The organism is Actinomadura formosensis NBRC 14204 (genome assembly GCF_001552155.1).
In the GTDB taxonomy this organism is placed as follows: domain Bacteria; phylum Actinomycetota; class Actinomycetes; order Streptosporangiales; family Streptosporangiaceae; genus Spirillospora; species Spirillospora formosensis.
Window position 1 is genome coordinate 57672 of the sequence record NZ_BCQQ01000003.1, and the last position, 40825, is coordinate 98496.

General features: G+C 70.1%; 45 protein-coding genes, 1 tRNA gene and 1 pseudogene (1 of these 47 running past the window's edge). 19 read left to right on the forward strand and 28 right to left on the reverse strand.

The window, feature by feature from the left end:
* Positions 1-408: the 5' end (the start) of a type I DNA topoisomerase gene (topA, locus tag AF1_RS01245; RefSeq protein ID WP_067792574.1), read on the reverse strand. It extends 2283 nt beyond the left edge of the window; 408 of the gene's 2691 nt are visible here — the first part of the coding sequence; it begins with the start codon at positions 406-408; the stop codon falls past the left edge of the window.
* A 243-nt stretch (positions 409-651) separates the two neighbouring features.
* Here topA and AF1_RS01250 point away from each other — a divergent pair, with 243 nt between their 5' ends.
* Positions 652-837, forward strand: coding sequence for a DUF5703 family protein (locus AF1_RS01250; protein WP_067792576.1), 186 nt, complete (start codon positions 652-654; stop codon positions 835-837).
* Between the two features lie 190 nt (positions 838-1027).
* On the opposite strand, the gene AF1_RS01255 is transcribed toward AF1_RS01250, so the two are convergent.
* Positions 1028-2338, reverse strand: a complete 1311-nt coding sequence (locus AF1_RS01255; protein ID WP_242608630.1) for a M20/M25/M40 family metallo-hydrolase — start codon at positions 2336-2338, stop codon at positions 1028-1030.
* A 124-nt stretch (positions 2339-2462) separates the two neighbouring features.
* On the opposite strand from AF1_RS01255, the gene AF1_RS01260 reads away from it, so the two are divergent.
* Positions 2463-2548 (forward strand) — tRNA-Leu (locus AF1_RS01260).
* Between the two features lie 95 nt (positions 2549-2643).
* Here AF1_RS01260 and AF1_RS01265 read toward each other — a convergent pair.
* Positions 2644-3276: a hypothetical protein gene (locus tag AF1_RS01265; RefSeq protein WP_242608640.1), complete on the reverse strand. Its 633-nt coding sequence runs from the start codon at positions 3274-3276 to the stop codon at positions 2644-2646.
* A gap of 120 nt (positions 3277-3396) precedes the next feature.
* Here AF1_RS01265 and AF1_RS32880 point away from each other — a divergent pair, with 120 nt between their 5' ends.
* On the forward strand, positions 3397-3528 hold the full coding sequence (locus AF1_RS32880; RefSeq protein ID WP_084262313.1) for a transposase: 132 nt from the start codon (positions 3397-3399) through the stop codon (positions 3526-3528).
* A 13-nt stretch (positions 3529-3541) separates the two neighbouring features.
* Here AF1_RS32880 and AF1_RS01270 read toward each other — a convergent pair whose 3' ends face one another.
* From AF1_RS01270 to AF1_RS35040, 3 genes are all read right to left on the reverse strand, one after another.
* Entirely contained in the window at positions 3542-4438 is an 897-nt protein-coding gene (locus AF1_RS01270) for a hypothetical protein (protein WP_131732405.1), read from the reverse strand.
* 82 nt (positions 4439-4520) lie between these two features.
* Positions 4521-4997 (reverse strand): NucA/NucB deoxyribonuclease domain-containing protein, encoded by a 477-nt coding sequence (locus AF1_RS35035; RefSeq protein WP_067792588.1) that lies wholly within the window; start codon positions 4995-4997, stop codon positions 4521-4523.
* A gap of 4 nt (positions 4998-5001) precedes the next feature.
* Positions 5002-5289, reverse strand: coding sequence for a hypothetical protein (locus AF1_RS35040; protein WP_067792591.1), 288 nt, complete (start codon positions 5287-5289; stop codon positions 5002-5004).
* Positions 5290-5532: 243 nt separating this feature from the next.
* Here AF1_RS35040 and AF1_RS35045 point away from each other — a divergent pair, with 243 nt between their 5' ends.
* Both AF1_RS35045 and AF1_RS01290 read left to right on the forward strand, forming a co-directional pair.
* The gene (locus tag AF1_RS35045) at positions 5533-5766 is read left to right on the forward strand and encodes a hypothetical protein (protein ID WP_067792595.1); all 234 of its coding nucleotides are present in this window, start codon (positions 5533-5535) and stop codon (positions 5764-5766) included.
* Between the two features lie 9 nt (positions 5767-5775).
* Positions 5776-6249 carry a hypothetical protein gene (locus tag AF1_RS01290; protein ID WP_165488324.1) on the forward strand — a complete coding sequence of 158 codons (474 nt, stop codon included), beginning with the start codon at positions 5776-5778 and terminating at the stop codon, positions 6247-6249.
* Between the two features lie 482 nt (positions 6250-6731).
* Here AF1_RS01290 and AF1_RS01295 read toward each other — a convergent pair whose 3' ends face one another.
* The gene (locus tag AF1_RS01295) at positions 6732-7547 is read right to left on the reverse strand and encodes a hypothetical protein (RefSeq protein ID WP_067792598.1); all 816 of its coding nucleotides are present in this window, start codon (positions 7545-7547) and stop codon (positions 6732-6734) included.
* Positions 7548-8648: 1101 nt separating this feature from the next.
* Between AF1_RS01295 and AF1_RS36100 the strand changes: the two are divergent.
* Positions 8649-8961: pseudogene (locus AF1_RS36100) on the forward strand (transposase); the annotation flags it as partial.
* Positions 8962-9749: 788 nt separating this feature from the next.
* On the opposite strand, the gene AF1_RS34000 reads toward AF1_RS36100, so the two are convergent.
* Both AF1_RS34000 and AF1_RS01310 read right to left on the reverse strand, forming a co-directional pair.
* Positions 9750-10235: a DUF5994 family protein gene (locus tag AF1_RS34000; RefSeq protein WP_067792603.1), complete on the reverse strand. Its 486-nt coding sequence runs from the start codon at positions 10233-10235 to the stop codon at positions 9750-9752.
* A gap of 249 nt (positions 10236-10484) precedes the next feature.
* Entirely contained in the window at positions 10485-10772 is a 288-nt protein-coding gene (locus AF1_RS01310) for a hypothetical protein (protein ID WP_067792606.1), read from the reverse strand.
* Between the two features lie 457 nt (positions 10773-11229).
* Between AF1_RS01310 and AF1_RS01315 the strand changes: the two genes are divergently transcribed.
* On the forward strand, positions 11230-11613 hold the full coding sequence (locus tag AF1_RS01315) for an STAS domain-containing protein (protein ID WP_067792609.1): 384 nt from the start codon (positions 11230-11232) through the stop codon (positions 11611-11613).
* An 84-nt stretch (positions 11614-11697) separates the two neighbouring features.
* Entirely contained in the window at positions 11698-12303 is a 606-nt protein-coding gene (locus AF1_RS01320) for a GAF domain-containing protein (RefSeq protein ID WP_067792612.1), read from the forward strand.
* A 305-nt stretch (positions 12304-12608) separates the two neighbouring features.
* On the opposite strand, the gene AF1_RS34005 is transcribed toward AF1_RS01320, so the two are convergent.
* The 3 genes from AF1_RS34005 to AF1_RS35050 all read right to left on the reverse strand — a co-directional run bounded on the left by AF1_RS34005 (position 12609) and on the right by AF1_RS35050 (position 14208).
* A complete protein-coding gene (locus tag AF1_RS34005) occupies positions 12609-12764 on the reverse strand; it encodes a hypothetical protein (RefSeq protein ID WP_165488320.1) in 156 nt (51 codons plus the stop codon).
* A gap of 171 nt (positions 12765-12935) precedes the next feature.
* Entirely contained in the window at positions 12936-13850 is a 915-nt protein-coding gene (locus AF1_RS01325) for a LysR family transcriptional regulator (RefSeq protein ID WP_067792615.1), read from the reverse strand.
* A 61-nt stretch (positions 13851-13911) separates the two neighbouring features.
* Complete coding sequence (locus AF1_RS35050; protein WP_165488325.1) at positions 13912-14208, reverse strand: hypothetical protein; 297 nt, start codon at positions 14206-14208, stop codon at positions 13912-13914.
* Between the two features lie 288 nt (positions 14209-14496).
* Between AF1_RS35050 and AF1_RS01335 the strand changes: the two genes are divergently transcribed.
* From AF1_RS01335 to AF1_RS01345, 3 genes are all read left to right on the forward strand, one after another.
* Entirely contained in the window at positions 14497-15594 is a 1098-nt protein-coding gene (locus AF1_RS01335; protein ID WP_084262317.1) for a fatty acid desaturase family protein, read from the forward strand.
* Between the two features lie 41 nt (positions 15595-15635).
* The gene (locus AF1_RS01340) at positions 15636-15953 is read left to right on the forward strand and encodes a UBP-type zinc finger domain-containing protein (RefSeq protein WP_242608631.1); all 318 of its coding nucleotides are present in this window, start codon (positions 15636-15638) and stop codon (positions 15951-15953) included.
* Positions 15954-16096: 143 nt separating this feature from the next.
* Positions 16097-17305, forward strand: coding sequence for a PP2C family protein-serine/threonine phosphatase (locus AF1_RS01345; RefSeq protein WP_242608632.1), 1209 nt, complete (start codon positions 16097-16099; stop codon positions 17303-17305).
* Positions 17306-17636: 331 nt separating this feature from the next.
* Here AF1_RS01345 and AF1_RS01350 read toward each other — a convergent pair whose 3' ends face one another.
* The 3 genes from AF1_RS01350 to AF1_RS01355 all read right to left on the reverse strand — a co-directional run bounded on the left by AF1_RS01350 (position 17637) and on the right by AF1_RS01355 (position 19006).
* On the reverse strand, positions 17637-18062 hold the full coding sequence (locus AF1_RS01350) for a hypothetical protein (protein WP_067792625.1): 426 nt from the start codon (positions 18060-18062) through the stop codon (positions 17637-17639).
* 113 nt (positions 18063-18175) lie between these two features.
* Positions 18176-18334: an STAS domain-containing protein gene (locus AF1_RS34010; RefSeq protein ID WP_157419125.1), complete on the reverse strand. Its 159-nt coding sequence runs from the start codon at positions 18332-18334 to the stop codon at positions 18176-18178.
* Between the two features lie 93 nt (positions 18335-18427).
* Positions 18428-19006, reverse strand: a complete 579-nt coding sequence (locus AF1_RS01355) for a DUF5994 family protein (RefSeq protein ID WP_067792630.1) — start codon at positions 19004-19006, stop codon at positions 18428-18430.
* A 722-nt stretch (positions 19007-19728) separates the two neighbouring features.
* On the opposite strand from AF1_RS01355, the gene AF1_RS01360 reads away from it, so the two are divergent.
* Together AF1_RS01360 and AF1_RS01365 are read left to right on the forward strand one after the other, a co-directional pair.
* Positions 19729-20250 carry a hypothetical protein gene (locus AF1_RS01360; RefSeq protein WP_067792632.1) on the forward strand — a complete coding sequence of 174 codons (522 nt, stop codon included), beginning with the start codon at positions 19729-19731 and terminating at the stop codon, positions 20248-20250.
* Positions 20251-20277: 27 nt separating this feature from the next.
* Positions 20278-20634, forward strand: coding sequence for a PRC-barrel domain-containing protein (locus tag AF1_RS01365; protein ID WP_067792633.1), 357 nt, complete (start codon positions 20278-20280; stop codon positions 20632-20634).
* A gap of 214 nt (positions 20635-20848) precedes the next feature.
* Here the strand turns inward: AF1_RS01365 and AF1_RS01370 are convergent, their stop codons facing one another.
* Both AF1_RS01370 and AF1_RS01380 read right to left on the reverse strand, forming a co-directional pair.
* Positions 20849-21814, reverse strand: a complete 966-nt coding sequence (locus AF1_RS01370; protein ID WP_207393958.1) for a YihY/virulence factor BrkB family protein — start codon at positions 21812-21814, stop codon at positions 20849-20851.
* 481 nt (positions 21815-22295) lie between these two features.
* Positions 22296-22658, reverse strand: coding sequence for a sigma-70 family RNA polymerase sigma factor family protein (locus AF1_RS01380; RefSeq protein ID WP_131732408.1), 363 nt, complete (start codon positions 22656-22658; stop codon positions 22296-22298).
* Between the two features lie 111 nt (positions 22659-22769).
* Here AF1_RS01380 and AF1_RS01385 point away from each other — a divergent pair, with 111 nt between their 5' ends.
* The gene (locus AF1_RS01385) at positions 22770-23225 is read left to right on the forward strand and encodes a carboxymuconolactone decarboxylase family protein (protein ID WP_067792645.1); all 456 of its coding nucleotides are present in this window, start codon (positions 22770-22772) and stop codon (positions 23223-23225) included.
* A gap of 556 nt (positions 23226-23781) precedes the next feature.
* Here AF1_RS01385 and AF1_RS01390 read toward each other — a convergent pair.
* From AF1_RS01390 to AF1_RS01420, 7 genes are all read right to left on the reverse strand, one after another.
* Complete coding sequence (locus AF1_RS01390; RefSeq protein WP_084262327.1) at positions 23782-24066, reverse strand: MerR family transcriptional regulator; 285 nt, start codon at positions 24064-24066, stop codon at positions 23782-23784.
* A 777-nt stretch (positions 24067-24843) separates the two neighbouring features.
* The gene (locus tag AF1_RS01395) at positions 24844-25833 is read right to left on the reverse strand and encodes a M24 family metallopeptidase (RefSeq protein ID WP_084262318.1); all 990 of its coding nucleotides are present in this window, start codon (positions 25831-25833) and stop codon (positions 24844-24846) included.
* The gene (locus AF1_RS01400) at positions 25830-26777 is read right to left on the reverse strand and encodes an oligopeptide/dipeptide ABC transporter ATP-binding protein (RefSeq protein ID WP_067792654.1); all 948 of its coding nucleotides are present in this window, start codon (positions 26775-26777) and stop codon (positions 25830-25832) included. The genes AF1_RS01395 and AF1_RS01400 overlap by 4 nt, the downstream gene beginning before the upstream one ends.
* Complete coding sequence (locus AF1_RS01405; RefSeq protein ID WP_067792657.1) at positions 26774-27550, reverse strand: ABC transporter ATP-binding protein; 777 nt, start codon at positions 27548-27550, stop codon at positions 26774-26776. Before AF1_RS01405 ends, AF1_RS01400 begins: the two co-directional genes overlap by 4 nt.
* Positions 27547-28392 carry an ABC transporter permease gene (locus AF1_RS01410; RefSeq protein WP_067792660.1) on the reverse strand — a complete coding sequence of 282 codons (846 nt, stop codon included), beginning with the start codon at positions 28390-28392 and terminating at the stop codon, positions 27547-27549. Before AF1_RS01410 ends, AF1_RS01405 begins: the two co-directional genes overlap by 4 nt.
* A complete protein-coding gene (locus tag AF1_RS01415; RefSeq protein WP_084262319.1) occupies positions 28389-29483 on the reverse strand; it encodes an ABC transporter permease in 1095 nt (364 codons plus the stop codon). Before AF1_RS01415 ends, AF1_RS01410 begins: the two co-directional genes overlap by 4 nt.
* Positions 29480-31063, reverse strand: coding sequence for an ABC transporter substrate-binding protein (locus tag AF1_RS01420; protein ID WP_067792663.1), 1584 nt, complete (start codon positions 31061-31063; stop codon positions 29480-29482). Before AF1_RS01420 ends, AF1_RS01415 begins: the two co-directional genes overlap by 4 nt.
* Positions 31064-31263: 200 nt before the next feature.
* Here AF1_RS01420 and AF1_RS01425 point away from each other — a divergent pair, with 200 nt between their 5' ends.
* Entirely contained in the window at positions 31264-31815 is a 552-nt protein-coding gene (locus AF1_RS01425; RefSeq protein ID WP_242608633.1) for an Lrp/AsnC family transcriptional regulator, read from the forward strand.
* Here the strand turns inward: AF1_RS01425 and AF1_RS01430 are convergent.
* Both AF1_RS01430 and AF1_RS32890 read right to left on the reverse strand, forming a co-directional pair.
* On the reverse strand, positions 31799-32167 hold the full coding sequence (locus tag AF1_RS01430; protein WP_242608634.1) for a hypothetical protein: 369 nt from the start codon (positions 32165-32167) through the stop codon (positions 31799-31801). The two genes, AF1_RS01425 and AF1_RS01430, sit on opposite strands and share 17 nt — an antisense overlap.
* 420 nt (positions 32168-32587) lie before the next feature.
* On the reverse strand, positions 32588-32812 hold the full coding sequence (locus AF1_RS32890) for a hypothetical protein (RefSeq protein ID WP_084262320.1): 225 nt from the start codon (positions 32810-32812) through the stop codon (positions 32588-32590).
* Positions 32813-33088: 276 nt separating this feature from the next.
* Here AF1_RS32890 and AF1_RS01435 point away from each other — a divergent pair, with 276 nt between their 5' ends.
* A complete protein-coding gene (locus tag AF1_RS01435) occupies positions 33089-33292 on the forward strand; it encodes a cold-shock protein (protein ID WP_067792671.1) in 204 nt (67 codons plus the stop codon).
* Between the two features lie 238 nt (positions 33293-33530).
* Positions 33531-34949 carry a DEAD/DEAH box helicase gene (locus AF1_RS01440; protein WP_067792673.1) on the forward strand — a complete coding sequence of 473 codons (1419 nt, stop codon included), beginning with the start codon at positions 33531-33533 and terminating at the stop codon, positions 34947-34949.
* A gap of 39 nt (positions 34950-34988) precedes the next feature.
* Here the strand turns inward: AF1_RS01440 and AF1_RS01445 are convergent, their stop codons facing one another.
* Positions 34989-35417, reverse strand: a complete 429-nt coding sequence (locus AF1_RS01445) for an LppU/SCO3897 family protein (RefSeq protein WP_131732409.1) — start codon at positions 35415-35417, stop codon at positions 34989-34991.
* A 232-nt stretch (positions 35418-35649) separates the two neighbouring features.
* Between AF1_RS01445 and AF1_RS01450 the strand changes: the two genes are divergently transcribed.
* Positions 35650-36801 (forward strand): LLM class flavin-dependent oxidoreductase, encoded by a 1152-nt coding sequence (locus tag AF1_RS01450; protein WP_067792677.1) that lies wholly within the window; start codon positions 35650-35652, stop codon positions 36799-36801.
* Here the strand turns inward: AF1_RS01450 and AF1_RS01455 are convergent.
* Entirely contained in the window at positions 36776-39802 is a 3027-nt protein-coding gene (locus tag AF1_RS01455; protein ID WP_084262322.1) for an ATP-binding protein, read from the reverse strand. The two genes, AF1_RS01450 and AF1_RS01455, sit on opposite strands and share 26 nt — an antisense overlap.
* 325 nt (positions 39803-40127) lie before the next feature.
* Here AF1_RS01455 and AF1_RS01460 point away from each other — a divergent pair.
* A partial coding sequence (locus AF1_RS01460; protein WP_067792683.1) for an AfsR/SARP family transcriptional regulator occupies positions 40128-40825 on the forward strand: 698 nt, incomplete at its 3' end.

Genomic DNA, 40825 nt, shown 5'->3' on the forward strand with positions numbered 1-40825 from the left:
CATCCGGTGCACGGGGACCTTCGGCTTCAGCACGTCCTGGAGGTGCCAGGCGATCGCCTCGCCCTCCCGGTCCTCGTCCGTCGCGAGGTACAGCTCGTCGGCCTCGGCGAGAAGCTTCTTCAGCTTCTGCACCTGCTGCCGCTTGTCGGAGTTGACCACGTAGAGCGGCTCGAACTCGCGCTCCACGTTCACGCCGAGCTTCGCCCACGGCTCGCCCTTGTACTTGGCCGGCACCTCCGAGGCGCTACCCGGGAGGTCCCGGATGTGGCCGATACTGGACTCCACGATGTAGCCGCGGCCCAGGTAGCCCGCGATCGTCTTCGCCTTCGCGGGCGACTCGACGATCACCAGGCGCGTCCCCGCACCGTTGCCCCGGCCACTGTTCGCGGTGCCGTTCTTGGCTGGCACAGTCGCTCCAACCTCGCTGTCTTGGTCCTCTTACACAGGTTCTTTCTTACCGGCTTCCTACAACGCCGCAGGACGGCGCGTTCATGCCCGCGCGCTCCTCGATCATCGTTGCCGCCCCCATCAGGGGACGGGATCCTCACCGCTTTACGCCTCCGACAGGATGACATGCCGCCGCACACCGCGCGGACCGGGACGCCACGGTACGGTGCCGCATGCACGGTAGACCAAGTAATAATGGTCGCAATGGCGGAGTACACCTACCTCGTCCTGTCACTGCCGCGCGGCACCACGCGTGATGCGGCCCGGCAGATCCTGACCGAGCACGCCGAACGCGGCGGCTGGGAAATCGATCGCTTGCGCCTCTACCCGGATGGCCGCCGCCGTATTCAGCTCCGCCGCAAGGTCATCCGCGCCGTCCGCACGTTCTGACCGTCCCGGCGGAGCGTAGCACCAGGTACGAACGTCATGACGCATCGTCGCGTCACGCCCGCTCCAGCGGCGCCCGGCCGGACGCCTCGTCCACGACGGGCGAACCGTGCCACCCGCAGCCGAGCGACCACCGAACCGTCCTCAGCGAGCGGTAACGATAACGCCACCGAACGCATCGGCGATGGCGAATTCAGGAACGATCAAGGAACTTGTCGAGAACCCGGACGCCGAAGCGCAGCCCGTCCACCGGAACGCGCTCGTCAACGCCATGGAACATTCCGGAAAAGTCCAGTTCCGGCGGCAGCCTGAGGGGCGCGAAGCCGAAGCAGCGCATTCCGAGGCGCGCGAACGCCTTGGCGTCCGTCCCGCCGCTCAGGCAGTACGGCGCCGGCAGCGCTCCCTCGTCCTCCGAGATCAGCGCCGCCTCCATCGCCGCGACGAGGGCCCCCTCGTAGTCCGTCTCGAGCGCCTGGTCGTGGTGGACGAAGTCACGCCGAACGTCCGGCCCGAGAAGTTCGTCGACGGCCGCGAAGAACTCCTCCTCGTGTCCGGGCAGGAACCGGCCGTCCACCTGGGCGGTGGCGGTCTGCGGAATCACATTCGTCTTGTACCCCGCGTCCAGCCGCGTCGGATTGAGCGTGTTCCGCAGCGTCGCCCCGATCATCCGCGCCAGCGGCCCGATCTGGTCAAGGCACTTCTCCGGACGCTCCGGATCGAACTCCACCCCGTACGCCATGCACGCCCGCTCCAGGAAGGCCCGCACCGACTTCGTCAGCCGCACCGGAAACTCATGCGACCCCAGCCGCGCGACCGCCGCCGCCACCGCCGTGACCGCATTGTCCGGATGCACCATCGACCCGTGCCCGGCCGTCCCCCTGGCGGTCAGGTTCATCCACGCGATGCCCTTCTCCGCCGTCTCGATGAGGTACATCCGCCGGTCCCCCGGCACCGTCAGGCTGAACCCGCCGACCTCCCCCACGGCCTCGGTGCACCCCTCGAACAACTCCGGATGCTCCTTCACGAGCCAGTGCGCGCCCCACTGCCCGCCGGCCTCCTCGTCCGCCAGGAAAGCGAGCACGACGTCCCTCGGCGGCCTCCGCCCCTCCCGCAACCGCTGCCGGACGACGGCGAGGATCATCGCGTCCATGTCCTTCATGTCGACGGCCCCGCGTCCCCAGACGCAGCCGTCGGCGATCTCTCCCCCGAACGGATCCCGCGTCCAGTCCTCCTTGCGCGCCGGCACGACATCGAGGTGCCCGTGCAGGAGCAGCGCGTCCCGTCCCGGATCCTCCCCCTCGATCCGCGCGACGAGACTGGCCCGTCCCGGATGCGACTCGAAGATCCGCGTCTCCAGCCCGACCTCGTCGAGCTTCTCCGCGACGTACTCCGCCGCCACCCGCTCCCCCGGACCCGAATGATCGCCCGGGTTGCTGGTGTCGATCCGGATCAGCTCCTGGCAGAGCCTGACGACCTCGTCCTCAGCGGTCGGCTGGTGGGCCACAGTGATCACCTTCGCCTCGTGTCCTCCCCTACCCGCCCCATGGTCCCCGACGATCGACTTCGCCGCGACTCCCCACCTTTGGTACAGTGAACCCCGCCGCGGCAGCACCGCGGCCTGCGACCGAGTCCGGGTGGCGGAATAGGCAGACGCGCTAGCTTGAGGTGCTAGTGCCCTTTACGGGGCATGGGGGTTCAAGTCCCCCCTCGGACACTTCACGACAAAGTGGGACAGGTTCACATCTGTCCCACTTTGTGGTTTCTGCGCTTGGCGGAGTACTGGTGCCGAGTCCCAGAGCACCAGGACGTTCAGGAGACCCGTTGCGAGCCTTCGGGCGGAACGTCCAGTGCGCGGGCGAGGGCGGCGGCGAGCGGGGCGGCGCGGTCGGGAACGTACCGCTCGGCCCATGAAGCGGCCAGTCGGTGGAAGGCGATCAGGTCGCGTTCCACGCCGGCCAACAGACGCCGCAGGTCGGCGGTGGGCAACTCGATCATCGGCCTGTCATCGCGCTCGGCGTCGACGATCATGCGGACTATGTCGCCGTGAAGTTCACCGCATGGATCGGGATCGTGTCCGAGGAAGCCGCTCGAGGCATGGCCGTCGAGGACGCTCCACCATTCGCGCCAGTCCTCGATCCCGCTGCAGCAGCCGGGCAGCAGGGTGGTGCCCGTCGTAGTGTCGATGACTCGCAACCCGCCCGGCGCGAAGAGCGGCTCCATGGTGAGAAGGCCATGCAGGAAGGCCCCGAGCGGATCGGCCGGACGCCGCGGACGACCGTCCTCGGGATCGATATCGTTGGCTTCGGCGATCCCCATCACCGCCGTGCCGACCTCGACCGGAGAGAGTGTGCCGCTGAGCGGCAGGTACCTGAACGGCTCCGACCGAGCGACCGGCCAGAGCGTGAAGCCCTCTGACCCGTACACCTCCAAGACCGGCTGCATCTCAATCACCCTTGAAGTCTGTCTCACATCCCTCCGGGGGCACCTCACGTTTTCCGCGGACGTGATCCTGGAGCGCCCCAGGTTGGGTGGAGGCCCTGATACCTGGAAAGGTGAGGGGCTATGGCACCCCCGAGGAAGTACTCCCCTGAGCTGCGTGAGCAGACGGGTGAGAGGACCGGGTCGATCGCCCGGGTGGCCGACCAGCTCGGGGTGCATCGTGAGGCGTTGCGGACCTGGATCCGGCAGGCCTAGAACACCGCCTTGCCTATGGTTTGCCGGCGCGGCGGCGGTGGCCGGTCAGGTCGGTTGCTTTGATCAGCTTTTCGGGTGCTGATGGCGCGCGCCACAGTTGGACTAGGTGCTGCTCGTCGGTGCCGGCGTCGCGGCCTTGGACGCTCACCCGGGTCCGGTACATGCACGTGGACGGCCAGACCCGGTCGAACTCGATCAGGGTGACGGCCTGGTGTCCGGGGGCGGCGGCCCGGAGCGTGCCCGTCGTGGGCGGGGGGCCAGGGACATCGATGGTGGGGAACGCCCAGGAGTATTCGGCGATGTCGTCCCAGGGGTCGGTCTCCAGTGGTGGGGGGCCGTCCAGGAGTTCGGCGGTGAGGTCGACGGCGCCGTTGCGGGTGCCGGTGAGGATGTGGGAGCGGACGGCGAGCCCGTTGCCTTCATCCAGCCAGGTGTTGTCGTCGAAGCGGTATGCGCTGACCGGGAAAGGGTGATCGGTGCCTGGTGCCGCGAACAGTGCGAAGCAGCCCAGTTCGTCGATGTGGACGCTGGTGGTGTGGTGTTGCGGCGCTGAGGGCTGCGGGGGCGCGGGTAGGTGGTCGCCGAGCCCTTCGCGGATGCGGTCACGAAGGCTCCGGGCGAGCGTTGCGTCCTCGGGGTCTCGGCTGGCGAGTTGGAAGGCCGACACGTCGAGGAGTTCGGCGAGCAGCGACCAGTGGTCGGGCGTCAGTGCCACCGTGACGGTGGTTTCCTCGGGTAGCTCGATGGTGCGGTGGCTGGTGTGCTCCCACAGCTCGTGGAAGATGGCGCTGTATTCGTCGGCTTCGGCCGGGTCGCCGCCCTCACGCAGGGACTGGCTGCTGTTGTCCAGCTGACCGACTAGGCGATGACGTTCCTTGAGGCTGACATCCATCGGATAGAGGTCATTCATGTTCTGAGATCGTATTTCTCTCGGGGCATGGCCGGCCGACGGAGTACGTGCCCCGTCGGCCGGCCGGTGTAGCGGGTTGTTGTCACATGTGGTTCTGGCACTGGGTGAAGGTCGGTGGTGTGGTGGGCGCGTTGGACACCCACACCCAGTAGGAGCCCTGCGGACGCCCGGTGGTGTCGGTGACCTTGCCGGTGGGGTTGCGCCACAGCCGGTTCTCGTCGTGGAACTTGCGGATGTCGGCGCCCTGGTAGTCCTGTTCGGCCTTGGGGACGAACCGGCAGCTCCACTGGTCGGCCGGTACCCATTCGGCGCCCTGCCAGGTCGAGGCGAAGGGGTACTCGTCGCAGGTCTGACCCTCCGGCCTGGGGAGGCTACTGGGGCAGGAGACGCTGCGGCTGAGGTAGTCGAAGTTCTTCACCACACCGTCCTTGGGGTCAGCGATCCGCGCCGGGCCGCGGATCAGGGGCTGACCGCCTGGGATGATGCCCGTGCCGGGAAAGCCGGGGCGGCTGCGCAGCGCCAGCTGCGCGAACAGGATGTTCTCCGCGATGGTCGGCATCCGCTCATCCGCACCGTACTCGACTGTGTAGGTGGGGGTGTACCAGTAACACGCAGCCCGGCTTCCCGGTGGAGATGGCGTCGGTGAGGCTGTCGCAGTGGACACCGGTGGGCGGGCCCAGGTGCGTCGCCTTCCCGTCCGAGCCCTGGATGATGGCGCCCGGGTAGGCGAACTGGATCTTGGTTTGCGGCTGCGGGAAGGTGATCGACGACCCGGTCGATTCCATGAAGTGCTCGTGCTGTTGCACCACGCCCTTCTGGGCGATGAAGGTCTTGGGCAGGGGGTGCCGCACGCCCCGTCGCAGTCGATCGAGAATGTCGCGGTGAGCAGGCTCTCGATCAGCTTGCCGGTCACGAAGTTGGTCCGGAAGTAGACGGTGCGTTTCCACTGGCGGGAGGCCGGGTCCAGTTGCTCCTCGAACGCCGAGTCGGTGTTCGCGGTGCCGAGGATCTCCGGTGTGTTGTCGGCCTCCACGAAGACGCCGATCTGATTCACGTGCGAGCACGAGTAGGTCCGCACGTAGTGGATCGCGTCCTTGTTGGCCGGTGCCGGGCAGTCGGGCCACCCGGCGGCTGTAGCGACCGCAGCCTGCCAACGCGGCGAAACCGACGAGGCGTTCGCCCTCGCCCTCGACGCCCTCAACACCGGCATCACCTACGGCTCCGAACGCATCATCAGACAAGCCCGCCAGTTCCGCTACAGCAACGCCCCCACGACCGCACCCACCGTCACCCGCTTCGACGACCGCCTCAGGACAACCCTGCTCTAGGAGAACCCATTGCGCATCGCCATCTCCGGCCGCCGCCTCCTGCCTCCCGCCACCGAAACCCTGGTAGCCGAAGCACTCGACGAAGCCCTCTCCCCCATCACCGCGGACATCACCGGCCTGACCTGCCTCGCCGACGGCGCCGACACCCTTTTCGCCCGCGCCGTCCTCGCACACGGCGGCCAGATCGAGGTCATCGTCCCAGCCGAGCAATACCTCGCCGGCCTACCCGAAGAGCACCACGCCGAATACCGCAAGCTCCTCGCCCAAGCCACGCAGGTGCACCGCATGCCCTTCACCGAGTCCACCAGCGAAGCCCACATGTCCGCGAGCCAGCACATGCTGACCCTCGCCGACGAGATCTGGGCCGTCTGGGACGGCCAACCCGCACGCGGCTACGGCGGGACCGCCGACGTCGTCCAAGCCGCCCACGACCTCAATAGACCCGTCCGAGCCATCTGGCCGACTGGCGCCACAAGGGATTGAGCGCTCCGTCGAACATTTGACCTTACGAGCCCTCGAAGGCGATCCGTCTCGCCGAGAGCGCCAACTCAATCTTCCCCAACCATTCACAAACCAACTGGTCCAAGCCCGAGCGCAAGACATGAATGACTCTGCGCTCAAGCCAGCACAGGTCTGAACACACAGGAAGTTGGTTACCTACCTGTCGCATCAGAGGTCGATGACACCTCAAGGCCCTTCCTCGATCTGTGTCATGTCCCCGCCCCGCAGGCAGGTCGGGCGCGACGGCGGTGAACGGCCGGCGCACCAGGTCGGGAGCCGCCGCCCGTGTGCCCTGGCGAGTCAGCAACCGCCGTTTGCGCGGACCGGACCGCCCCGCCAGGCTCAGCCATGGCGCGTCCACGATTTTGAACCTCCTGCGTTCTCAGGGGAATCGCAGTATGGGCCATGAGCTCGGTTCAATGTGCCTGCGGTAAGAGGGCAGTTGCCGGGGCCTGTCGGGTTTTTCAGCCGCCCCGCAGGGTGACCCCGTAGAGGATCCGCAGCCGGTGGATCTCCCACCACGAGATGGCGATCACCAAGCCCGGGCCGCAGAGAAGTAGCAGGCATGTGATCGGCCATGGCCCGCTGGGCAGTCCGAAAAGAGCAGCGCACTCCAAGGTCAGAACACTGGCCAACACGGGCGGGAGGACGGGGTGTACCGCGCCCAGGCCGAAGCCGGTCCGCATCACCCTGGGCGTGGCGAACAGAAGCACCGACAGGGCCCACACGAACGCCGCTACTCTCACCAGGAGCGCCCAGCCGGCATCATCCAGGTCCACGTCGCTGGGCAAGGCGGCGAAGAGGGTGAAGGCGAGGGCCACTGTGCCGAGGTAGCAGAGTAGTTTGCACAGCGGGGTGCGCACAGCCGTCCGCATGGCCGAGCGCGCATCGCGCTGCGCGCAGCCGATGACGATCATGACAACAAGCGGCGCGCTAAGCACAAACAGCGCGGGGGACACGGAATAGATCAATAGGTGTTTGGCGAGTTGCCCGGCCACCCCACTTCCAGTGACCGCAGCAATCACGAGCGGCACTAGGAGCGCTGTCCACACCCGCAACTTCTTGACTATCCCCAAAGGCCGGTCGTCAATCTGCGCGGCTCCCTTGAGAAAGAGAAACCAGGTCACGAGGCGGGCGCTGCGGAAGATGTAGTACGCCCCGATCGGATAAAGGGGCCACCGGGCGAATACGGCGAAGTACCCCAGGCCCAGCAGGGGATAAATCCTGTTGGGAAAGAGGGAGGGCCTGTCGGGGAAGAACCTCCTCTGAAAAAAGGGCATGTTCCAGAAGGGAGGGGGCCGGTTAGAATGCTCCGGAGGCCACAGAGTCCGTCGCAGCACACGAAAAGCAAGCGAGTCGGGTGCGCGATGCGAACCTGTCAACGCGTTCCCCCTTCCGTCAACCTGACGGCTACGGAGATAGCCTATATCCCCGGCCATAAAAGAACTGTAAAGAAGCCATCCCGTGCTCAGCATCTTTCCCAGCAGCACTGATGGGTAGATGATCACGTCCTGATCGCGGGCGGTGCGGCTTGGTCTGGAAACATGAAGGTCGGGTAGCCGGGAGGAGTTCCCCACTCAGGCTTTCACCTAGCTGTCTCCGATAGCTCCCAAGGAACCAAGGTGGACTTCAAGATATGACGCCGCCGCGTATGACGGTGTTACAGTGCCACTGAAAACGGTAGAGCGACACGCAGAGGGTATCTGACTAGGGAGGACGGGCTTGATCCGTCCGCCCAGACCGCCCGAAATGGGTGGCTCTTGTAGCCGGTCCGCGTTATTGACAGCGGGGACCAGGAGCCGGGCAAAGCCGCAAACCGTACAGTCCCCCGCCCCGCGAGATGTCCCGACGTGGAGACACGGCGTCCCCGGGGTACAGCGACGTTATGGCGCCGCCCGGAACGGCAGGGTGGCGTGTAGGGGGTAGCGGATTTGGGAGGACGGGCTTGATCCGTCCTCGGACACAAACACATGTCGAAGCGCCAGGTCTCTGACCTGGCGTTTTTGCGTTTGCATGGGTTTGGCTTCTGATGTCGGAGGCTAAACCGCAGGTCAGAGCGATCGGGGTTCGGGTCCCTGGTATGTCCCGGTCTTCACTGGCTTCGTCGTGCTCTGTAGTTATCGTGCAAGTGATGGCCACGACAACCGGCGACGAGCGAGCCGCGTCGATCCGTGGCGCCGTAGGTCGAGACGGTGCGGCGGGCGATCTTCAAGGTGTCGTTGGTGCCCATGAAGTCGACGACCGTCTGCCCGGAGCCAACCTCGGGCTTTCACCGGGCGGCGGGTCGGGAGTGACCGTTTAGACAAGAAAAATGCCCCCGAGCTGGGAGGATAGGGCTTGTCTAAGGTCCTGTCCGCGCCAGTCCAGAAGGCACTTTTCACGTGAAGACTACAGGTCGTCATGCCGAGCTCGCGGTGTCTTCGGACGGGGGGATCGTCGGGCAGGCTGGCGGGGGTGCTGCTGACCGAGACGCTCCGTGCGACCGGGCTCGACCGGGCGCTTTCCGCGGGGTTGGAGCGGTGGCGCAAGCCGCGGGCGACCCATGATCCGGGCAAGGTCGTCGCGGACCTGGCGGTGACGCTGGCGCTGGGCGGGGACTGCCCGTCCGACATCGCGATCCTGCGTTCCGAGCCGGAGTTGTTCGGGCCGGTGCCGTCCGATCCGACGGTGTCGCGGCTGGTCGCCACCCTCGCCCAGGCCGGGCCGCCACTGGCCCCGGGCCGATCTGGCCGCCTCCGCAATCGGGCGCCTGCAGATGCTCCCGGCGCCCTGACCAAGCCGAACCGCCCCGTCAACACCAGGAAGGAGAACACCCGGGCCCGTGGAATCCCGCCCACCCGACGCGACAGCCGGGCATCACGGCTGATCAACCGCCGAGAACAAAGGTGGGTTGGCCACTCCGCGGCCCAACCCACCCCATGAAAGATCGAGGCCAGTCGACCGCATCGTCTGCTGATCAATCGGGTCTGTACGTTTTTGGGCGCCTCTCTGTGTCAAGCGGCAGCGAGCAGAGAGGTGTCCAACCTGTTGGACCGATGGCGTTGGCCGCGGTCTGCAGCCAAGGTCAACAAGGCTGTGGCCGGGGTCGCTCTAGTTGCACCTGCCGCCCTCCGGCTGGCTCATTCAACGGCGTGCGGGCCGGCCACCGCCGCTGGCGAGAGTGGCTGGTCTGCACCGCCCCAAGCTGGTTTGCCCTCCTCGCCGGTCAACTCCTGCCCGGACCTTCCAGGAGCACCATGCCGTCATTCCCCCGGCTCACCGACACCGCTGGTCAGGTCGCCGTCCAGGTCGGCCACTTCGGCCCGGCCAAGCCCAGTCGCCCTGGAAGGCCGGCACGCCGCCTCACCCGCGGGGGGTCGGCTGCTGGAGCGCAGCACGCACCATGTCGCGCTGACCGCCGCCGTCGCGGGCGGGGCGGCGCCCGCAGGTTCCCGACGCGACTCGCCGCCGGTCACCGGGAGGGCGTCGGTCCCGAGCGCGGATCAGGCGCGGACGGTGGAGATGCCGCAGGACGCCAGGATCTCCTGTGGCATCGCATCGCCGGTCCCGGCGGCGGATCCGGCCAGGGCGGCCTCCGCCGCGGACGGCACCGCCCCGGGCGGGATGAGGAGAAGCAGGATCGGGTCCGCGCGCCCGCAGGTGATCGAGACCATGTGGTCGAGGTGGGCCAGCCAGCCCACCCTGACCTCCTGCCCCAGGACGGTGATGCGGAGCGGGACGCCGTCCCAGTCGTCGAAGTCGATGGCCACGCGGGTGGCCGGTTCCGGAGCGTCGCCCATGCCGGCCAGAGCGGTCAGCAGTTCGGTGAGTTCAGCGCCGGTGTCGCGGGATCGGGGCCACCAGCCGCCGTCCATGACCCCGCGTCCCGCACCGCCGGGGGCCAGGCGCAGGCGCGGGGCCGGCGGAGTGGGTTCGGCCGGCGCGGCCGTGGCCGGAGGGGGGTCAAGCTGCGTGGTGTCGCGGGCCATGGAGGGGGCCCCATTCTCGGTCCGTGCGGAACCGGTTCGCGTATCGCCGGGGACGGCGCCGGCATGGTGGCCCGCGCGCGAAAAGCCCTCGGTAACGCCGAGTGTACGTCAGGGGATGTGCACGTCACGGGCTGTGCGCGTTCGGACGCGTAGACACGCGGCATCCGGCACCGGCAACACCGTCCGGGCTTCCCGGATGAGTCTCGCCGGACCCGGGTCGGCCACCGCGGTCTCGCCCGATCCGGCGTCTCAGAGCGATTCGCCGCCCCAGCGCCATTCGTCGTTCTCATGCCGGGCGCGGATCAGGTGCGCACCGCTGGAGTCGGCGAGCTCGGCGATCATCCGGATCAGCTCGCGGTGGAAGTCGGCGGGCGGGTGGCCGCCGCCTGACGAGCCTTCCAGGAGCGTCACGTTGACTTTCGCCTCGTCGCGGAGCTGCGCGGTCAACCGGCCGGTCTTGTCCAAGCGGAGTATCACGATCGCATCGGCACGGATCATGTCGCAGCCGTCGGCGGCCGAGATCCACACTTCGCCCATGCGCCTCATCTCCAAGGATCGGAAGCCGCATGCCCCACCACTCCAACATAAGCGCCCTCCGCGCCCCAGCGGCGTCACCGACGGGTGCGTGGAGTCGTGACCCGCCCTGCATCGCGCGAACGTGATCGCACGGGGCCAGGGCGTATACTTGTTGTGACACGGGTTACTCGATGCGGGCGGCCAAGCTCACGTCCCCCTGGTCTCTCGATACTCGGCCCTCTCGGGGCCAGACAGGTCCGGCGCTATGACGCCGCAACACCAGCCCACCCGAACCGCTGAAACCGATCTGCGCACCGGGATCGCCACGGGCACCGCCTGTGAGGCTGAGACGCCGGCATCCGAGCCCTGTGGCCATGGGGTCACGCGATGCCTCCGCAGGCGCTGACCTGCCGTGCAACCACCTCGCCCCGGCTCCGGCCATGAGCGGCGTTCACAGACCTCGGATCGGAGATCCCCCATGCCCACCGGTACCGCCTCGCCCGAGGCCGGGCTGACCCGCGAACGGCTCGCCGACCACACCGTCATCGCCATCAGCGGCGAACTCGACATCGCCTCCACCCCGTCCCTCCGGGAACGTCTGCACGTCGCGCTGCGGGACGTCGGCGCGTACGTGATCATCGACCTGTCGGGCGTGACGTTCTGCGACGCGTCGGGGCTGGCGATGCTCGTCGGCGCACGCCGCCGGACGCAGCCGAACGGCGCGCCCGTGATCCTCGCCGGCCCGCGCCGTCAACCCGCCAAGCTGCTGGAGGTCACCGGGCTGCTCCATGCCTTCACCGTCCGTTCCTCCATTCCCGGGGCACGGACCGCCGACCCCGGTCCCCGATCGGCCGCGGCCTGACCGCGGCGGGACACGGGCGGAACCCCGCCCGTTGCCGAGCCGGGACCGGGCAGGCGCCAGGCCGGAGGAGAGCGGGATGACGACATGACCGGACACGATCTGCCGGTGAGCGCCTGGGGGCCGGACGAATCCGGGAGCGCGGAGAACGACCGGCGCCTGACCGCGTCGTTCGACCTGATGACGGCGGTCCTGGACGGGGCCGCCCTGCCCCGTCTGCTGATCCTCGTGGCCGAACGAGCCCGCGCCATGGCGGGCGTTCCGCTGGCGTTCATCGCCCTCCCCGACGAAGACGGCCACACATTGCGGATCGATGTCGCGGTCGGCGCCGGCAGCGACCGGATACGCGGGCTGACCGTGCGGCGCGGCCGGTCGATGCTCGGCCGGGCGTTCGGCTCCCGCCGGGCCCTGTCCGCACGGATCGTCGCCGACCAGACGCTCAGCGCCCTGCCGGCCGGCCCGATCCTGATCCTGCCGCTGGACACCGGCGAGGCCACGCGCGCAGTGCTCGCCGTCCTCGGGCAACCGGGCGCGCAGCCGTTCAGCCCGGCCACCGCCCGCCAGCTGCTGCTGTTCGCCGACACCTCCGCCCGCCTGGTCCAGCTCGCCGAGGACCGGCGCGCGACCGCCCAGCCGGACCGCGCGGCCGCACAGATCATCGCTCTCCGCCCGCCGCGGCCCACGCAAATGTGACACGACCGAGCGGGAAATCACGGCGAGTGAACAACGGCCTCTCCGGGGTCCGCTTGTAAGGTCAGGGGCGGACGGATGGGGGGCGTGCCCATTGGCCGTTGGTGTTGTCGATCCAGGTTCCGTTGCCCTTGTAGGCGTAGAACCGGGAGCCGAACGAGCCGATGGCGGGCAGTGCCGGGTTCTGGCCGGAGGCGGTCTTCGGCGCGCCCCCGAAGACGGGGCCGGTGAACTCCTTGGGCCGATCGCCTGACTTCCGCGGCGCTCACGTTGGTCGTTCGGAAGACCGTTGCCTGGCGGCCATCGACTCACGGCTCGTCCAGGAGTCCGGTCATGGGCGCGTCCACGCTGACGTTGTCGCGGGTGATGATGCCCTGCGGCTGGATCGGCATCGTGACGATCCGCACCGCCGGCGCGAGCAGCAACAGCACGAGCGACGCCACGATCACGACGACAACGACCAAGGTTCCCCTCGGACGCTCCACTCCCTGGAGGCCCGAGCCCGAACAGGCCATCTGGAAGACCCGGCCCAAGCCAAGCCCATGCGGCCATCGGAGGGATACCGCCGATACGGGCTGAACCGATCATCGCGACCGATCACCGCACGGGGGGCCGGGTGGATCGGTGGTCTGCGGTCAGCCGGTCGCCTGGTCGGCGGTGACCAGCCAGCCGAGCCGTTCGGACATGCCGCGGGCGCAGGCGACGACGGCGCGTACATGGTCGGAGTCGTCGGCGGCGCGCCACAGGATCGACCAGGGGTAGAACGAGGCGGGTTCGGTGAGCGGGCGCCAGATCGTTCCCGGGAGGGCGGAGATGCAGGAGGAGGGCACGCAGTACAGGCAGCGGCCCTGGGCGACCAGAGCCGATGCGGCGCGGATGCTGTCGACGGTGCCCTTGTACACCGTCGGGGTGAAGCCGGCGGCCCGGCACATCTCGACGGTGAACTGGTTGAACTCCGGCGCCTTCATCTCCTCGGCCAGCAGCAGCGGCTCCCGGGCCAGGGCCTCGACCGGCACCGCGTCCAGGTCGGCGAACCGGTGCCCGCGAGGGACCAGGACCCCGAGACGATCCCGGCGGAACAGATGCGAGGCGATCCCGCTCGGCGCCAGTGCGGCACGGCCGATGCCCACATCGAGACGCCCGTCCACGAGCTGCTGGTACTGCTCGGGGACCCCGACCTCCACCTGGTGGATCACCAGGTCCGGATAGCGCGCCTGGGCCTCATGCAGGATCTGCGGCATCGAGTCGTAGCTCGCGTCGATGATGCCCACCCGCAACGCCGGGGAGGTGCCCTGCGCGGTCCGGGCGACCTGGGCGGCGCGCTCCACGTGAGCGAGGATCTGCCGCGCCTCGACCAGGAACGCCGCCCCCGCCGCGGTCAGGGCGACGTAGTGCGTGGTGCGGTCCAGCAGACGCACCCCCAGCTCCCGCTCCAGCCGCTGTACCTGCTGGCTCAGCGCCGACTGCACGATGTGCTCACGGGCCGCCGCGCGCCCGAAGTTGAGCTCCTCGGAGACGGCGATGAAATAGCGGAGCTGGCGCAGTTCCACATCTCCCGCCTTCCGGGCCGAAACAGCGAGCCCCCTCAGCAGCGTACATCGCGGCGTGCGCCTAGAGAGGTTCACTGACCCAGCGCCAGCCGTCCCCCTCGTGCCGTGCGCGGACGAGTTGCGCGCCGCTGGTGTCGGAGAGCTCGGCGACCGCCCGGAGCAGCTGACGATGGAAGTCATCGGGCGGCGGGGAGCCGGACGAGCCTTTCAAGAGAGTCACACTGACCTTCGCATCGTCGCGGAGCTGCGCGGTCAACCGTCCGGTCTCATCCAAACGGAGCATCACGATCGCATCAGCACGGACCATGTCATGGCCGCCACCGGTCTCGATCCAGACCTCGGGCACCGTTTTGCTCATGGACATCATCTCCTCGGCTCCGACAGTTCGCCCCACCGCTCAACATAGAGGGCTCGGCATGACGTCCGTCAGAACCGGGGCGGCGGCCTGTGCCCCCGCGCGACGCGGGGTATGACCACCGCCGACGGTTATCACCCCCGCTGATGGCTCTTGCCAGGATTGCGCGGTTCGGTCCGGCCGAAGGCCGAGTTCAACTGGTAGTGGGCGCCATCCCGTACCCGAGTTCGGCCGGTCGCGTCCAAGCCGGCCCCGCACCCGCCAGAGGGCCTCCCCTCGGAATGGAAGACCATGACCACGATCGTCCCCGGAGGCAACACCCATCGGGGCGCACCGGACCGGCGTGACGCCGGAGGGTGCGTGCGGGGCAGTGACTACGCGGTGCTGTCGCGGCAGGTGAAACGGGCCGGCCTGCTGGCCCGCCGTCCCGGCTACTACTGGGTGAAGGCCGCGACGAACCTGCTGCTTCTCGCCGCGGGATGGGCGGCCTTCGTGCTGATCGGCCCGTCCTGGTGGCAGCTCGCGGTGGCGGCGTTCCTGGCGGCCGCGTTCACCCAGACCGCGTTCCTCGGCCACGACGCGGGCCACCAGCAGATCTCCGGCTCCAGGCGGGTCAACGTCCTGCTCGGACGGCTGCACGGCAACCTGCTGGTCGGTCTCGGCTACGGCTGGTGGGTCGCCAAGCACAACCGGCATCACGCCCACCCCAACCAGGTCGACCGCGATCCCGACATCGCCACCGGCGCGATCGCCTTCACCCGCCAGAGCGCGCGAGCACGACGCGCTCCCGGTGCGTGGCTGGCCCGCCACCAGGCCTGGCTGTTCTTCCCCATGCTGCTCCTGGAGGGGTTCCACCTGCACCTGGCGGGGGTCCGGGCACTGGTCGGCCGTGGCGCGACATCACGGGCGAACACCTCGGGAACGACCCGGCTGGTCGAGGGCGGCCTGCTGCTCGCCCATGCCGCCGGATACCTCACCGTCCTGTTCTGGGTACTGGCTCCCGTCCAGGCCGTGGGCTTCCTCCTGCTCCAGCAAGGGCTCTTCGGGCTCTACCTGGGCTGCTCGTTCGCCCCCAACCACAAGGGCATGCCGATCTTCGGCAAGGACCACAAGTCCGACTTCCTGCGCCGCCAGGTGCTGACCGCGCGCAACATCCGCGGCGGCCGGATCACCGACTTCGCGCTCGGCGGACTGAACTACCAGATCGAACACCACCTCTTCCCCTCCATGCCGCGCCCCAACCTGCGCCGCGCCCAAGCCCTCGTGCGCGCGTTCTGCACCCGCAACGACATCGCCTACTGCGAGACGAGCCTCACCGGCTCCTACGCCCAGGTACTGCGGCACCTGCACGCGGTCGGCGGTCCCCTGCGCCCGGAACTGGAGTACTGACCCGGCGGCAACGCAACACGACGCCCGGAAGGGGAGGTTCGATGAACCACGAGATGAGGATCCACGCCATGGCCTCGGGCGTGCCGTCCAGCCCGAACGGATCGGCACCGCGCTGCGGCCACGTGGACGCCCTGGCGCCCGTCACGCCACGATCACGCGGCTGCACGGCATGTGAGACACGGGGCGCCCGGTGGACGGCACTACGGCTCTGCCTGACCTGCGGCTGGGTGGCCTGCTCCGACGACTCGCCCCACCGGCACGCACGAGCGCACTACCAGGAGACCGACCATCCGGTCGCCGCCGCCGTGGAACCGGAATCCACCTGGAGATGGTGCTACGTCCACGAACGTCTGGTCTGACGAACCCGGCCAGGCACCTCTTTCCATCAGCCGCCCGCCACGCCAGTCCACTCGCGGATCGAACATGTCCGGATACCTAGAGTCATTGATGTGGCAACGGGCATATAGACGCGGTGGGGGAACGGATCGGACGCGAAGACCCGGTGGATCGGAGTGAAGGCTTCGGTGAGCGGCTGCTAGGGCAGTTGCTGGACCGGGCGCACGAGATGCCACCCCAGCTCATCGCCCCGCTGGTGGCCGAAGAAATACACGCGATCGGCGGCCGGGACATCTCGATCCTGCTGCAGGACTACGCCCAGCTGACACTGGTGCCGCTGCCGGGCCGGGGCCTCACCGACAGTGAACCACTGCCCCTTGCAGGATCCCTGGCCGGACGCGCGTTCCTGTCGGAGACCATCGTCGAACACCCGCAAGCCGACGGCGTGCGCATGTTCCTGCCCCTGCTGGACGGCAGCGACGAGATCGGCGTGATGGTCCTGACCCTCGACAGCGTCAACGACGACGACCGCCGGCTGCTGCGACGGCTCGCGGGCCTGGTCGCCGACATGCTGGTCACCAAGAACAACTACACCGACCAGTTCCTGCGGACACGACGACGCGAACCGATGAGCGTGCCCGCGGAGATCCAATGGTCACTGCTGCCCCCGCTCACCATGACGACACCGCAGGTCGCCGTCGCCGGAATACTGGAACCCGCCTACGACGTCGCCGGCGACAGCCTCGACTACGCCCTCAACGACGACGTCCTGCACCTGGCCATGATCGACGCGATGGGCCACGGCCTGAACGCCGCGGTACTGGCCACCGTCGCCGTGGGCGCCTACCGGCACGCCAGACGCGCCGACGCCGGCCTCGCCGAACTGTACGCGTTCATGGACACCGCCATCGACGCCCAGTTCGGCCCCGACCACTTCGTCACCGCGCAGATGATGCGCCTCAACATCGGGACGGGCCACCTGGAATGGGTCAACGCCGGCCACCCGGCACCCATGCTGATCCGTGACCACCACGTCATCGGCACGCTGGAAGGCCACGGCACGCTGCCCGTCGGCTTCGGCGGCTCGTCACCCCAGATCAACAACGAACGGCTACGCCCCGGCGACCGGGTTCTGGCCTACACCGACGGCCTCATCGAAGAGCACATCACCGGCGGGGAACAGTTCGGCGAGGAACGCCTGATCGCCACCATCGAACGCGTCGGACCCGCCAGCGCGACCGTGCAGCAGATGGTGCGGCACCTCTCCCACACCCTCATGCGGGAAAGAGGCGGGATCACCAGCGACGACGCCACCCTCTTCCTCATCGAATGGCGCGGCGGCACCGCCGACCACCTCACCAGACCATTCCTGTGACCGCGAGATCCGGGCCGGGCGGGCGGCCGGGCGGGCGGAGGTGAGGCGGTGAGGCGGTGAGGCGGTGAGGCGGTGAGGGACGGTACAGACGATGACGTCGGTGCTGGCGCGCAGGACGGCCGCCAGGAGTAGACCTCGCTGGTTCCGCAGGATCCGGTAGCGCCATCGTTTTCGCCGTCATCGGGTCCCCAAGCGGTATCGATCTGCACGCGGTGGGCACCGTCTTCATGGTCGCCGTCGTCGTTTCCTGACGGGGCCTGAGAGCGAGGAACCACGGCGTGAGGACGGCCACCGGGCCGGTCGCGCAGGGCTTCGTGTCCGGTGACGGTGATTACTGGTCGGCGATGGCGTCCTGTTGCCACCAGGCGAAGGAGTGGATGTACCGGACGCGCTTGCGGGAGGGCCGGCGTCCATACGTCAGGGCAATGATGCCGTGGCCGTCCGCGTGGTCGGACGGCCGGCCGGCGGCCCCGGACGGGGCGGGTGCGGCGTCGCGGATCTCACCCAGCAGCAGGCGGGCGGATGCGCGTAGTTCCAGCCGCAGATCGACCGGGCCGCGCGCGGCGGCACGGGTGAGAAGGTCCTGGACGAGTGCCGTCAACTGGTCACTGAGGTCGCCTGCGGCCGGCCCCAGCCCCCACGTTCGCAGAGCATCGTGAACCGCCCGGCGGACCTGTCCGGCGGGCAACCGCCACCGGCCGGTGCGCAGACCGGGATACGCGGCGGCATCGGCGTCGTTCTCGGCGGGAGCGGCCACGGTGCTCTCCGATCAGAAACGAGCCCGGACCGGGACGCGCGCCGTAGGGCCGGCGTCGCGGAACCGAGCGCGGTTTGGTCACATGGCCCCTCTTGTGCCCGGCGCGCATGCGGTCATGCGGCGAGCTCGGCGCGGACTTGCCGAGGGGGTTGGACGATGAGCGCGCGGTCGAGCCCCGTGACGCGGAGCAGCGCGGCGACCGGCGGGCTGCGGGCGGCCAGGCGCAGGGTGATGCCGAGTCCGGCGGCGCGGCGCCAGGCGCCGATCAGCACGGCCGGGTGGTCATGGCGATCTCCGATCGCAGATGGGGCCGGAAGCTCCGTGCCCGGACGGCCGCATGACGGCCGGCCGGGCAACGGGTCGGATCAACGCGTCGTGAGGTCTCCGCGAAGTCGTCCGCCCTCAGATTCCCAGGCGTCCTCTGAGTCGTTCTGGGCGCCGGCCCGGTCCGTCCGGCCAGGTGCTGCGGTGAGGGCGGCCAGCAGGCCGGGGGTGTGCAGGTGGTTGGCGGGGTGGGATGCCAGTTCCATCACCGCCTCGGCTTCGGCGCGGGTCGTGGAGACCGGGACGGTGAGCAGGTCGACGCGTCGGCCGTCGGCGTGGATCGCCGTGAGCAGCCCTGTGGGAAGGGAGTCGAACCAGCTCAGCCGCACCACCCGGGTGTCGGCCGGGCCGTCGATCCGCAGCCGCCGCGGACGGCTGTCCCAGTCGCCCACCCGGAGCAGGACGTGGGTGATGGGCCGGTGGTCGTCGATGGGCCCGTGGTCCTGCAGGGCCAGGATCAGGCCCGGCAGCTCCGCGACCGGGTCGGCCGAGCGGGGCCACCAGGCGCCGTCGAGCGCCGTCCGCGCCGAGCCGGGAGAAGCCGCGGGGCGCAACCGCAGCCGTGGAGTCGAGGGCGGTGACAGGCTGGTCGTTGTGCGGCGTTCGGTGGTGGTCCACATGACCGGCACCTTCTTTTGAATTTCGATTGATGCGGCAAGTCGGTTTCTCATCGGAGGCGCTTGCGGGTCAGCGGGCGCAGTTGGGTGAGGCGGGCGGTGCCCAGGATCAGGGTCACCGCCTGCGGCGCGGGCCGGGTCTTGTGTCGACCGGGCGAGCCGGGGCCGGGCTGGAAGCCCGCACCTGGGCGTCCACTCGTACGAGGTCGCCATGGCTCCCCCTCTCCGGGGGCGAGCCGGTGTAACGAAACAACCCTCAGAACAAGAGTGTCGTTATTTCCGGATAACTTGATTCTACCCGACAAATCGCCAATATTCGCAATTTTTGAAAATGATTCCCCCGGGAGGTGCGCAGGAGTGCGGGACCAGGATCCATTGCCCTCCGAGTGACGGTCATCGGCGCGAGTGATGGCGTGTGCACGCATTGCCTGTTTCCGTCATCAGGCCGTCCGGCTCAAATGAGAAGTGGCCAGTCACTGCTGGGGACTGCGCCGGCTGGTCCAGGGCCGTCCACTCCTCACCCGAGCCGGGCGGCCCTGGACCGCAGCCCACCCGTTGTGAACGAGGACATTGGCAGGGTCGGTGAACCGGAAGTGAGCCCCATGACCACCCCAGACCGGGTCCCCGCGATCCGAACCTCGAAATGCCGCCCCCCTACCGGCGCCCCGGACCGAGCCGACCACGAACGGCAGCCCTCAAGCGCGGACGCCGTTTCCTGCTCGCCGGTGGTCGTGTCAGTTGGCCTGCCCGCGCCCACACCCCAGACCGTCCAGCAGGCGCGGGCCTACCTGACCCCCCGCCACGCGACCGGCGTGGACGGATTCCTCTGGCAGTCCAAGGAACGGCCGATGCCCGACCGCGACGCCATCAACGCGGTCATCACCGCCGGCGACCGAGCCCAGCACGGAACCGGCGACCACCCCGAGCCGGTCGAGGTCGCCGCGGCACTGCTGGTACTGAGCGCGGTCCGCCTGGGCCTGGACCAGACCGAGGCCCGCCTGCTCAACACCGCGCAAGCCTCGGGCATGGGCTTCGAACAGATCGCCGCCGTCCTCGACCTCAGCGTCGAGGAAGCCGAAGAACGCTACCGGCAACTCAAACCCCGCCTGGACGAACCCGCCGCCACACCGTCCCCACCGCCGCCTCGCCGCGCCGGCACTCCCGGCAGATCACCCCGCCAGCCGGGCACACGGACCAGGGATCAGCCGACCTGGGACGAATTGGATGACGAAGACTGGGGAAACTGATCCCACCGGAGAATGGAGGGAGTCCCGATGATCCAGATGGCCGACATCAGGGAATGGCGCGCCCACGCCATCCTCGACTCAGCCGGACACAAGATCGGCACGCTGGAATCGGTCTACGTCGACACCAGCACCGACGAACCCGCCATGGCCACCGTGCGGATCGGCCTGCCCACCCGGCACCGCCTGGCCTTCGTCCCCCTGGAAGGTGCGACCGTCGGGCCCGGCTACGTGCGGGTCGCCCACGACAGGTCGCTGGTCAAGCACAGCCCCGCGATCGGCACCGACGACGTCCTGCCCGCCGAGGACGAGGAAGCCGTCTTCCGGCACTACGGCCTGCCCTACGAACCCGGCGCCGGCGGCGAGCGCCAACTCGCCCGCCGCTGAGCGCTCGGACCCCGGCCGAAGGAGTGAAGGCACATGATGGTCTTCGTCCTCGTGGTGATCACCGCGCTGGTGCCGGGCATCCTCGGCATCTCATCCACGGTCTGTTCTACCTGCTGATCATCGTTCCCATCGCCGATCTGGCTTTCCTCGCCGTGCGCTCGACCAGGCGCGAACGGCCGCTTCGCTGACCGCCCGCACGGAACCGGTCCCGGCGTCAGTCCGGGGGGTCGTCGCCTGCGGGCGGGTCGAAGTCGACGTCGACGTTCTCGAACCCTTTGTGGCGTTCGGTCTCGGCGTAGGAGGAGTAGGCGCGCCGGTCCCCGGCGGTCAACTCGACATTGTCGGTGAAGGGCGTCAGGAGGCTGCGGGGCCACAGCCGCCGCTCGCGGACGACGTTGATCTCCGCACCGGCCACGAAGGTGATCGCGCCCAGGTAGATCCACGTCAGCAGGCCGAGCACCAGGCCGAACATCCCGTAGGTGGCGGTCGCGCCCTTGAGCATGTGGCCGAGCAGGAACGCGCCGGCCCACTGCAGGGCCTGCCAGACCAGCGCCGAGACGATCGCGCCCGTCCGGACCTGCGCGACGGTGAGCGGCCTCGCGGTCAGCACCCGGAACGCCACCGTGAACAGCACGACGTTGATGGCGACGGCCACCACGATGGCCCCCGCCCGCACACCGGCACCGAAGACGCCGCCGGACGCGGTCACCGCCGACAGCAAGGTGGTCGCCAGGATCACCCCGCCGCCGACCGCCAGCAACGCCAGGCTGCGCACCCTGGCGGCGATCGGGTTCGGCCGGGAGTTGCGCGGCACGCCCCAGATCTTGTTCAAGGCGTTCTGGACGGCCTGCACGACGCCCAAACCGCCGTACAGACTGCCCGCCACGCCCGTCACCAGAGCCAGGATGCTGCCGTGGAAGGAATGGATGTTCGCACCGATCTGGTCCCCGATGACCGGGAACTGGGCTAGCGCCGAATCCAGCACACGCTGCTGCAACCCCGGACTGCCCTGCAACGCGAACCCCAGACCGGTGACCAACAGCAGCAGCAACGGAAACAGCGACACGAACCCGTAATAGGTGATCAACGCCGTGAGGTACGCGCCCTGGTCGTCCACGAACTTGTACACCACCGCCAGCGGCAGCCCCGCCCAACGATGCCGCCTCTGATAGGCGTCCACGCGGCCGACCACTCCCACACGATCCTTCTTCCCTCCTCACCCCCGGCCAACGCCCCCGCGACCGGCTCGCGACTGACCGCACCGGTCCTGCTCACCAGGAAGCTGCATGCGAGCCGATAGTCGAGCCCCGCGTCGGGGCTGCCGCGCGGCCAGGTCCACGTGCCGCACCATATTGCGAATCGTCAGGCCCAGCTGCTGGTAGAGGTCGGCTTTGTCTTCGGGCTCGGCATTGCTGGCCGGCTGCGCCAGGTCTCCGCTCCGCTGGAGCAGGTCGGCAATCTCGTCCCGGGAGATGCCCGAGCCGCGCGGAGCGGCCTTCACCTCGCGTTCCAGGTGGGCACGTTCCTGCGTGACGTCGTTAAGACGAATACCGGCGGCTGCGCGGCACGGTGGGCGGCACCCACATCGCCCTCGGCGGGCCCGGGTCACAGCCTCCGGCACCGTGTCCGGCGCCGAACCGGGTTGTCGGCCACTGCGGCTGTCACGTGACCCACGACGGGACGATCTGGTCCAGCCGGGCCGGGGCGGTCAGCCCGCGGATCGCGGTGACGGCGCCGCCGGCGACCGTGAAGGCCAGGACCGTGACCGGCCGTCCGCCGACGGTGATGAGCGCACCCGGGACGCCGTCCACGAGCGCCGGATGCGCCCGCCCGTCGGAGCGTGCGAACGTCGTCGCCTGGGCCGCGACCTCGCCCGCGCCGCGGATGACGACGGTCCCCCAGGGGCCCTGCGTCCGCAACTCGACCTCGGGGGCGAGCACGGCCAGCAGTCCGGCGATGTCGCCCCTGCCGACCGCCGCCAAGAACGCGTCGATGACCTCCCGGACGTGCGGCGGTGTCACCATCAGGACGCATCGCACGCCGGTCAGGTAACCCCCGGCCCGGCGTTACCTCCCGCCGCGGCCGGACGTCGTAGTGCCGTCCACCGGTCCACCGGCCCGCTCCCCGGAGGAGAGATGACGGCACGCATCCAGAACACCGCAAGCCAACCCGACATCACCAAAGGCGTCCAGCACCTCTTCAAGGAGGTGTACGCCGGCGGCGTACCGCGTCAGACACTGGAGCCGGTGCATCTGCGCGCGAGCCAGATCAACGGCTGCAGCGCCTGCGTCGACGCCGGCGCCAAGAGCGCGGCCAGGGCCGGCGCCGACCCCGAGAAGCTGCTCACCCTGGCCGCCTGGTACGAGAACCCGCTCTTCGACGACGCCGAGCGGGCCGCGCTCGCGCTCACCGAGGCCGCGACCCGGCTCTGCGACCGGCCCGGCGCGGTCACCGACGAGATCTGGGCCGAGGCCGCAAGGCACCACGACGAACGGCAACTGGGAGCCCCGGTGCTGAGGGTGGCGATCACCAACTTCCTCAACCGCATCAACACCACCCTCCGGGTGCCCGCCGGAACCAGCTGGCACTGACACCAGACCCGCGACCCGCCACACCTGCGGCACACGAAGCGACAGCAGTCGGCCCACCCCAGACGTCGGTGCACCGGGCAGTGACCGGACGCCGGCGATCCGCGCCGACGAACGACATCGCGCAGCCCGCCCGCTGCCTCTTACTCAGGGGCAGCGGGCGGGTTGCATCCCCTTCCCCACCGGCACGGCGCACGCGGGATGGATCCAGCAGCTCCCGCCGGGACAGCCGCCGGAGCTTGGACAGGGTGGGAACCTGCCGGCCGTCGAGCCAGGGGCAAGGGGGCGCAGGGGCACAGATGTGGTCAGTTCGTGCAGCCGGCAATCGCGCAGGGCGGTGTCGATACAGCCGACGCTGGACGCGTGGGAAGGCAGGCGAATGGCCGCGACCGCCTTGCGATCGCTCTCGGAGCGAGCGGGGGCGGCGGCGACCCGGCCGGCAGGGGCGGGGACGTACTGCTCGGCCTGCGTCACGGCCGGCCGCTGGAAGGCGACCGGATCGCGTTCCGCTCTGCCGGCAGGTGACGCGGCACCTGCCTTCCCGGAGGAGGTGGAGCTGCTACGCCCGGTCCTGGGACGGATCTTGCGACTTTCGGTCCCGCTGTAACCGGGCGTTGATGCGCTGGGCTTCGGCGAGCTGGTCTTCCAGGATGATGATGCGGCAGGCCGCGTCCAGCGCGGTGCCCTGGTTGACCAGGTCGCGGGCGCGCTGTGCCAGCCGCAGCTGGTAGCGGGAGTAGCGGCGGTGCCCGCCGGCCGAGCGTTGCGGGACGATCAGCCGAGTGGTGTCCAGGCTGCGCAGGAACGCCGGGGTGACGCCCAGCATCTCCGCGGCGCGGCCCATGCTGTAGGCCGGGTAGTCCTCGTCGTCGAACTTGTCTTCAAGCTCGCCGGAGTCGTCCTGCGCATGGTGCTGGTCTAGCGGGTCGCCGGCCCGGGCCGGCTGGGATGCCTTCACTGAACCTTCCGTACTGCCTCGGTCGGCAGCGACGACAACAGGGGCCCCGGCGCCAGACTGCGGCGCCGGGGCCCAGAGGTGCAACACCACCTACCGGCCCTGAAGAGCCGGTCTTCCGCGTGCGCCCCCCAGACGGGAGCGGGAACGCGGGGATCGCGGATGCGTGACCGTAGACCACCGTCCAATCCGTGGAACTGCGGTACCCGCGCGTGGCTGGAGCCTGCAGCGGGCGATCCCGATGGCGTCGAACCCTCCTTTCCTCGACATCACTACCGGTACTGCGTGTTTCCTTGCGTACTGCGTTTTCGTGCGTTGTTCCGCTCCCGGCGACTCGCCTGCCGCCGGGCCGGCCGACTGCCGGAGCCCCTTGCACTGCGCTGGCCCCGGCACGTCCGGCCGGTGTCATCCGTACCTGCCGGCAGTTCGTCCACTGCCGCTTCTCATGGACTTGTCTCTCTTCGATGACAGGAACAGTACCCGCTGCTCTCCCGAAAATCTACTTCGAGCACTACAGAGTTTCGTAGATCACATTGCTTGGTTCTCTTCATCCATCGCGAGTGCTCCGGCTGGGCACGGGCAGGCGGGAGCGGACGGCCGAACCCGCCCCCCGGCCGCCGGCCCGGAATCCCGGGTGGAGGCCGTGGAGGACCCCTGGACGCTCGTTCAGCGGTCGGTGACGATGAGCAGGCGGGGGCTCTGGTTCAGGCGGCGGGCTCCGATGTCGGTGCAGACGACGACGTCCTCGATCCGCGCACCGTACAGTCCCGGAAGGTAGATGGCGGGCTGGACGGACACGGTCATGCCGGGTTCGAAGACCGTCTGGTCCTCCGATGTCAGGTAGGGCGGTTCGAACTGGTCGAGGCCGACCCCGTGGCCCGTCCGGTGGACGAAGAACCTCCCGTACCCGCTGGCCGCGATGGCGTCACGGCAGACCTTGTCGATCTCGGCGGCGGTGACACCGGGGCGCACCGCCTCGCAGGCGGCGCTCTGGACGGCGAGCACGACGGAGTACATGGCCTCGAAGTCCTCGGGCGGCTCGGCCACGACGAACATCCGGGTGATGTCGGAGCAGTAGTCCTCGTGCCGCCCGCCGATGTTGATCAGGACCGCGTCGCCCGGGTTGATCACCCGTTCGGTGGGCCGGTGATAGGGGGCGGCGGAGTGCTCCCCCGCCGCGACGGTGACGAGCGTGACCTCCTCATGGCCGGTCTCCAGCAGCAGCCGCCGCAGCAGCCGCGCCATCTCCCGTTCGGTGGCGCCGGACCAGCGCAGTTCAGCGGCCATCGCCACGGCCCGGTCGGCGGCGAGGGCCGCGCGTTCCATGGCCGCGATCTCCGCGTCGGACTTGCGCATCCGCAGCGGTGCGAGGAGCGGCTCGGCCGAGGCGAACAGGGTCTGCGGGCCGAGCCGCTCCTGGATGGACAGCAGTTCATGCGCGGGCATCTGGGGGTCGATGGCGACCCGCGCGCCCACCGGGATGAGGGACGAGGCGTCGGGAACGTGTGCGGGCGGGCCGTCCGGCGTGATGACGAGGAAGCCGTGCCGCACCGAGCCGGCCAGGTACCGCAGGTTCGAGGAAGGGCGCAGGACGAGGACGTCCACCCCGTGCTCGATCATGCGGGCCCGCACCCGCTCCATGCGGTCGTCGCTCATTTCGGCGCCGGATCGTGGAGCCAGCAGGCCACCCCGCGTTCCCGCACCGGTTCCCGCGTCGAGCAGATCTCCATGGCGTGGGGACAGCGCGGGTGGAACCGGCAGCCGGACGGCGGCGACACCGGGTCCGGCACGTCGCCGGGCAACTCGGCGGGCAGCGTACCCGCCCCGTCCGGCGCGGGGATGGCGGCGAGCAGGGCCCGGGTGTAGGGGTGTCGCGGGTCGGCCCAGACCTCAGCGGTACGGCCGATCTCGACGATCTTGCCCAGGTACATGACCGCGATCCGGTCCGCGATCATCCGGACGACCGACAGGTCGTGGCTGATGAACAGCAGCCCCGCCCCCGACTCCACGGTCAGCGACCGCATCAGCCCCGCGACCTGCGCCTGGGCGGAGGCGTCCAGCGCGGAGATCGGCTCGTCGCCGATCAGCAGGGAGGGCTGGGCGGCCAGCGCGCGGGCGATGGCGATGCGCTGCCGCTGCCCGCCGGAGAACTCGTGCGGGTAGCGGGTGGCCATGTCGGCCGACAGCCCGACCCGCTCCAGCAGCTCACCCGGGGTCGGGCCGCCGCGCCGGCCGTCGGCGATCTGGCTGCCGACCCGGCGGCGCGGGTTCAGCGACGCGAACGGGTCCTGGAACACCATCTGGATCCGGGTCAGCGCGGGATCGCGGCGGCGCAGGCCGAGCGGCGGCACCGGGCGGCCCTCGAACCCGATGGAACCGCCGGACGGGCGGATGATCCCGCAGATGGCGCGGGCCAGCGTGGACTTTCCGCAGCCCGACTCGCCCACCAGGCCGACGACCTCTCCGGGCGCGACGGACAGGTCGACACCCGCCACCGCCCGTACCGGGGGCCGGTCCGGGCTGTGATGGTCGACCACCAGGTTCTCGACGGCCAGCAGCGATGTGGCGGGCGCCGGCTCGGCGCCGTCCAGCAGTTTCATGAAGTGCTCCGCTCCGGCAGCGCGTCCAGCAGCATCCGGGTGTACTGGTCGGCGGGCTCGCGCATGACCTGGGCGCGTGCGCCGGTCTCGACCAGCAGGCCCGCCCGCATCACGCTGATCGTGTCGGCCACCGCGGACATGACGCCGAGGTCGTGGGTGACCAGCAGGACGGCGAGCCCGAGCTCGTCGCACAGGCCGCGCAGCAGGCGCAGTATGCCGGCCTGGACGGTCACGTCGAGCGCGGTGGTCGGCTCGTCGGCGATCAGGACCTTCGGGTCGCAGGCCAGCGCGATCGCGATCGCGATGCGCTGCCGCATGCCGCCGGAGAACTGGTGGGGGTACCGCCGGAGCGCGCCGCCGGCGTCCGGGATGCGCACCCTGGCCAGCAGTTCGACCGCGCGGCGGCGCGCCTCGGCCTTGTCCAGCTCCAGATGGTGCCGCATGTGGTCGGTGAGCTGGCGGCCGATCGGGAGCATGGGGTGCAGGCTCGTCGACTGGTCCTGGAAGACCATGCCGATCTCGCTGCCGCGCAGCGCGTTCATCTTCTTGGGCGGGAGGGTCAGCAGGTCGGTCCCGTCGTACCGGATCCGCCCGCCGGTACGCGCGCCGTGCGGAAGCAGTCCCATGACGCCCAGCCCGGTCATGGTCTTCCCGGAGCCGCTCTCGCCCGCCAGCCCGTGGATCCGGCCCGGTTCCAGCACGAGGTCGATCCCCTGGATGATCTGCCGGCTCCCCAGCTCGACGGTGAGCCGCTCGATGTTCAGCACGGTCACAGCGCCCGCTCCTTGATCGCCCGTGCGGTCCGCGGGTCGAGCGCGTCGCGCATCGTGTCACCGAGGAAGTTGAAGGCCAGCACCACCGTCAGGATGGCCAGGCCGGGGAACACCCCGACCCACCATTTGTCGAACACGTGCGTGGCCGACGCCACCATCGTGCCCCATTCGGCGGTCGGCGGCTTGGCGCCGAGCCCCAGGAACGACAGTCCCGACAGCAGCAGGAGCTGGGTGCCGATGTCGAGGGTGGCCAGGACCAGGACCGGGCCGGTCACGTTCGGCAGCACGTCGGTGCGCAGCGAGCGCCACGAGGAGAACCCGAGCAGCCGCCCGCTGATCACGAATTCGCGGGACCGGACGCCGAGCACCAGGCCGCGGGTGACCCGGGCGTACGCGGGCCAGGACACGACGAGGACGGCGAGCACCGCGTTGCGCAGGCTGGCGCCGAGCGAGGCGGCCACGACCATCGCGAGGATGATGGTGGGGAACGCGAACACCAGGTCCGCCACCCGCATGATCGTCTCGTCCAGCCAGCGGCCGAAGTAGCCGGCGCAGGCCCCCAGCAGCCCGCCGATGACGACGGACATCACGACCAGCAGCAGGGTGAGCGGGATGGACAGGCGTGCGCCGTACAGCACCCGGCTGAGGACATCGCGGCCGAGTTCGTCGGTGCCGAACCAGTGCGCTCCGCTCGGCGCCTGGAGCCGCGGGAATGCCTGGCTCAGCGGGTCGTGCGGCGCGAGCAGCGGCGCGGCGAGCACCACGACCAGCCATCCCGCCGCGATGACCAGGCCGGCGACGGCGAGCGGCTTGCGCCATGCCTCCGGCAACCTGCGGCTCACGTGTGCCTCACTCTCGGGTCGATGACGCCGTACAGCATGTCCACCACGAGATTGACCACCACGTAGATCACGCCCACCACGAGACCGACGCCCATCACCGCGGGCAGGTCGAGGTTGGTCGCGCTCTTGTACGCGTACTCGCCGATGCCGGGCCAGGCGTAGATCGCCTCGACGAGCACGGTGCCGGACAGCAGGCTGCCGAAGGCCAGCCCCGCCACCGTGATCACCGGCACCAGCGCGGCGCGCAGCGTGTACCGGAGGAGGACGGTACGGCCGGGCAGCCCCTTGGCCCTGGCGGCCCGCACGTAGTCCTGGCCGAGCACCTCCAGCACGGCCGACCGCGTGAACCTGGTGAGCAGGCCGATCGTGTACGCGGCGAGCACCAGCGCGGGCAGCATGAGGTGGCCGACGGCGCTGGCGAAGACGTCCCACTGGCCGGCGATCGCCGCGTCCACCGTGTACAGGCCGGTGGTGTGCGGCGGAGGCGCCAGGGCCGGGGAGAGCCTGCCGGAGCCCGGCGCCAGCTCGAATTTGTAGAAGAAGAGGTAGAAGGCCAGCAGCGCCAGCCAGAACGTCGGCACCGAGACGCCGGCCAGGCTGGTCACCCGCAGGAACTGGTCCACGAGCCGGTCCCGGCGCAACGCCGCGATCACTCCGAACGCGACGCCGACCAGCAGCGACACCAGCAGCGCCGTGCCGGCCAGCTCGAACGTCGCGGGGACGAACTCCCGCAGGTCGTCGGCGACCGGCCGGTGACTCTGCTGCGACTCGCCGAGGTCCCCGCGGACGAGGTCGCCCATGTAGGTCGCGTACTGCACGGGCAACGGCTTGTCGAGGCCGTGCTCCTTCCGGAACTGCTGGACGATCGCCGGGTTGCCGAGCGCCTGCTGGCCGAGGTTCGCGGTGGCCGGGTCGCCGGGCACCATGTTGGTGAGGATGAAGGTGACGAGGGTGACCCCGACGGCCAGCAGTACGGAGACCGCCAGCCGCCGGGTCAGGAACCGCATCAGCGGATGCCGTGACCACCACCGGGCGCCGGGTGGCCGGCGGCCCTTGAGCGTCCGCGCGTCCGACGGGGGATGGGACTTCATTTGCTGCCGAGCGCCGCGATCTCGAAGTTCCACACCGGGTTGACCGCCAGGCCGGTCAGCGATCCGGCGGTGACCAGGCGCAGGCTCGGCTGCATCAGCGGCACGATCGGGCCGCGCGCGTTGAGCTGCTCCTGGATCTGGTGGTACTGGGTGAACCTGTCATCGCCGCTGGTGGCCGCGGCCTTGGCGCCGGCGTCCTCCAGCGCCTTGTCGGCGCCCTTCTTCCAGCCCGCGCGCTCGCCGACCAGGCCGCCGGGCAGGAAGGCGAGGTAGTTGCTGGCGTCCGGGTAGTCCGGGCCCCACCACCACAGGCCCATCTCCTCCTTGCCGTCGCGGTAGCTCTCCAGCGCGGTCGCGATCGGCGCGGGGGCGAGGTCGACGGTGATGCCGACCTCCTTCAGGTTGGCCTGGATGCGCTCGGCCAGCGGCTGGAACGACAGGCCGTTGAGCGTGAAGTCGCTCGGGAATTCCAGCTTGACCCTGGGGTTGGTGATCCCGCCGGCGGCGAGCGCCGCCTTGGCGCCGGCGACGTCGCGCTTGGGCGCCTGCGCCGCGGGAAGCGACCCGTTGATCATGGACGGCACGATGCCGGCCGCCTGCACGGAGCCCTCGCCGGCGAGTTCCAGCAGCCCCGCGTAGTCCACGCCCTTGCGGACGGCCTCGGCGAACCGGGGATTGGACGTGATCTTGCTGACGGACGGGTTCCGGTTGGTCAGCAGGAAGAACACGTTGGCGGACGCGCCCTTGACGATCTGCTTGTCGCCGCCGATGCCCTGGGCCTGGTCGGCCGTCAGGTCCACCGCGATCTGGCTGTCCCCGCGCTGCACGTTCAGCTTCTGGGTCTGCGACTGGACGTTGCGCAGCACGACCCGCTTGTAGACCGGTTTGGTGGCACCCCAGTACTTGGGGTTGGCCTTCAGCACGACCTGCGTGGCGACGTTGAAGGACTCCAGCATGTACGGCCCGGATCCGGCCGACTGGCCGTTCAGGTACTTCTCCGCCTTGTCGGCGGGGCCCGCGGCACCGCCGTTGGCCTTGACGACCTTGGAGTTGAGGATGCCGAGCGCCGGGTTCGGCAGGATGAACGGCAGCGACGGGTTGGGCTTGTCCGACACCAGGGTGATGGTCTTGTCGTCGGTCTTCTCGACCTTCACGCCTTCGAGCAGGAACGACGGGTTGCCCTTGAGAGCGCGGACCCGGTCGAGCGAGAACACCACGTCGTCGGCGGTGACGGGGCTGCCGTCGGAGAAGACCGCGTCCTGGCGGAGCTTGAGGGTGAGCTTCTTGCCGTCCTTGGACAGTTCGTACGATTCCGCCAGCGCCGGCACCGGCTTGCTCACGTCGGAGCCTTTGAAGCCGAGCAGCGTGTCGTAGAGGGCCCGGTCGATGAGCAGGCCGGTCTGCTCGTACATCCGTCCCGGGTCCACGGTCTTGAGGTTGAACGAGGTGTCGATGACCAGGGCCTTGCCGCCCCCGGACGAGGACGTTCCGTCCCCGCCCGAGCAGGCGGTCAGGCTGAGCGCTGCGGCCACGAGGACGGACAACGCCGCCCGCCGTGTGGTTCCACTCGTGATCGGCATCAGCGGCCTCCGGGGCTCCGTCAGGTCAATTCTTTGCTTCTGGACGAGGAGGTCCCATGGTGCGAGACTTCCGACTGACCGTCTATGAAGCAAGCAAAAGTCAAGACAAAGCGAAAGAAGGACACGGATCTATGGTCAGACCGTCGCACGGACCACCTCATAGGGGGACCGAGCCTGGACAGATCCGCACCGGGCCGGACTTGATCGACCTCAAGATGCTGGAGGTGCTGCGCCAGGACGGCCGGATCTCCATCGCGGCCCTCGCCCAGCAGGTCGGGATCTCCCGGGCCAACGCCTACACGCGCCTTGAGGCACTCCGCACCGGCGGCGTGATCAGCCGGTTCACCGTGCAGATCGACCCCGTCCGCACCGGCCTCGGCATCTGCGCGCTGATCTTCGTCACCGTCCGGCAGCAGATGTGGCCGCAGTTCCGCGCCCAGCTCTCGCTGATGCCCGAGGTCGAGTACTGCGCGATCACCACCGGCCAGCACGACGCGATGATCCAGGTCCGGGCCGTCGACGTCGCCGCCGTGCATCGCCTGGTCTCCGAACGCCTGGCCGGCATCCCGGCCGTGAAGGCGACCGAGACGGTGCTCATCCTCGACGAGGTGATCCGCCGGCCGTTCGTGCTGCCGTCCGACTGCGTCCCGGCGAAGGTCGAGACGGAGCCCGGCCCCGGCCCGGTCGCCCTGGGACGGATGCGCTTCATCCGCGCGGACGCGGGGCGGGCCAAGCTCAAAGACCTCCCCTGACGATCTCCTCGCAGATGCTGACCTGGGGCGTATCGTCCCCGTCGAACCGGAACTCCTCCACCAGCCTGATCCGGCCGTCCCGCAGCAGCTCGATCCGGTTCGTGCTGGACCCGGCGACCGGCTCCGCGCTCTGCTTGGTCAGATGCACATAGTTCAGCCGGACCTCGGCCCCGCGCCGGGCCCCCACGAACCGGCCGTGGACCACGGTGTCGCCTTCGTAACTGCCCCACACCACGCCGCCGGACTCGGTGTAGGCGAATCGTGTGGGCGCGGCAGGGTCCACACGGCTCGCGGTCGAGCTGACCATCGCGAACCGCCGGCCATCCAGATTGAAAAGATCATTCTCATGCACGGTGCCATCGTGCCGGGTTCCGCATCTCGCGCAATCGCGCCTGAACGCATCGTAGCGGAGCCGCCCGCCTCCTGGACGAACCGTCCGCGATACGCGGCCTTCACGCCAATCCGTCTCGGACCGCCCCGTCCAGGCCGCGAAGCCCGCGGGGTGAAGGAGTCCGTCCAGCATCCGTGCCGATCACCGGGGCCGATCCCCGCACCGGGATCGCCACGGTCACCGCCTGTGACACCGAGGCACGAACCACCGGCCCCGGTACCCGATCGGCCGCGGCCGGACCGCGCGGCCACACTGATCATCGCTCACCGCCCGCCGCGGCCCACGCAAATGTGACACGACCGAGCGGGAATCACGGCGGGTGAACTGCGGGGGGACGTCCAAGCCCTGGTTCCCACCGCCGTTGCAGGCCCGGCGCGGGTTTCAGAGTTTGAAAAGTTTCATGTACGGGGCGGGAATCCTGACCTTCCCCGTCCCGAAATCGACCAGGACGGAGCCTCCGGACTCCGCCTCCACCACGCGCCCCAGCCCGTACTTGTCGTGAGTGACCAGGTCCTGGGGCGCGAACTTCTTGGTGGGCGGAGCAGCGGACGGAGGCGGGAAAGGGCTCGTGGGCAGGTGCCGCCTGGTGGATCCGGAGGATTTCATAACCGCAGTATGCGCCGCGGCAAAGCATTACGGATAGCCTTCGCGGCAGCTGACGGGAAAATCACAACCGCGCCCGGCCGGCCGCCGCCCCGATCCCGTTCCGTCCGCCCGGCCATGTGGTACCGTCCGAGTAGTTGCGGTTCCCATAGACATGTTCATGCGCCTGTTGGGTCTGACCTCAGGCGCATTTTTGTTGTTCTGGATCTTCCGGATGGGCCATCGCGGCGTCCTCGACGCACACGGTGTGCGGCGGGACCCACCAAGAAGGAGACAACCATGGCCACCGGTACGGTCAAGTGGTTCAACGCCGAAAAGGGTTTCGGCTTCATCGAGCAGGACGGCGGCGGCCCCGACGTCTTCGCCCACTACACCAACATCGCGGCGCAGGGCTTCCGCGAGCTCCAGGAGGGCCAGAAGGTGTCCTTCGACGTCGCCCAGGGCCAGAAGGGCCTGCAGGCGGAGAACATCGTCCCCGCCTGATCACCGACCCGCGCGGCGGGCGACCGCTTCGGCGCCGCCCGCCGCGCGTGTCGCCCGGCCGCCCGTCGCTCCGGGCGCCCAGCCCCCCGCGACCACCGTTTCTTCTCACCCCGGCCCGTGGCCCGAGCTCCGCCGGCCGCCACCCGGTTCGTTCTTGAGAGCCCTCCGCACCCCTCGGGGTCCGCGACCAGCGCGGCGGAGCACTTCCACGACACGCACCGCTTCGAGGAAGGCTCCCATGCCCCGCAACTCCCAGCAGACCGCCCGCAGACGCTCCCCCGGCCCCCGCCCCGGCTCCGGCCGGCGCCGGCCGGCGCAAGAGCAGCGCCCCGGCGCGGATTTCGCCCGCCCAGAGGCGTCCACCCCGCCGCTGCCCCCGGTCGAGTCGTTCGCGCACCTGCGGATGCCCAGGCCGCTCCTGACGGAACTGGCCCGTCAGGGAGTGACGGCCCCGTTCCCCATCCAGGCCGCGGCCCTGCCGAACGCCCTCACCGGCCGGGACGTCCTCGCCCGCGGCCGCACCGGCTCGGGCAAGACCCTCGCCTTCGGCCTGGCACTGCTCGCCCGCACCGCCGGCCACCGCGCCGAACCCCGCAGCCCCCTCGCCCTGGTGCTGGTCCCCACCCGGGAACTCGCCCAGCAGGTCAGCGCCGCGCTCACCCCGTACGCCGACGCCGTGGACCTGCGGCTCACCACCGTGGTCGGCGGCATGCCGATCTCCCGCCAGGCGAACGCCCTGAAACGGGGCGCGGACGTCCTGATCGCCACCCCCGGCCGCCTCGCCGACCTGATCGAACGCGGCGACTGCCGGCTCACCCGGGTGCGGACCACCGTGCTGGACGAGGCCGATCAGATGACCGACATGGGATTCCTGCCCCAGGTCACCCGGCTTCTGGAGCAGACACCGCGCGACGGGCAGCGGATGCTGTTCTCCGCGACCCTGGACCGCAACGTCGACCAGCTCGTCCGCAGGTTCCTCAGCGACCCGGCCACCCACTCGGTCGACCCGCCCGCCGGCGCCGTCACCACCATGGAACACCACCTGCTCCACCTCGCCGACGCCGACAAGCACGAGATCACCGTGCACATCGCCGCCCGCGACGACCGGGTGATCATGTTCGTCGGCAAGAAGCACGCCGCGGACCGTCTCGTCCGCAAGCTCACGTCCCGCGGCGTACGCGCCGCCGCGCTGCACGGCGGCAAGAGCCAGTCGCAACGCAACCGCGCGCTGGACGGCTTCCACGCCGGGGACGTCACCGTGCTGGTCGCCACCAACGTCGCCGCCCGGGGCATCCACATCGACGACCTCGACCTCGTCGTCAACGTCGATCCGCCCGCCGATCACAAGGACTACCTGCACCGCGGTGGACGCACCGCCCGCGCAGGGCGCCGGGGAACCGTGGTCAGCCTCGTCCTCCCCGACCAGCGCCGCGAGATGAACGACCTGATGGCCAAGGCCGGTATCACCCCGCGCACCACCCGCGTCCGGCCCGGCGACCACGACCTGGCCCGCATCACCGGCGCCCGCACACCGGACCGCCCCGCCCCCCTGCCGTCCGGGCGACCGCACCCCGCCGCCCCGCCCCCTCATCGCGAGGACGCGCAACCGTCCCGCAAACGCAGGCCGCGCCGTCGCACCTCCCCTTCGAACACCTGACGCCCCCACCCGCGGAGCCGGCCAGCCGACCTGGCGGGGCTATTTGACGGGGGCGAGGCAGAGCACGTAGCCCTTGCCGCCCTGCTCGCCCTTCCAGAAGGCGCTCTTGGCGGTCGGGAACGGGTCGCAGATGCTCCTCGAACTGATGCTGAACTGGACCTGCGTCTTGTCCGGCACCTTGCCGACGACCTTGTAGGCGCTGGCGGGGTCCGTGCACTTGACCACCTTGACGCTGGAGTCGCTCTGGCGGGCGACGCAGTCGCCCACGGCGGCGTTGTCCGGGTCGCTCTTGCGGGCCAGGTAGCCGGCGACACCGATGAATCCGACGATGAGGACCAGCACGACGAGCACGATCACCGTCCCGCGCATGCTCCGCTTTTTGGGCGGCGGCTGCGGCGGAGTCCACGGCTGTGCCGGACCGCCGGTGTACGGGGGGCGCTGCGGATCCTGGATGTATGGATCACTCATGGTTTCCCTCAATGGGTCTTCGGTCATGGACGAAATCGCTCCTTGATACCGAGTTCCTGTTGCCGCACGGTTGCCGCTCCGCCCGGTCGGCGAGAACCCGCCCGCAACGCTCCAACCGCCGGGCCGCGGGCCTTGCCGGCGGGTGCGCGGCCGGCCGCCGGCATGGCCGGGTCCACGGCCTGTTCCAGAGGCGTTTCAGTGGGCTTTCAGCCGGTCCCGGCATGGTGGCCGGGTGAAGTTCTCGCTGCTGTACCCCGTGACGGTCGGATCGGCGGATCGGCTCGGGACCGGGCTGCTCGGGCTGGAGCCGCAGTTGTACGGTTCGGCGATCGCCGAGTTGCGCGAGCAGGCGGTCGCCGCCGACCGGGCCGGCTGGACCTCGCTCATGCTGGCCGAGCAGCACTTCGAGGTCGAGGGCTACCAGGTGACGCCCAATCCCCTGCTGGTGAACGTCTATCTGGCCCAGCACACGTCGAGGCTGCGGCAGGGGCAGCTGGGGCTGGCGGTGCCGTCCTGGAATCCGCTGCGGCTGGCCGAGGACATCGCGGTCGCCGACCACCTCACCGGGGGACGGCTGGACGTGGGGCTGAGCTTCGCCCGCAGGTCCCGGTCGGCCGGGATACTGGGGCAGCACTTCGCGGCACACGCCGACGGCCGCGCGCTCTTCGAGGAGTGGTTCGAGATCATGCGGCTGGCGTGGACGCAGGAGCTGTGGGCCCATGACGGCGCGTTCATCCAGGTTCCGCCGCCGGGTCTGGCCTGGCGCCACCCGGTTTCCGAACGGCTCGGCGCGAGCGGCGAGGACGGTGCGCTCACCCGGATCGGGGCTGTGCCGAAGCCCCTCCAGTCCCCGCACCCGCCGCTCTACACGGTGCTGACCGGAGGACTGCGGACCGTCGAGTGGGCCGCCCGCGTGGGCAGCAACCTGGTGACGGCGGAAACCGAGCCGGGCCGGATCCGGGAGGTGACCGAGTCCTACGCGCGGGCGGCCACCCGGCACGGCCGCAACATCTACCTGAACCGCTGGGAGCCGGGCGGCGGGATCGCGCTCTGCCGTTTCCTCGCCGTCGCCGCGACCCACGAGGAGGCGCTGCGCACCGGCGGGCAGGCCATGCCCTACATCGGTGACTGGCTCGCCGAGTTCGGCCTCTTCGACGATCGGACGGCCGCCGTTCCCCGTACCCTCGACGAGCTCGTCTCCACCGGCGCGATGCTGCTGGGGACTCCCGACGGCGTGGGCGAGCAGGTGGCGGGGCTGATCGACGACTACGGCATCGACCACCTGGTCTTCGTGGCCTGCGCCGGTGCCGTCGACCACGACCGCATGCTGGAGACGATCGTCCGGTTCGGGGACGAGGTCATCGGGCGGCTGAGCCGAGCCTGATCCGCTCGACCAGGGCCGTCACGTCCTGCCACCACCCCAGGGCGGACGCCCGCTCGAAGACCTCGGCGCCGACGCGGTCCACGATCTGCGCCCGGATCGCCGCGAGCTGCGCGCGTTCGCAGGCCGGGACCAGCGCGCCCATCTCGTCCCGGAGCCTGCCGGCCGTTCCGAGCAGTTCCGCCGCCAACGGCGCGTCGTCCACGGCGAACACGCCCGCGAGCGCGTCCAGCACGCTGGACAGCCGCCACCGGTCGCCCAGTTCGTGATGCAGTTCCAGGCTGGTGACCAGCCGGCGCAGCGCCTGCCGTCTGCGGCCTTGGCGCAGGTCGATCAGGGCGAGCAGGTTCTCGCTCCAGGCGATGCCCTCCCGGAACCGGATCCCGAACGACTCCACCAGGGACCGGTGCAGGTGGCGGGCTGCGGTGTCGAGGTCGCCCGCGTAGTAGGCGGCCGCGCCGAGGTCGATCCGGCACCAGGCCAGCCGCTCACCGTCGCCGATCGGCCGGAAGCAGTGCATGGCCTGCCCGGAGTACCGGACGGCGGAGTCCCCGTCGCCGGAGAGCCAGGACACGAACCCCAGCAGTTGCAGCGCGTGGCCCGTCGCCCACCGGTCGCCGCCGCGTTCGGCCGCGGCCAGCGACTGGCGGGCGTACTCCAGCGCCCGGTCGTAGTGCCCCAGCTCGCGGGCGATCGCGCCGAGCAGCTCCCGGGCCCGTGCCACTCCGGCGCCGTCGCCGTCCCGCGTGTAAAGCTCCAGGACGCGCCGGGCGTGATCGTCGGCCTCCCGGTAGTCGCATTCGAGCGCGGCGAGTTTGGCCAGCGCCCACAGCGCCTTGGCCTGTGCGCCGGACGGCACGTCCGGGGTGCGGGCCGCGAGCGCCGCCGCAAGCCAGGCCCGGCCCTCGGCGTAGCCGCCGCGCAGGTAGTGGTAGCGCCACAGCGAGGAGGCCAGTCGCAGCGCCCCGTCCGGGTCGTTCTCGGTCAGCCAGGTGAGCGCGGCTCGGACGTCCTCGTGGCATTCGGCGATCTGCACCACCTGGGAGCCCAGTTGCGGGCCCCGCAACCGCCGTTCGATCTCCTCCGCCTGACGCTGGTGGTGCCGCGCGTGGCCCTGTCGCGTCCGGGCGTGCTCGTCCGGGTGGGCCCGCAGCCGGTCGAGCGCGAAGGCGCGGATGGTGGCGACAAGCCGATAGCGCGTGTCCGCGGCCGTCCGCACCACCTTCACCAGCGACTTGTCCACCAGCCGGCCCAGCATCTCCAGCGGCGCCGTCTCCGGGTGCACGGCCCCGGCCGCCTCCAGCGTGAAGGCGCCGTTGAACACGCTGAACCGGCACAGCGCCCGGCGTTCCTCGGCGGTGAGCAGCCGGTAGCTCCACTCGACCGTCGCCCGCAGCGCCCGATGCTGGGGCCGCGTTCCGCGGGGGCCCTCGGTCAGCACCGAGAACGGATCCCGGAGCCGCCGCGCCATCTCCGGCAGGGTGAACATCCGGGCTCGCGCGGCCGCCAGTTCGATGGCCAGCGGCAGCCCGTGGCAGCGGGCGCAGATGGTGGCGACGGCCCGGGCGTCCCGTGCCGGCAGCGTCTCCGGCCTCCCGATCCCGGCCCGGTCGGCGAACAGGACGGCCGCGTCATACCCGGCCAGGTCCGCACCCGACCGCACCAGGGCGGGCGGCGGGGCGCGCAGCTCCGGCACCGGTCTGAGCACCTCCCCCGGCACCCGCAGCGCCTCCTGGCTGGTGGCGAGGACGCGCAGGTGCGGGCAGCGCCCGAGGAGCTCCCGGACGATCGGCGCGCAGGCTTCGACGAGGTGTTCGCAGTTGTCGACGACCAGGAGGATCCGGTCGCAGGAGATCCGCCGGGCGATCTCGGCCAGGAGCCGGTCGCCGCGGGGATGCGCGCCCAGCGCCTCGGCGATCGCCGCCGCGATGCCCGCCCCGTCGCCGCAGGGGGCGAGGTCGACGAACGCGATGTCCGCGAAGTCGGCGGCGGCGGCTCGCGAGGCCGCGACCGCCAGGCTGGTCTTGCCGATGCCGCCGAGACCGGTGAGGGTCACCAGCCGGGCGGTGCGCAGCGACTCCCGGACCCCGGCGATCTCGGCCTCCCGCCCGATGAGCGTGGTGACCTGCTGCGGAACGGCCAGCGGCCCGGTTCCGGCGGGGGTCCTGCCGGCCGGCAGCCGCAGCAGCTCACGCGGGTCGGCCACTCCTTGCAGGACGCCCGCCTCGACATGGCGCAGCCCTTCTCCCGGGTCCAGGCCGAGTTCGCCGGCCAGTTCGCGGCGCACCCGGTGATAGGTGTTCAGCGCATCGCCCGTCCGTCCGCCGAGGTGCAGCGCGACGATCAGCAGTTCCCACAGGCGTTCCCGGAACGGGTGCTGCGCCGCCAGGCGCTCGATCTCCCCGACACTGGCCTCCGGGAGGCCGCCCAGGGCCAGTCTGGAGGCGAACAACCCTTCGTAAGCCTGGAGCCGCGTTTCGCGGAGGTGGTCCACCTCGGTGAACGCCCATCCGTGCACCGGGCAGTCGGCGAGGGCCTCCCCCCGCCACAGCGCCAGCGCTCTTGACAGCATTCGAGTCGATTCGGTGAAACGGCCATCGGCGACATGCCGCAATCCGTCGGTGATGAGCTCCTCGAACCGGACCCGATCGACCCGTACCATTTCCGCGTTCAGCAGATATCCCGGGTCCTTCCGCTGGATGAGCCGGTCATCCCCGTCCCCCGGCAGCAGTGCGGCCAGCTTGGCGATATGGGCGTGCAGGGTGCGTACCGCGGTGGCCGGGGGGTCTTCGCCCCACAGGGCGTCCACCAGCCCGTCGACCGTGACCATCGTGCCCACCCGCAGCGCGAGCAGGGCGAGCAGGCTCCGGCGCCGCGGCGGCAGCTCGACGGCCCGCCCGGCCCGGCGCACATCGAGCGGCCCGAGCACGTCGATGTTCCATCCGCCGAGCAGAATTCCGTTGCCCCCGTGAACGGCGGGCTGCACCATCGGCGACCCGTTCATCCCGTTAGCGTAGCCTGACGGACAACGACAATTCCGGCCGATTCAGCGCGATATCAGCACCGTTTCAGCGGCTTTCCGAGAATAGAGGCTGGAGTACTGTCGGCCTTCGTCGGCACGGGTACGGGAATCGCCCCGCCCGGCCGCACCGGCGAGCGTTTCTGGGCACCCGGGACGGCCGCGGCCCCGCCACTGCCGGCGTGCCGGCGTGGTCCGAGCCGCGCTCGTGTCCGGTACCGGCAAGGGCCCGCGCCGACATCCAGAACTCTCGATGGACCAATGAGGCGGTAACCTCTCAGCAGTTCCGTAGCCGGCTGCTGGGGAAGACATGTCGGTCGTTGTGCGGCTGCTGGGGCCGGTGGATGTGGCGGTGGCCGACGAGATCCGGCCGGTGCCCGGGTTGCGGCGCAAGGCGGTCCTGGCCCGGCTGGCGCTGCGGCCGGGGAACGTGGTGGGAGTCGACCAGCTCATCGACGCGGTGTGGGACGGGGAGCCGCCCGCCACGGCGGTGAACTCGCTGCAGAGCCACGTCTCCTACCTGCGTCGCCTCCTCGGGACCGCGGAGGCCGTCGTCGCCCGGCCCCCGGGCTATGTCCTGGACGTCCCGGCGACCGATCTCCGGCTGGCCGAGGAGCTGATCGAACGGGGCCGGGGCCCAGGGGCGCCCGCCGAGCGCCTGTCGGCGCTGGAACAGGCGCTGGCGCTGTGGCGCGGGCGGTCCCTGGCGGACGTGGCGGAGCTGCCGTGGTTCGGGCAGGAGGCCGAACGGCTGGAGCGGATGCGCCGGGCCGCCGAGCACGCCGCCCTGGAGTGCCGGCTGGCGCTGGGGCGGCACGCGGAGCTGGTGCCGGAGCTGGAGGAGCTGACCGTACGGCATCCGTTCGACGAGGACCTGCACGGCCAGCTGATGGTCGCGTTGTACCGGAGCGGCAGGCAGGCCGACGCGCTGGCGGTCTTCCGCAGGCTGCGGGCGCGGCTGCGGCAGGAGCTCGGCATCGACCCGAGCGGCCCGCTGCGCGATCTCGA

What these genes read in the sequence shown, in the direction of transcription:
- AF1_RS01250 (WP_067792576.1), top strand. Translation starts at nt 652, where the DNA reads ATGGCGGAGTACACCTACCTCGTCCTGTCACTGCCGCGCGGCACCACG.
- AF1_RS01265 (WP_242608640.1), bottom strand. Translation starts at nt 3,276, where the DNA reads ATGCAGCCGGTCTTGGAGGTGTACGGGTCAGAGGGCTTCACGCTCTGG.
- AF1_RS32880 (WP_084262313.1), top strand. Translation starts at nt 3,397, where the DNA reads ATGGCACCCCCGAGGAAGTACTCCCCTGAGCTGCGTGAGCAGACGGGT.
- AF1_RS01270 (WP_131732405.1), bottom strand. Translation starts at nt 4,438, where the DNA reads ATGAATGACCTCTATCCGATGGATGTCAGCCTCAAGGAACGTCATCGC.
- AF1_RS35035 (WP_067792588.1), bottom strand. Translation starts at nt 4,997, where the DNA reads ATGCCGACCATCGCGGAGAACATCCTGTTCGCGCAGCTGGCGCTGCGC.
- AF1_RS01295 (WP_067792598.1), bottom strand. Translation starts at nt 7,547, where the DNA reads ATGCCCTTTTTTCAGAGGAGGTTCTTCCCCGACAGGCCCTCCCTCTTT.
- AF1_RS34000 (WP_067792603.1), bottom strand. Translation starts at nt 10,235, where the DNA reads ATGGCCCGCGACACCACGCAGCTTGACCCCCCTCCGGCCACGGCCGCG.
- AF1_RS01310 (WP_067792606.1), bottom strand. Translation starts at nt 10,772, where the DNA reads ATGGGCGAAGTGTGGATCTCGGCCGCCGACGGCTGCGACATGATCCGT.
- AF1_RS01315 (WP_067792609.1), top strand. Translation starts at nt 11,230, where the DNA reads ATGCCCACCGGTACCGCCTCGCCCGAGGCCGGGCTGACCCGCGAACGG.
- AF1_RS01320 (WP_067792612.1), top strand. Translation starts at nt 11,698, where the DNA reads ATGACCGGACACGATCTGCCGGTGAGCGCCTGGGGGCCGGACGAATCC.
- AF1_RS35050 (WP_165488325.1), bottom strand. Translation starts at nt 14,208, where the DNA reads ATGAGCAAAACGGTGCCCGAGGTCTGGATCGAGACCGGTGGCGGCCAT.
- AF1_RS01335 (WP_084262317.1), top strand. Translation starts at nt 14,497, where the DNA reads ATGACCACGATCGTCCCCGGAGGCAACACCCATCGGGGCGCACCGGAC.
- AF1_RS01340 (WP_242608631.1), top strand. Translation starts at nt 15,636, where the DNA reads ATGAACCACGAGATGAGGATCCACGCCATGGCCTCGGGCGTGCCGTCC.
- AF1_RS01355 (WP_067792630.1), bottom strand. Translation starts at nt 19,006, where the DNA reads ATGTGGACCACCACCGAACGCCGCACAACGACCAGCCTGTCACCGCCC.
- AF1_RS01365 (WP_067792633.1), top strand. Translation starts at nt 20,278, where the DNA reads ATGATCCAGATGGCCGACATCAGGGAATGGCGCGCCCACGCCATCCTC.
- AF1_RS01380 (WP_131732408.1), bottom strand. Translation starts at nt 22,658, where the DNA reads ATGGTGACACCGCCGCACGTCCGGGAGGTCATCGACGCGTTCTTGGCG.
- AF1_RS01385 (WP_067792645.1), top strand. Translation starts at nt 22,770, where the DNA reads ATGACGGCACGCATCCAGAACACCGCAAGCCAACCCGACATCACCAAA.
- AF1_RS01390 (WP_084262327.1), bottom strand. Translation starts at nt 24,066, where the DNA reads ATGGGCCGCGCCGCGGAGATGCTGGGCGTCACCCCGGCGTTCCTGCGC.
- AF1_RS01395 (WP_084262318.1), bottom strand. Translation starts at nt 25,833, where the DNA reads ATGAGCGACGACCGCATGGAGCGGGTGCGGGCCCGCATGATCGAGCAC.
- AF1_RS01400 (WP_067792654.1), bottom strand. Translation starts at nt 26,777, where the DNA reads ATGAAACTGCTGGACGGCGCCGAGCCGGCGCCCGCCACATCGCTGCTG.
- AF1_RS01415 (WP_084262319.1), bottom strand. Translation starts at nt 29,483, where the DNA reads ATGAAGTCCCATCCCCCGTCGGACGCGCGGACGCTCAAGGGCCGCCGG.
- AF1_RS01420 (WP_067792663.1), bottom strand. Translation starts at nt 31,063, where the DNA reads ATGCCGATCACGAGTGGAACCACACGGCGGGCGGCGTTGTCCGTCCTC.
- AF1_RS32890 (WP_084262320.1), bottom strand. Translation starts at nt 32,812, where the DNA reads ATGAAATCCTCCGGATCCACCAGGCGGCACCTGCCCACGAGCCCTTTC.
- AF1_RS01435 (WP_067792671.1), top strand. Translation starts at nt 33,089, where the DNA reads ATGGCCACCGGTACGGTCAAGTGGTTCAACGCCGAAAAGGGTTTCGGC.
- AF1_RS01440 (WP_067792673.1), top strand. Translation starts at nt 33,531, where the DNA reads ATGCCCCGCAACTCCCAGCAGACCGCCCGCAGACGCTCCCCCGGCCCC.
- AF1_RS01445 (WP_131732409.1), bottom strand. Translation starts at nt 35,417, where the DNA reads ATGAGTGATCCATACATCCAGGATCCGCAGCGCCCCCCGTACACCGGC.
- AF1_RS01455 (WP_084262322.1), bottom strand. Translation starts at nt 39,802, where the DNA reads ATGAACGGGTCGCCGATGGTGCAGCCCGCCGTTCACGGGGGCAACGGA.